General features: G+C 70.6%; 43 protein-coding genes. 23 read left to right on the top strand and 20 right to left on the bottom strand.

Annotated features, from left to right (window positions below; all coding sequences use genetic code 11):
- Positions 1-206 precede the first annotated feature (206 nt).
- From D7Y13_RS03960 to blaCOR, 4 genes are all read left to right on the top strand, one after another.
- A complete protein-coding gene (locus D7Y13_RS03960) occupies positions 207-2,687 on the top strand; it encodes a serine/threonine-protein kinase (RefSeq protein ID WP_120531356.1) in 2,481 nt (826 codons plus the stop codon).
- Positions 2,688-2,717: 30 nt separating this feature from the next.
- Positions 2,718-3,422, top strand: coding sequence for a SitA6 family polymorphic toxin lipoprotein (gene sitA6, locus D7Y13_RS03955; protein ID WP_120531357.1), 705 nt, complete (start codon positions 2,718-2,720; stop codon positions 3,420-3,422).
- Positions 3,423-4,160 carry a SitI6 family double-CXXCG motif immunity protein gene (sitI6, locus tag D7Y13_RS03950; RefSeq protein ID WP_120582332.1) on the top strand — a complete coding sequence of 246 codons (738 nt, stop codon included), beginning with the start codon at positions 3,423-3,425 and terminating at the stop codon, positions 4,158-4,160. It begins immediately after the preceding gene.
- Between the two features lie 141 nt (positions 4,161-4,301).
- On the top strand, positions 4,302-5,057 hold the full coding sequence (gene blaCOR / locus D7Y13_RS03945; RefSeq protein WP_120582333.1) for a COR family subclass B1 metallo-beta-lactamase: 756 nt from the start codon (positions 4,302-4,304) through the stop codon (positions 5,055-5,057).
- A 14-nt stretch (positions 5,058-5,071) separates the two neighbouring features.
- On the opposite strand, the gene D7Y13_RS03940 is transcribed toward blaCOR, so the two are convergent.
- From D7Y13_RS03940 to D7Y13_RS48590, 3 genes are all read right to left on the bottom strand, one after another.
- On the bottom strand, positions 5,072-5,485 hold the full coding sequence (locus tag D7Y13_RS03940; RefSeq protein ID WP_120531360.1) for a hypothetical protein: 414 nt from the start codon (positions 5,483-5,485) through the stop codon (positions 5,072-5,074).
- A 71-nt stretch (positions 5,486-5,556) separates the two neighbouring features.
- Positions 5,557-6,480, bottom strand: coding sequence for a CHAP domain-containing protein (locus D7Y13_RS03935; RefSeq protein WP_233595291.1), 924 nt, complete (start codon positions 6,478-6,480; stop codon positions 5,557-5,559).
- A 33-nt stretch (positions 6,481-6,513) separates the two neighbouring features.
- Positions 6,514-12,357, bottom strand: coding sequence for a hypothetical protein (locus D7Y13_RS48590; RefSeq protein ID WP_158620269.1), 5,844 nt, complete (start codon positions 12,355-12,357; stop codon positions 6,514-6,516).
- A gap of 163 nt (positions 12,358-12,520) precedes the next feature.
- On the opposite strand from D7Y13_RS48590, the gene D7Y13_RS03930 reads away from it, so the two are divergent.
- Positions 12,521-13,021, top strand: coding sequence for a GNAT family N-acetyltransferase (locus tag D7Y13_RS03930; RefSeq protein WP_120582335.1), 501 nt, complete (start codon positions 12,521-12,523; stop codon positions 13,019-13,021).
- Between the two features lie 3 nt (positions 13,022-13,024).
- On the opposite strand, the gene D7Y13_RS03925 is transcribed toward D7Y13_RS03930, so the two are convergent.
- A complete protein-coding gene (locus D7Y13_RS03925; protein WP_244222312.1) occupies positions 13,025-13,405 on the bottom strand; it encodes a hypothetical protein in 381 nt (126 codons plus the stop codon).
- Positions 13,406-14,447: 1,042 nt separating this feature from the next.
- On the opposite strand from D7Y13_RS03925, the gene D7Y13_RS03915 reads away from it, so the two are divergent.
- The gene (locus D7Y13_RS03915) at positions 14,448-15,188 is read left to right on the top strand and encodes an endonuclease III domain-containing protein (RefSeq protein WP_233595293.1); all 741 of its coding nucleotides are present in this window, start codon (positions 14,448-14,450) and stop codon (positions 15,186-15,188) included.
- Positions 15,189-15,194: 6 nt separating this feature from the next.
- Here the strand turns inward: D7Y13_RS03915 and D7Y13_RS03910 are convergent, their stop codons facing one another.
- Entirely contained in the window at positions 15,195-16,466 is a 1,272-nt protein-coding gene (locus tag D7Y13_RS03910; RefSeq protein WP_120531365.1) for a phospholipase D-like domain-containing protein, read from the bottom strand.
- 145 nt (positions 16,467-16,611) lie between these two features.
- Here D7Y13_RS03910 and D7Y13_RS03905 point away from each other — a divergent pair, with 145 nt between their 5' ends.
- From D7Y13_RS03905 to D7Y13_RS03875, 6 genes are all read left to right on the top strand, one after another.
- A complete protein-coding gene (locus D7Y13_RS03905; RefSeq protein ID WP_120531366.1) occupies positions 16,612-19,026 on the top strand; it encodes an acyl-CoA dehydrogenase family protein in 2,415 nt (804 codons plus the stop codon).
- Positions 19,023-19,538: an ester cyclase gene (locus tag D7Y13_RS03900; protein ID WP_120531367.1), complete on the top strand. Its 516-nt coding sequence runs from the start codon at positions 19,023-19,025 to the stop codon at positions 19,536-19,538. The genes D7Y13_RS03905 and D7Y13_RS03900 overlap by 4 nt, the downstream gene beginning before the upstream one ends.
- Positions 19,539-19,594: 56 nt before the next feature.
- Complete coding sequence (locus D7Y13_RS03895; protein ID WP_233595294.1) at positions 19,595-20,710, top strand: serine hydrolase domain-containing protein; 1,116 nt, start codon at positions 19,595-19,597, stop codon at positions 20,708-20,710.
- A 53-nt stretch (positions 20,711-20,763) separates the two neighbouring features.
- Entirely contained in the window at positions 20,764-22,182 is a 1,419-nt protein-coding gene (locus D7Y13_RS03890; protein ID WP_233595295.1) for an MBL fold metallo-hydrolase, read from the top strand.
- 93 nt (positions 22,183-22,275) lie between these two features.
- A complete protein-coding gene (locus D7Y13_RS03880; RefSeq protein ID WP_120531368.1) occupies positions 22,276-22,725 on the top strand; it encodes a DUF3293 domain-containing protein in 450 nt (149 codons plus the stop codon).
- Positions 22,726-22,888: 163 nt separating this feature from the next.
- Positions 22,889-24,802, top strand: a complete 1,914-nt coding sequence (locus tag D7Y13_RS03875; protein WP_120582337.1) for a bifunctional metallophosphatase/5'-nucleotidase — start codon at positions 22,889-22,891, stop codon at positions 24,800-24,802.
- A gap of 12 nt (positions 24,803-24,814) precedes the next feature.
- Here the strand turns inward: D7Y13_RS03875 and D7Y13_RS03870 are convergent, their stop codons facing one another.
- Positions 24,815-25,138: a hypothetical protein gene (locus tag D7Y13_RS03870; protein ID WP_233595296.1), complete on the bottom strand. Its 324-nt coding sequence runs from the start codon at positions 25,136-25,138 to the stop codon at positions 24,815-24,817.
- A gap of 212 nt (positions 25,139-25,350) precedes the next feature.
- Complete coding sequence (clpP, locus tag D7Y13_RS03865; RefSeq protein WP_120531371.1) at positions 25,351-25,947, bottom strand: ATP-dependent Clp endopeptidase proteolytic subunit ClpP; 597 nt, start codon at positions 25,945-25,947, stop codon at positions 25,351-25,353.
- A gap of 182 nt (positions 25,948-26,129) precedes the next feature.
- Between clpP and D7Y13_RS03860 the strand changes: the two genes are divergently transcribed.
- Together D7Y13_RS03860 and D7Y13_RS03855 are read left to right on the top strand one after the other, a co-directional pair.
- Positions 26,130-29,960 carry an ELWxxDGT repeat protein gene (locus D7Y13_RS03860; protein ID WP_158620270.1) on the top strand — a complete coding sequence of 1,277 codons (3,831 nt, stop codon included), beginning with the start codon at positions 26,130-26,132 and terminating at the stop codon, positions 29,958-29,960.
- Between the two features lie 123 nt (positions 29,961-30,083).
- A complete protein-coding gene (locus D7Y13_RS03855; protein WP_158620271.1) occupies positions 30,084-31,502 on the top strand; it encodes a hypothetical protein in 1,419 nt (472 codons plus the stop codon).
- 57 nt (positions 31,503-31,559) lie between these two features.
- On the opposite strand, the gene fumC is transcribed toward D7Y13_RS03855, so the two are convergent.
- Entirely contained in the window at positions 31,560-32,957 is a 1,398-nt protein-coding gene (gene fumC / locus D7Y13_RS03850) for a class II fumarate hydratase (RefSeq protein ID WP_120582340.1), read from the bottom strand.
- Between the two features lie 222 nt (positions 32,958-33,179).
- Between fumC and D7Y13_RS03845 the strand changes: the two genes are divergently transcribed.
- A complete protein-coding gene (locus D7Y13_RS03845) occupies positions 33,180-33,662 on the top strand; it encodes an MOSC domain-containing protein (protein WP_233595297.1) in 483 nt (160 codons plus the stop codon).
- On the opposite strand, the gene D7Y13_RS03840 is transcribed toward D7Y13_RS03845, so the two are convergent.
- Entirely contained in the window at positions 33,663-34,229 is a 567-nt protein-coding gene (locus D7Y13_RS03840; protein WP_120531375.1) for a Uma2 family endonuclease, read from the bottom strand. It abuts the gene before it with no gap.
- A gap of 252 nt (positions 34,230-34,481) precedes the next feature.
- On the opposite strand from D7Y13_RS03840, the gene D7Y13_RS03835 reads away from it, so the two are divergent.
- Positions 34,482-35,033, top strand: a complete 552-nt coding sequence (locus tag D7Y13_RS03835; protein WP_120582341.1) for a PDC sensor domain-containing protein — start codon at positions 34,482-34,484, stop codon at positions 35,031-35,033.
- A 28-nt stretch (positions 35,034-35,061) separates the two neighbouring features.
- The gene (locus D7Y13_RS03830; protein WP_120531377.1) at positions 35,062-36,966 is read left to right on the top strand and encodes a methyl-accepting chemotaxis protein; all 1,905 of its coding nucleotides are present in this window, start codon (positions 35,062-35,064) and stop codon (positions 36,964-36,966) included.
- 31 nt (positions 36,967-36,997) lie between these two features.
- Here the strand turns inward: D7Y13_RS03830 and D7Y13_RS03825 are convergent, their stop codons facing one another.
- A complete protein-coding gene (locus D7Y13_RS03825) occupies positions 36,998-37,357 on the bottom strand; it encodes a PspC domain-containing protein (protein ID WP_120531378.1) in 360 nt (119 codons plus the stop codon).
- A 271-nt stretch (positions 37,358-37,628) separates the two neighbouring features.
- Here D7Y13_RS03825 and aceB point away from each other — a divergent pair, with 271 nt between their 5' ends.
- The 3 genes from aceB to D7Y13_RS03810 all read left to right on the top strand — a co-directional run bounded on the left by aceB (position 37,629) and on the right by D7Y13_RS03810 (position 41,238).
- Complete coding sequence (gene aceB / locus D7Y13_RS03820) at positions 37,629-39,251, top strand: malate synthase A (RefSeq protein ID WP_120582342.1); 1,623 nt, start codon at positions 37,629-37,631, stop codon at positions 39,249-39,251.
- Positions 39,252-39,314: 63 nt separating this feature from the next.
- Positions 39,315-40,601 carry an isocitrate lyase gene (aceA, locus tag D7Y13_RS03815; RefSeq protein ID WP_120582343.1) on the top strand — a complete coding sequence of 429 codons (1,287 nt, stop codon included), beginning with the start codon at positions 39,315-39,317 and terminating at the stop codon, positions 40,599-40,601.
- Positions 40,602-40,830: 229 nt separating this feature from the next.
- Entirely contained in the window at positions 40,831-41,238 is a 408-nt protein-coding gene (locus tag D7Y13_RS03810; protein ID WP_120531381.1) for a hypothetical protein, read from the top strand.
- Positions 41,239-41,272: 34 nt separating this feature from the next.
- Here D7Y13_RS03810 and D7Y13_RS03805 read toward each other — a convergent pair whose 3' ends face one another.
- The 4 genes from D7Y13_RS03805 to D7Y13_RS03790 form a co-directional block, all read right to left on the bottom strand.
- Positions 41,273-41,515: a hypothetical protein gene (locus D7Y13_RS03805; protein WP_120531382.1), complete on the bottom strand. Its 243-nt coding sequence runs from the start codon at positions 41,513-41,515 to the stop codon at positions 41,273-41,275.
- 82 nt (positions 41,516-41,597) lie between these two features.
- A complete protein-coding gene (locus tag D7Y13_RS03800) occupies positions 41,598-41,936 on the bottom strand; it encodes a hypothetical protein (protein ID WP_120531383.1) in 339 nt (112 codons plus the stop codon).
- A 24-nt stretch (positions 41,937-41,960) separates the two neighbouring features.
- Positions 41,961-43,247, bottom strand: a complete 1,287-nt coding sequence (locus tag D7Y13_RS03795) for a TIGR04013 family B12-binding domain/radical SAM domain-containing protein (RefSeq protein WP_120582344.1) — start codon at positions 43,245-43,247, stop codon at positions 41,961-41,963.
- Between the two features lie 87 nt (positions 43,248-43,334).
- Positions 43,335-44,255, bottom strand: a complete 921-nt coding sequence (locus D7Y13_RS03790) for a LysR family transcriptional regulator (RefSeq protein ID WP_120582345.1) — start codon at positions 44,253-44,255, stop codon at positions 43,335-43,337.
- Between the two features lie 90 nt (positions 44,256-44,345).
- Here D7Y13_RS03790 and D7Y13_RS03785 point away from each other — a divergent pair, with 90 nt between their 5' ends.
- Complete coding sequence (locus D7Y13_RS03785) at positions 44,346-45,404, top strand: alkene reductase (protein WP_120582346.1); 1,059 nt, start codon at positions 44,346-44,348, stop codon at positions 45,402-45,404.
- 3 nt (positions 45,405-45,407) lie between these two features.
- Here D7Y13_RS03785 and D7Y13_RS03780 read toward each other — a convergent pair whose 3' ends face one another.
- The 3 genes from D7Y13_RS03780 to D7Y13_RS03770 all read right to left on the bottom strand — a co-directional run bounded on the left by D7Y13_RS03780 (position 45,408) and on the right by D7Y13_RS03770 (position 48,246).
- The gene (locus D7Y13_RS03780) at positions 45,408-46,277 is read right to left on the bottom strand and encodes a type VI immunity family protein (RefSeq protein WP_233595298.1); all 870 of its coding nucleotides are present in this window, start codon (positions 46,275-46,277) and stop codon (positions 45,408-45,410) included.
- 53 nt (positions 46,278-46,330) lie between these two features.
- Positions 46,331-46,915 carry a hypothetical protein gene (locus D7Y13_RS03775; protein ID WP_233595299.1) on the bottom strand — a complete coding sequence of 195 codons (585 nt, stop codon included), beginning with the start codon at positions 46,913-46,915 and terminating at the stop codon, positions 46,331-46,333.
- Between the two features lie 314 nt (positions 46,916-47,229).
- Positions 47,230-48,246, bottom strand: a complete 1,017-nt coding sequence (locus D7Y13_RS03770) for a polysaccharide lyase family 20 protein (RefSeq protein ID WP_120531388.1) — start codon at positions 48,244-48,246, stop codon at positions 47,230-47,232.
- Positions 48,247-48,621: 375 nt separating this feature from the next.
- Here D7Y13_RS03770 and D7Y13_RS03765 point away from each other — a divergent pair, with 375 nt between their 5' ends.
- Positions 48,622-49,647 carry an arginine N-succinyltransferase gene (locus D7Y13_RS03765; RefSeq protein WP_120531389.1) on the top strand — a complete coding sequence of 342 codons (1,026 nt, stop codon included), beginning with the start codon at positions 48,622-48,624 and terminating at the stop codon, positions 49,645-49,647.
- Here the strand turns inward: D7Y13_RS03765 and D7Y13_RS03760 are convergent.
- The gene (locus tag D7Y13_RS03760) at positions 49,631-50,668 is read right to left on the bottom strand and encodes a lasso peptide biosynthesis protein (RefSeq protein ID WP_120531390.1); all 1,038 of its coding nucleotides are present in this window, start codon (positions 50,666-50,668) and stop codon (positions 49,631-49,633) included. The genes D7Y13_RS03765 and D7Y13_RS03760 overlap by 17 nt on opposite strands.
- 65 nt (positions 50,669-50,733) lie before the next feature.
- On the opposite strand from D7Y13_RS03760, the gene D7Y13_RS03755 reads away from it, so the two are divergent.
- Positions 50,734-53,880, top strand: a complete 3,147-nt coding sequence (locus tag D7Y13_RS03755) for an ABC transporter substrate-binding protein (protein WP_120531391.1) — start codon at positions 50,734-50,736, stop codon at positions 53,878-53,880.
- An 11-nt stretch (positions 53,881-53,891) separates the two neighbouring features.
- Here the strand turns inward: D7Y13_RS03755 and D7Y13_RS03750 are convergent, their stop codons facing one another.
- Positions 53,892-56,105, bottom strand: a complete 2,214-nt coding sequence (locus D7Y13_RS03750; RefSeq protein ID WP_120582348.1) for a hypothetical protein — start codon at positions 56,103-56,105, stop codon at positions 53,892-53,894.
- Positions 56,106-56,179: 74 nt separating this feature from the next.
- Positions 56,180-56,833, bottom strand: a complete 654-nt coding sequence (locus tag D7Y13_RS03745; protein WP_120531400.1) for a DedA family protein — start codon at positions 56,831-56,833, stop codon at positions 56,180-56,182.
- Positions 56,834-56,891: the final 58 nt, after the last annotated feature.

Here is a 56,891-nt window from a genome sequence, read left to right as displayed (position 1 = left end):
GGGCGGCGGACTTGGGGGACTCGCTATCGGTGGCCATCTTCGGAGGGGGGAGAGGCTACCATGACCCCTAAGCCCTCGAAATTTTGGACAAACCCCCGCTCGTTCGGCAGGCGGAGGGGCAACGGATACCCAGGTGATTCCCCTGGAGATTCTGCTGGCGAGGAACGTCATGCGCGCCAGGGGGAAGCCGTGCAAGATGCCGCGCCGTGCTGGTCCCCGACGCCCTGGTCCTCGATGGTCGTTTCCGGGTCCTCGGACCCCTGGGTTCCGGGGGCATGGGTGAGGTGTACCTGGGCGAGCAGGTGTCCCTGGGCCGCAAGGTCGCCATCAAGGTCCTGCACCACGATCTGCACGCCCAGCCCGGCATGGCCGAGCGCTTCAAGCGCGAAGCCCGCCTGCTCTCCGCCGTGGAGCACCCGTCGGTGGTGCGCATCGTGGACTTCGGGCAGTCCGGCGACGCCGCCTGCCTGGTGATGGAGTTCGTGGAGGGCCAGAGCCTGCACGACGCGCTCCAGCAGGGCCCGCTGCTGGCGCCCCGGGCGCTGGCCCTGCTCCAGCAGCTGGCGGAAGGGCTCGCGGCGATCCACGACAAGGGGATCATCCACCGCGACCTGAAGCCGGAGAACGTCTTCATCTCGCCCAGCGTGCGCGGTGAGCAGGCGCGCCTGTTGGACTTCGGCATCGCGCGGCTGGTGGAGCCGGATGCCAACAGCGCGCTCAGCCAGGTGGGCGTGGTGCTGGGCACGCCGGAATACCTGTCCCCGGAGCAGGCCGTGGGCGCGAAGGTGGACACGCGCAGCGACCTGTACTCCTTCGGCGTGCTGGCCTACCGCGTGCTCTCCGGACGCCTGCCGTTCGACGGGCCGTCGCCGCGCCACTTCCTGGCGCAGCACGCCTCGGGCGCGCCACTGCCCCTGGACCGTGCGGCGCCGCAGTTGTCGCGCTACGTGGGGTTGCTGGCGCTGGTGATGCGGCTGCTGGACAAGGACCCGGCGAAGAGGCTCCAGTCGGCGCACGAGCTGGCGGATGCGCTGGGGGTGGCCCATGCCGCGCTGGTGGCGTTCACGCCGAGCCAGGGCACGCCCATCGTCCACGCGGGCATGACGCCCTCCAACGGCACGGCGGCCTTCGCAGGCTCCGAGGTGCGCAACGAGCCCTCCGGCACGTCGGCCTTCGGCGTGAGCGCGGAGCCGGCCGGGCCCGGGTCAGGCACGTCGGCCTTCGGGGCGACGGAGCCGGTGGTGGCTTCTCCGGCGGTGACGGCGCCCCCGGCGGTGCCTCGCACGGGCACGGCGGCGTTCGGGACGGCTCCCCGGCTCACGGGTGGGCTGGGAGCGACGACGGGCGGCGCGGCGGTGGTGAAGCCGCAGAACGTGACGGTGCTGCTCACCGACATCCAGGGCTTCACCGAGCGCATGAGCCGGCAGACGCACGAGGAGAACGCGCGGATGCTGGACACGCATGACCGGCTGCTGTTGCCCATCGTGCGCGAGCACGACGGGAAGCTGGTGCAGAAGCGCGGCGATGCATTGCTCGCGGTGTTCCGGGCGCCCTCGTCGTCCATCCGTTGCGGCATGGCGATGCAGCAGGCGCTCTGGCGTCACAACCAGACGGTGCCGCCCGATGAGCAGCTCCACGTGCGCGTGTGCCTGCATGCGGGCGAAGTGCTGGTGACGAACGACGCGGTGCTCGGCGAGCCGATGGAGGTCGTGAAGGCGGTGGAGCACGTGGCCGCCGCCGGAGAAGTGACCTTCACCGAAGCCGTGAACATGGTGCGCAACCGCGCCGAAGCGGCCGCCGAACCGTGCGGCACCATTCCCCTTCCCGGCCGACAGGAGAAGATCCAGCTCTACCGCCTCACCCGCGCGGCGGAGGGTTCACCGTTCGGCGCGGCGCTGGGCATCAAGGACGCCGGTCCGAAGCGCTCACCGATGGAAGCGCTGAGCGGCCTGGGCACGAAGGTGCGCGAGGGTGTGGCGATGCTGCGCCAGCGCCCGCGCGTGCTGGGCGCAGGGGTGGCGGCGTTGGTGCTGATGGGAGTGGGCGTCGCGTGGTCGGTGCACGCGAGTGATCCGCTGGTGCGGGCGCATGGGTTGCTGAAGGACGGCCAGCCGGCGGAGGCGCTCCAGGTCCTGGAGGGCCCGGATGTGCCGAAGGGCGCGGCGACGACGCGGCTGCGCGCTGCCGCGAATCATGCACAGGGGACGCACGACAAGGAGCACGTCCTGTTGCTGAGCCTGGACAAGCAAGGCCGGGCGGGCCTGGAGATGGGGCTCCTGGACGGGCTGGCGGAGGACTTCGGAAACGGCGAGCAGGACCGCTCCGTGCGCAGGGTGTTGGAGACCCTGCCGAAGGCCACGGTGCGTTCGCACTTCGAGGCCCTGGCGCGCGGCAAGCCGTCGATGAAGCAATGGGGCGGGTTGCGCTACCTGGAGTCGGTGCAGGACACGGAGGGCCTGGACCTGGTGGGGCTCTACACGTCGTCGCTCGACTCCACGGATTGCGGCGTGCGCACGAAGGCGGCGTCCAAACTCGCGACCCTGGGCGACCCCTCCGCGCTGCCCACGCTGGCGCGCGTGGCGGAAGCGGCCCGTGAGAAGCCCGCCGCCGGGACGCGTGCGTGCAATCCGCAGGCGTTCAGCAGGGCGCTCGAAGAGCTGAAGAAGAAGACGCAGGCGGCGCCGTAGTCCGCGGCGCCAGCCACCTCCGAGAACAACATGCGCTGGGTATTTCTCCTCCTGTGTGGATGCTGGCTGGGTTGTGCGGCGTCGGTGGCATCCCAGCCTGGCGTCTCTCCCGTGAGCACGTGGGAGAGCGCCTCGGAGGACTCCCACGAATGCGATGATAGCGGAGAGGACCAGTGCCTTTCTCACGTCTGCTCCGACACGGGATGTGCGCTCTATCGCTGCGAAGACCTGGCACCAGGTCGGATCGCCCGAACGTTCGCGGGCCCCACGCCTCCGGTATTCATCGCGCCCGGGGGTGGTGCCCAGAGAACGTGGGGGAGCGCCCAGGGGCTTCCAGGCGATGCGTTGCCCGTCATGGTGTTCCGCTGGCACCCACGCGAAAAGCTGCCCAGCGAACTCCAACGACAACGGGCCTACGAGGAGTGGGAGCGCCGGCCAAAGGAGCGGCATCACATCTTCCCCCAGGCCCTGCAGGGCTACTTCGCGCGAAAGGGAATCAACGTGCATGACTACGTGATTGCCATCGACGCGGAGATCCACGGCCGCATCCACCGGGGGAAGAATGGAGGTCCCTGGAACGCCGAATGGCGTGCCTTCATCGAGCACACCTTGGGTGAAGCGCAGAAGCACGAGCACTTCGAGCACGCGGGCGCACTCATCCAGAAGTTCGCCCTCGCCGGATACACCCTGACGTATTGGCAGCGGTTCGACCTCACACCGGTTCCCAGGGACTGAATGCGCTACTTCGAGCTTCGAGAACCCACGGACGCCACCCGCTGGACCGGCGAGTTTCGCGCGAAGCGGCGGTGGGGCCTGCCCGGAGTGGCGTGCCCGACCTGTCATGCGGAATGGAGTGGCGTGCTGTCCTATCCCGCCGTGGATCTCTCCCGCCTCCCGGAACAGAAGTCCTTCGCGGAGCCACGACTGGAGCCCTACGCGCAATACGCTCGGCTCGCGGAGCAGGTCCGCCCCCTGCTCCCTCCGGGTGCTCTGCTTCAGCCCGGCTGCACCTTTGGAGCGTTGCGTGGCAAAGCACAGGGACGGTTCGGCCCCGTCACCGTCTTTCCCTCCTGGGAGATCTTCCTGCGCGAGGATGCCCTGGCGTCCTTCCGGGCCGGCGCGCTGAGAGGACTCATCCCCGTGCTGGCGGAACTCTCGTTCCCGACGCAGGACGCGGAACAGCTCCACGAACTCCAGTTGCTCCCCAGAGGCCGCCTGCACGAAGCCTGTCTTCCCGTGGGAAGACCACCGCCCTGTCCAACATGCGGGCGGCAGGGATTCCGGATGCCCTCCAAGCGGTGGCTGGACGCGGACTCCCTTCCCGCCGACCTGGACATCTTCCGGTTGGAAGATGCCGTGACGCTGATCATCGCCACCGAACGGTTCGTGGAAACGCTCCACGCGCTGGGACCGAGCGATGTGGAGAGCCTTGAAGTGCAGGCCGTTCCGGGAAGCGCTCGCAGCCCTGAGTGACTGCCCGGCGTGGCCCAGGGGCCGCACTTGCGTGTCCCTGCACCCTCGCCATCCCCCAGGTTTTCAGGTCACGTCGTGACGGATCCGCGCGCACACGCTTTGCATCCGCGCGCCCAGCCACCCGCTTCCTCCTGGAGCCCCATGACCTCACTGCGAACCTGCGCCCTCCTGCTCCTCCTCACCGCCTGCGCCACCACACCCTCCACGCCCTCTTCACCCCAGGACGAAGTCGTGCTCGCGGAGGACGTGCGCATCCGCCGCATCGCGCCCGGCGTGTGGATGCACGAGACGAACGCCAGCAAGGAATGGGGCGGCACGCCCGCCAATGGCCTCATCGTGGAGGACGGCGACGCGTCCATCCTCGTCGATACAGGCTGGAATCCGCGTCAGGCCGAAGCCCTCATCACCTGGGCCCGGGACTCACTGCACCACCCGGTGCGCGCCGCGGTGGTGACGCACTTCCACATGGACCGGACCGGTGGCATCCCCACCCTGGAAGCGCAGCACATCGCCGTCCACGCACGTGAGGACACCGCCCGCCGCGCCGCCGCGCAGGGCAACCCTGTCCCCACCTCGCGCGTGTCGGATGCGCAGGACTTGGGGCCGCTGTCGGTGTTCTTCCCGGGTGCCGGCCACACGCCCGACAACCTCATCGTCTTCCACCCGGCCTCGGGCATCCTCTACGGAGGCTGCTTCATCAAGGACGCGGCGGCGAAGGACCTGGGCAACCTGGAGGACGCGGACACCACCGCCTGGCCCGCGAGCCTCCAGCGCGCACGCGCGCACTACCCCGACGCGCGCGTCATCGTGCCCGGCCACCACGCCCCCGGTGGGCCGGAGCTGCTCGAGCACACCGAGGCCCTGCTGCGCGAAGCCCCACCCGCGGCCTCGCGCTGAAGCGCTGACACGCTTCAGTCGTCCCGGTGCGCGTGGCCCTTCTTCTTGCCCCGCCCATGCCCGTGGTCGTCGTCGTCATCCCAGTCGTCGTCGCGACCGCCGCCCTTGCCCTTCACCTTCTCGTTCACCTTGAGCAGGTTGCGCGTGTACGCGTCGTAGTCCAGGTGCAGGTGCCCCTTCGCCCCCTGCGCGTACGCGCGCAGCTTCACCTTCCACACGTTGTTGCCGGTGAGGTGCGCCTCCTGCAACTCGCACCGATACCCGCGCGAGCGGCACTGCTCGAACCCCCGCCGCACCGCCTCGTCGTAGTTCATCGCCACCGGACGCGGCGGCGGCGCGGGGCGCGGCGGAGGACGCGACGGACGGGAGCTCGCGACGATACATCCCGAAGAGAGCAGCAGGGTTCCCAGCAGCAGGGGCAATCTCATGCGCGGGATGACGCCACACCCGCGCCCGGATTCAAACGGGCCCGCCGTATGTCCTTGCGACTGCGGTGAGACTACAAACCTCCAGGCGAGGCGAACGCGACGAACAACTCCCCCGCGAGGTAGGCGCGAAGCCCCTTGCTCGCCGGTCGGATGAAGTCGTTGAGCAACGCACCCTTCGCCTGCCGGTGCACCGTCGGGAACGCCAGGTTCATGTGGCTGCGCGCCACGCCCTTGCCGCCCCGGTGGATGAACGTCACGGTGCCGTCCGCGTCCACGCGCTCGACCACCGCGATGTGCGTCATCCCGTCGTTGCGCTTGCCGTCGCGGTTGCGGTCGTACGTCTCCTTGAAGAACGCCAGGTCGCCCGGCCTCGGATTCAACCGGTGCACCGCGCCCGCCGCCTGCGCCCGCCGGAAGATGCCCGTGACGGCGTTCTCCCCCGCGAGGAAGCCGTGCGCGACCAGGTCGATGCCCGCCTGCAGGTACGCCAGCCGCACCAGCCCCGAACAGTCGTTGGGCACGGACCGGTCCAACCGCCGCGCGCCCACCAACTGCGCCGCGCGCGCCACGATGCCCCGGGCCTGCGTCGACGGCGGAGGCAACAGCTCGTCCCAGAATCCGCCCGGGCCCCGCGTGGGCCCCGTGAAGAGCGCCGCGGCCTCCAGCGCCGCCGCGATGACGCCCGCCTCCTCCGGCAACTCCCCGGGGTCCGCCGCCATCAGCGACGCCAGCGCGTCACGGCCCTCCGGCGTCACGAACTCCAGCGGAGGGGGCGCTTCCGCCTTCACGCCCAGTGCGCCCTCGGCGCCCACCGCGGCGACCCTCGGTGGCGCGACGTGAGCCTTGGGGAACTCGGCGGGGTGCAGCTCCAACACGCTGTGGGAGGCCACGTCCGGGACGTGCGCGCAACCCACCAGGCAGCCCAGCGACATCAGGATGACGAGCGACGAACGGCGCAGCAGCAACAAGTCCTCCGGGGGTGAACGCGGCCGCATTCAACCCCGGAATCGTTGTACGTCAAACAGCGATCATCCCTCCCAGGTCGCGAGCAGGTCTCGCACCCGGGCGTACCTCTGGAGCAGGGCAGCGCGGTGGGCGCTGAGCACCACCATGAAACCCACCACCAGCAGGCCCAGCAGCGACAGGAACGCGGCGCCCACGCGGTGGTCGCGCATGCCGAAGCGCACCAGGTTGGCGGCCACCGCCGTCACCAGGAACCCCGAGCCCAGGTACACGTAGGAGCGGATCCGCAGCGCGATGCCCGCGCCCACGCCCACGAGGCAGAGGAAGACGCACAGGATCATCGCCTCGCCGTCGTTGAACAACAGCGGCTTCCACGCCCCCGCCACGTAGATGCACGTCACCGCCACGGCGCGCAGCTGCGCGTAGGCATCCTGCGACAGCCCGCCCCGGAACACGCGCAACAGCGCCAGCACGGACAGGCCCGCGGGGATGGCGTAGTGCTGCGGCTCGCCGGCGCCGGTGCCCAGCCACACGAAGAACAGCGCCAGGTTGAAGGCCGCGACGGACATCAGCGACGCGGGCCCCTTCTCCTTCGAGGCCGAGGCGAGCGCCGCGAAGTGCGCCGCGTAGCCCACGAGCAGCGCCACCGCCACGAAGGGCTGGCCCCACGGCAGCGACAGCAGGCCCGCCAGCGGGAACCACCACGCGCCCGCGATGGCAGGACGGCGGAAGGCCTTGAGGCCCGCGCCTTCGCGCCGCACGAACAGGTACAGGCCGATGAAGACCGCGCCCCCGATGAGCGACGCCAGACTGTCCGCCGAGCCGAGGCTCGCGTTCACGCCCAGCACCCGCACGCAGAGGTAGCCCGTCGCCACCAGCGCCTGCGCCATCCACGCGGCGGCTTCGTCCTCGTCCTTCGCCGCGCGGCGCACCAGGGCGAAGAGCAGGATGACCAGCCCGCCGCACGCCACCCACGCCTCGCGCGACGCACCGTCCGGGCCGCGCACCGTCAGCACGCCCAGCAGCACCTCCGCCAGCGCGAGGCCCGCGAAGGCACGGCCCATGCGACCGCGCACCTTCGGGCCCGCCACCGACAGCACCAGCGTGGCGAGCAGCGCGGTCGCCGCGCCGAAGTACGGGAAGATGAACTCCGCGCCCCGGCCGGTGGAGTACACCGCGCCGAAGTGCACGATGAAGGCGTGCACGGCGAAGAGGGACGCGGACCAGCCCACCCACTCGCGCTCACGGCGGCGCGCCACCACCGTCCACGCGGTGGCCAGGCCGAAGAGCACGCACAGCGGCATGCCCGGGTGCTTCAGGCTCCGCAGGCTGCCCAGCGACAGGAGCGCCAGCACCGCGCCACCGTGATGCAGCGCCGAGCCCACCGCCACGCCGCGGACATCCAGCCCGAAGCCCACCAGCGCCAGCACCAGCCCCACGCCGGCCAGCACCGCGGGCGTCCACAGCGGCGGCACCGCGGCGACCAGCACCGCGCCCAGCAGCGCCGTGGCCCCGTTCATCATCAGGCGCTCGCGCGTCACCATCAGCACCAGCGACGTCAGCCCCGCCACCAGCGCCACCGACAGGGGCAACGCCCCCGGCCCCGCGTCCATCAGCCGCAAGCCCACCAGCAGGGCCGCCACGCCAGCGCCGCCCACCCACAGGGGCTCGCTCCACGTGCCCTCGATGCCCGGCGACAGGCGCGCCGCGGCGTTCGTCAGCGCGCGCTGCACGGCGCCGGACTGGCACAGGGCGGACAGCACGGCGGCGACCAGCGCCACGCCCGCCACGAGCAGGCCCGCCTCCGGACGCCACTCGCCCACCGCGAACGAGGCCGTCTGACCCAGCGGCGCGAGCGCGAACGCGCCCACCGCAGCGGTGAGCAGCCAGCGCTGGGACAACAGGAAGGCCGCCGCCAGCAGCACCGCGCCGGACGCGGTCAGCGCACCGGGTGTCGGCGCGGTGAGGACGGAGATCAGCGTCACGCACAGGGCCCCGCCCACGGCGGTGGGGCGCAGCGCTTCATCGCGCGGGCCCCGGAAGAAGGCCGCCAGCGCGTCCGGGACGTGGTGCGACGCCAGGGCGAGAGCCAGGAGAAGGACGGTGGCGAAGGGCCGCGCCTCCGGAATGAACATCAGGAGCACGGAGGCGACGCCCACGCGGAGCGACGGCCGGGGACCCGGCAGCAGCACCAGCGCGAGCGCGGAGACCAGGGCCGTGCGCTGGCCCACGTCCGGCACCAGCAGCGACAGCGCGCCCAGGCCCGCGACCGCCAGTTGCATCCACTTCGACATCGACTGGCGCGGGGCTTCGTCATGCGAGCGCAGGAGCCACGAGGCCGCGGACGGCACGTGCTCCACGACGCGCACGAGCAGCAGCGGATAGAGCGGCAGCAGCGCGACCCACGCGGGGGGATGCATCACGGCCGCGATGGACAGCATGCCGTAGGGCACCATGAGCGCCGCGGCGAAGGGCTGGCGCAGCGTGCGCGTCCACAGCAGGGGAAGCAGCGCCGGCCCCATGAGCGCGAAGAGCGTGGCGTGAGGAAGCCGGGCCAGCGCATGGCCGTTCCAGCACACCGTGGAGGCGCCCAGCACCACCATCGCGGCCAGCGTGGAGACCAGGGAGAAGGACTCGCCGCCCGTGGCGATGCGCCGCACGGCGGGCACGTCGTCCAGCAGGGCCAGGACGCTGAGGAACGTGGCCAGCCCCAAGAGCGCCAGCGGACCGGCCGTGTACAGCGCGACGCCCGCCTCGATGGTGGCCATCAGCAGGCCCAGCGTGGGAGGCAGCGCGCGCGTGGTGAGCAGCGCCGCCAGCGCCGCGCCCAGCAGGAACAGGGTCTGCTGGCCCGGGCCCGCCATCTCCGCCGGCACCAGCGGCAGGAGGAGCGCGAGGATGCCCGCGGTGACGGTGCTCGCGCTGCGGCCCTTGCGCGCGGCCACCACGGAGGCCAGGAGCGACGCCGCGATGAGCAGGACCAGCGACACGGCCGGCGGCAGGCCCCACGCCGAATAGAAGGACAGGTCCGGCAGCAGCGAGATGCCCACGAGCACGACCGCGAACGGCCGCGCGTCCGGGAAGCTGCGCGAAGCCACCGCCATCGTCGCGGCGGCGGTGAGGAGCACGGGCCCCAGGAAGGGCTGCTGGCTCATCAACCCCCACAGCACGGCGCTCCCCGCGTACAGCAGGGCCGGCACGCCCAGGCGTTTGAGCAGACCGCCGCGCTCGCCCAGGAGCGCGAGCACCAGCGAACCGCCCACCATCGCCGCGAGCGCCGCCTGCGTGGAGTGGACGGAGCCGAGCTTCGGCAGGAGGGCCACCGCGAGGAAGGCACCGAAGGCCAGGTAGCCTTCGTGGCGCAGCCGGTACGCGGCCAGCAGCACGCCCGCGCTGCCCAGCGCCATGCCCACGACAGGGGCGGTGACGGGAGACGACCCCACCCCGATGGCGAATCCGCACGTCGCGAGGACACCGACCACCGTGCCCAGGAAGCGCTGCGTGCGCGCATCCTCCAGGCGCCACACGAGGAGCGCGAGCCCCAGCGCCAGCGCGCCGGCCACCACCGTCGCGGGCCCTGGCCCGAAGGCGATGACACCGGAGAACGGCAGCAGGGCGAGGAGCACCGAGCCGACCGCGGTCAGCGGGAAGCGCTTGAAGAGCAGGCCCGCGCCCAGCGACAGCATGCCCAGGGCGAGCGTGGCGAAGAAGGCCGGGCGCGCGTCGGTGCCCAGGTGTCCGTAGAGCGCGAACGCCGGCGCGGCCCAGGTGGTGGCGCGCAGCAGCACATCCGCGAGGCCCAGGTCGCGCTCGTCACCGGTGCGCTCGCCGCGACGCTGGACGCGGTAGGCGAGCACCAGCCCCGCGAGCACGAAGGGAATCGCGGTCAGCGCGCCGTACTGGAAGGGCAGCACCTCCGAGGGCGGATAGCCCAGGCGCGCCTTGAGGGCGTTGAGCAGGAGCGTGGCCGCGTGCGGAATGAGCTGCACGCTGGACGCATAGGAGAGGTAGGCGCCGAAGTACGCCGGGTAGAGCCACTTCAGGCGAGCCACGGTGCCGCGCGACAGGGACACCAGCGTGCCGGTGAAGATGGCGGCGGTGAGGAAGAGGGCCGGCTGGGTGCCGCTGATGGCGGCCGCGAGGCAGGCCACCTGGAGCGCCACGGTGCCGACCGCCAGCGAGTCGGCGGAGCGCTCGGTTTCGAGCGTGCGGAAGCCCAGACAGGTGGCGAGCAGGAAGGCGACGAAAGGTGCGTAGGTGCCGGCGGGAACGGGCGCACCCGCGGAGGCAAGGGCCAGGTGCAACCGGATGGCGAACAGCGCCGTGAGGTACAGGGGCGCGGTGAGCGCGAACGCGAGCGCATCTCCCTTGCGCTGCGGGGTGACGGTCTTGCGAGACAGCAGGAAGAAGAGGAGGCACGGCAGGGCGTTGAGCCACACCGCCGGAGCGCCGATCCGCGCGGCCAGGGGCGCGAGGCCCATGATGAGCGTGGCGCCGACGAGGCCCACCTGGATGAACGGACGCGAAGGGGCGTCGAAGGACTCGGCGGGTTTGCGCGCGAGGAACGCGGCGACGCCGGCCCAGACGAAGAGCAGCGGCACGAGCAGCGCGGGGTGCACGCCGTCAAGCTGGAGGGACTCACCGAACCCCATGGGCCCCAGCGCGACGCCGCCCAGCGGGGCCACGGCGGAACCGATGAGGCCGAGGATGTGGCCCGGCTTGCGCAGGGATTCGCGGCGCGAGAGGAAGCCGCCCCACACGGAGAAGCCGACGGAGTAGCCCACGGTCATCACGAAGACGGTGAGCGAGCGGGTGACGGACGTCATCCCGGCCCAGGACTCGAAGACGAAGTAGAGCGTGCCGGAGAGGATGAGGAACGCGCCGATGAACCACGCGATGCTCTCGTAGAGGAACGGCCGCCAGACGCGGCTCCATGCCGAAGTCTCCTCGACGAGGCGCGCGGTGCGGCTGCGCGGCGCGGGCGGATCCATGAACGGCTCGCCCGGGTTCGGAGGCAGCGGGCGGGACGCAGGAGCGCGGGCCGCGTTCATCGGCCGGGCGTTGGCGCCCACGGGCGGGCGGGCGGCGTTCGGACCGGGTGCGCCCGTGGGGCCGGGCTTCGCGACGTGAGGAAGGCCGGAGACCGGGGTGGCGACTCCCAGGGATGCGGCGACATCGAGCCGGGAGAAGTGAACGGAGGAGGAACCCGCGGCGGGTGTTGCCCCCGTGTTCGGGAGGGCGTGCGCCGCGGAGTTGGCCGCGTCGGTGTGGGCGAAGGAGGCGGATGCGTCGGAAGAGGCAGAGGCGGCTGCGTCGGTGAGGGCGTGAGCAGCGGCAACGTCGGCGGGCGTGTGAGCAGCGGCTGCGTCGATGAAAGCGTGAGCGGCGACACCCGAGGCATCGACGGAGGCGTGAGCGGCATCGGCGACAACGTTGGCCTCCACTGCCATGCCGTGCGCGACGTGCGCCTCGGAAGCGACGGCGGAAACATTCTCTTCGGCTACGTGCGCATCCGAAGCAGTGACCGCCACGGAGGCATCAGCCTCCGGGCCGTTGGACGCAACGAACGCCACGGGACCGACGGCGAAGGCACCCTCCCCCATCCTCGGGGTGACGGCCTCGCTCCGGACCGCCTCCGCGTCCGGCGCGGACGTCAGCGACTCGGCGGGCGTCTCGGTGAGGACGGAGAGGAGGACGCGGGCCTGTCGCTCGTAGCGCTCGGTGAGCAGGCGGCGCACGTGGGATGGCACATCGGAGGCATCCCAGCGCGGCACCTCGTCCAGGAGGAAGTGGACGTGCGCGAGTTCGGCCTCGATGGCGGACCGGGCTCGGGCGGACAGATGGGTGCCGCAGAGAACGCACTGGCGGGCACTTCCCAGGCGTTCCTGACGACAGGCAGGGCAGTACATGGAACTTCCCCCTCTACAACGGACGTGCCACGCAGAATGCCCTGGAAGGGCGCGGGATTGAAATCCACCGGGGTGCGGTGGGCGGGTGGCACCTGTGCAGATCGCTGCACACGTGCACACCCGACGCTGGCCGCCGGGAACGACTCATGGGACCGTGGAGGTCATGAGCACGGACCTGACGTTGCGGCCCATCGAGGCCCGGGATGACGCGGCGGTGGCGGCGGTCATCCGAGCGGTGATGCCGGAGTTCGGAGCGGACGGTCCGGGCTTCGCCATCCACGACCCCGAAGTGGACGCGATGAGCGCGGCCTACACCCGGCCCCGACACGCCTATTTCGTCGTCGAACATGAGGGTCGGGTGGTGGGAGGCGGAGGCATCGCGCCGCTGGACGGGGGCGCGCCGGACGTCTGCGAACTGCGCAAGATGTACTTCCTGCCACAGGCCCGGGGCCACGGTGTGGGCGAGCGCTTGTTGAGACACTGTCTGGAGTTCGCGCGCGGCGCCGGTTATCGCCAGTGCTACCTGGAGACGCTGGCCGGCATGGCGCAGGCCCAGAAGCTCTACCAGCGCCTCGGCTTCGAAACCCTCTGCGCCCCCATGGGCCGCACCGGGCACTTCGGCTGTGACCGCTGGTACGCGCTGGACCTCACCAAGGGTGCCTGACCGCTACGGCATGAAGGCACGTCGCGCGAGGATCTTCCCCTCGGGAGACACCGCGTACAGCTCGAACCAGTCGAACTCCAGGCTGCTGCCCACGGGCCATCCACATCGGTCGATGCGTCGATCGATGCGGACAAAATAGACCCCGCCCTCCTGCCCCACCACCACATCCAGCGAGCGAGCAGACGACTCGCAAGCGCCCGCATCCTGTTTGGGGAAGCTGGCCAGCACACGTTGAAGCACGGCATGGGCGGCCAGGACCGCCGGACCGTCCAAGGTCGCAAGTGGCTGCAAGTCGGTGGGCCACTGGATGCCTGCGTCCGCGCCCGTCAGTGTCACAACGCCCCCCCCATCCTGCTTCACCGCGACCCCGGCATCGGGACGCATGGGGGGGCTTCCGCCGTCCGCCACGAGCGACACCAGGACAAGGACGTGATGGGGCTTCAGCAAACAGCACCTCTCCAGCAGGAACGATGAATCGGCATCATCGGGGGTAGCACTTCGGAGGAGGAAGGGTCGAGCCCAGGTTCCTGGGAGGTGCGGGTTCACACCGGGTTTCGAACTGCCATTGCCGCGCTGAGTCGCTCCACCGGAAAACCTCTCCCGCGAAGTTCCATTTCAGGAACCGAGGCGCCTCCGCGTGTCCTGTCGCCAGCCAGGCCCAGGCGGGAATGGGCCTCCCACGGGCATCTCGGGCAGGTTTTCCACCAGGCGATACCGCGTACTCGATCATCGTCCAGCGGGCCTCTCCCACCTTGACCGCTGGAAACACCAAAAGGTCGGCACTGCTCATATCCGTGCCGCAAGGATGGTTGTGAGCGAAGCCGAAGATCGCCATGTCGCCGCCAAAGTCCTTGTCGGTGACACCTCCCATCGGAGGCTGACACGCGCCTCGCTCACCCATCTGCTTGCGAACGGGCCAGGAGACCCGCCAGTCCTGTGGCGTCCGATAGACGGCGAGGCAATATTCGGTCGCATCAGGTCGAGGCTGTCCCGTGTTCGCGTCACAGGCATCCACGGCTCCCGGGAGAGCCAACATCGCCTGGAGCGCGGGCAGCATCAGATCATCTGGAATGACACCCATGTCCGCGTAGACCACGGGCACGTCCGGATGCTCCCAGGGACCAGGAGCGACAATCAGCCTCGGGTTCTGCTCCAGTCGAGGCAGCTCACTGCTCAAGAAGTAGCGCCTGGAGCTTGCGCACGCGAACGCCAGGAAGAGAAGCAACGGCCCTCCCATCAGAGCCATGCCTCCCCAGGGCCCAAGCTTCATTCTCGAAGTGACGATCAAGGCATCCACCGGGTGGTACGAAGCCCGCATGTCATCACGGAGGGTGGCTCCCTGTCCGCTCACCAAACAAGGGAGCTAGCAGGAACACGCGGCGAGTAGCCTCCACCAGACCCAACTTGTCAGGTCAGGAGGCCCCGCATGGCGGACAAACCCACGACAGCCCCACGCCGCGCGCCCCGCGCCCAGAGCGCACGCACCGCGCACGCGGCCCAGACAGACAAGCTCCCGCTCGACATCGAGGAGGTCCTGCGCCGCATCCGCCACGAGGTGCGCTCCTTCGCCGACGCCGCGATGTTCGAACTCGCCGCCAAGGGCCACGGCTCCCTCTTCGAGCAGCTCATCGCGTGCATCCTCTCCATCCGCACGCTCGATGAAGTCAGCCTGCCCGCGTCCCTGCGCCTCTTGAGCCGCGCGCCCACCCCGGACGCCCTGGCCCGCCTCACGCCCCAGGACATCGACGCGCTCATCCAGCCCGTCACCTTCCACGAAGCCAAGGCGTATCAAGTCCACGCCATCGCCGTGCGCACGCGCGACGAATTCCACGGCCAGCTCCCCGCAGACGCGGCCATCCTCCAGTCCTTCAAGGGCGTGGGCCCCAAGTGCGCGCACCTGGCCCTGGGCATCGCGTGCGGCCACGAGGTCATCAGCGTGGACATCCACGTCCACCGCATCACCAACCGCTGGGGCTACGTGAAGGCCAGCACGCCGGAGCGCACGCTCGCCGCGCTTGAAGCCGTGCTCCCCCGCCCCTACTGGGTGGAACTCAACCGGCTCCTCGTCCCCTTCGGCAAGCACGTGTGCACCGGCTCCCGCCCGAAGTGCTCCACCTGTCCCGTGCTCCCCTACTGCCGGCAGGAGGGCGTCACCTCCCACCGGTAGCTGCGCCTACCGGTCATGCCCCGCGAACTGCGTGGCCCGCCGCGCGAACCTCCGCCATGGATTCGTCCGCCCGCCGTTCTGCAGCGTGATCTCCTTCGAGTGCCGGACGTCCTTCTCCCAGCACCCCTCCAGCTTCGCGGCGATCTCCTTGTCCTCGAACACCAACGACCCTTCGCTCAACTTGTTGAGCGACAGCGCATCCAGGTTCGTGGAGCCCACCACGCACAGCCAGTCATCCACGAGCATCGTCTTCGAGTGCAGCATCGCAGGCTGGTACTCCCAGATGCGCACCCCCGCCGCCAAGAGCCGCTCGTAGGTGGACCGCTGTGACGCGCGCACCACCGGCACGTCGTGGTGCGGCCCCGGCCCCAGCACGCGCACGTCCACGCCCTGCCGGACCTTCACCTCCAACTGCTCCAGGATGTCGTTGGGCGGCGTGAAGTACGCATTGGCGATCCACAACCGCTTCGTCGCCGCGGCCACCACCAGCCGCACCATCCGCTCCGCCTCCGTGATGCCCAGCCGCCCGGAGCTTTCGATGAACGCCGCGCACCCGCCGCCGTCCGCCTTCAACTCCGGGAACGCCTCGCGCGGCAGCAGCCCGCCGCCGGACTCCTGCCAGTGCTTGGCGAAGGTGACCTGGAAGCGCCGGACCTCCGGGCCCTCCACGCGGATGTGCGTGTCGCGCCAGTTGTCCTCCTTCAGCCCGTCGCCCTCCCACACCTTCCAGATGCCGAAGCCGCCCGTGTACGCGACGCGCCCGTCCACCACGACGATCTTCTGGTGTGAACGCCCCAGCAGCCGGCCCAGCACCTTGCCCGCGAGCAGCCGGTAGTAGTGCACCTCCACGCCCGCGTCGGTGAGCCGCTTCTCCACCTTCTGGTCGAAGTCCTTGTCCCCGGTGGTCTCCTCGCTGCCCACCGGATCCACCACCACGCGGCACTGCACCCCCGCGCGCGAGCGCTCGGTGAGCGCTTCCACGAAACGGTCCGACAGCTCACACGGCCGCCAGATGTAGATGAGCATGTGGACGCTGTGCTTCGCCGCGCGGATGTCCTCCAACATCCGGTCGAAGACCTCGCTGTTCTCCAGCAGGTGCACCCGGTGCCCCGGCGACAGGCCCACGCCCGTGGACTGGTAGAGCGCGAAGGAGAAGCCCTCCGGACCGGGCGGCAGCTCGAACGGTCCCTGCATCTCGTGCTTGCGGTTCGTACCGTCCCCATCGAACCCATGGGCCCCCGGCTGGGGCAGCAGTTCCACATCCTGGAGCTCGCTCATGGGCTGCAACGTAGGAACGGACAAGCCCCCAGGGCAGTCCACCGCCCGTTTCCTCGGCCGCAAGGTGAACAGGACCCCATTCCGTCGTTGCCGCCACCTTCCACCATGGCGAGACTGCGCCCGTTCCCTCGCCTGGAGAGATTTCATGCTCGATGCCACCTCGCGTCCCTCCGCCCGGGAGCTGCTCTCGCAGTCGGGCCTCGCCCCCCTCATCCCCATGCTCTACGTCGCCTGGACGGACGGCGAGCTGACGGCCGAGGAGCTTCGCGCCCTGGGCACCGCCGCCCGCGCCCAGCCCTGGCTGAACCTCAAGGCCAGCAGCGTCCTGGCCCTCTGGGTGGATCCGCTGCGTCCGCCCTCGCCCCGCGAGCTGTCCCTGGTGCGCGACCACATCCGCGCCACCGCCGAACGGCTGGCCACCAGCAACCAGCAGAACCTCGCGGAGCTGGGCGTGCAGTTGGCCCAGGTGCTCGCCGGCGAGGCGCCGCTCGACGTGCCCGTGGCGGAGCTCGCCCAGGCCCTGCACGCGCTGGAGGCCACGCTGGGCGTGGACGGCAAGGAGGCGGTGCGCTCCCTGATGCCCCACGCGTCGCGCGCCCCCTACGCCGAGGCGCGCTCGCACACGGCGTCCTTCGACCCCGCGGCGATGACCGACGTGCTGGAGCGCACCTACCGCGACGTGCGCAAGCAGGTGCGCGGTTGGTTGGAGGACGCGGACTTCCGCTACAAGGAAGGGCTGGACACCGACGCGTACCGCGACCAGGTGTTCGACTGGCTCAAGCACCTGGCCAACGACGGGCTGGGCCAGCTCGCCTTCCCCAAGGGGCGCGAGGGCGGCGCGGACCTGGGCGCGTTCATCGCCGCCTTCGAGACGATGGCCTTCTTCGACCTGAGCCTCGTCATCAAGGCGGGCGTCCACTTCGGCCTGTTCGGCTCCAGCATCCTGTTCCTGGGCACGAAGCGGCACCACCAGCAGTACCTGCCGCAGGTCGCGACCCTGGAGCTGCCCGGCTGCTTCGCGATGAGCGAGCTGGGCCACGGCTCCAACGTGCGCGACTGCGAGACGGTGGCCCGCTACGACGCGGACACGCGCGAGTTCGTCATCGACACGCCGTCGGAGACCGCTCGCAAGGAGTGGATTGGCAACGCCGCCCGGCACGCGCGCATGGCCACCGTGTTCGCGCAGCTGGAGGTGGACGGCGAGCGGCTGGGCGTGCACGCACTGCTCGTTCCGCTGCGCGACACGCACGGCAAGGTGCTCAAGGGCATCCGCATCGAGGACTGCGGCGAGAAGATGGGCCTCAACGGCGTGGACAACGGCCGGCTGTGGTTCACGAACGTGCGCGTGCCACGCGAGAACCTGTTGGACCGCTATGGCCAGGTGACGGAGGCCGGCGAATACACCAGCTCCATCACCGGCGACTCCAAGCGCTTCTTCACCATGCTGGGCGCGCTCGTGGCGGGTCGGGTGAGCGTGGCGTGCGCTTCCTTGAGCGCGGCCAAGAGCGCGCTGACCATCGCCGTGCGCTACGGCGACCTGCGCCGCCAGTTCGGCCCCACCGGTTCGCGCGAGGTGCGCCTGCTGGACCACCAGTCGCACCAACTGCGCCTGCTGCCGCTGGTCGCCAAGGCGTACGCGCTGGACTTCGCGCTGGAGCACCTGGTGGACCGCTACGTCCACCGCACGGAGGACGACGCGCGCGAAGTGGAGGCGCTGGCCGCGGGCCTCAAGGCCTACGCGTCGTGGAACGCCACCGCCACGGTGCAGGAGTCGCGCGAGGCGTGCGGCGGCCAGGGCTACCTCACCGCGAACCGGCTGCCGTCCCTCAAGGCGGACACCGACGTGTTCACCACCTTCGAAGGGGACAACACCGTCCTCATGCAGCTGGTGGCCAAGGGCCTGCTCACGGGCTACCGCCAGCGCTTCGAGGACGACCGCGTCTTCGCGGTGCTCAAGCTCATCGTGGACCGCGCGGCCCTGGTGGTGACGGACAGGAACCCCATCGCGGGCCGGCGCACCGACAGCGACCACCTGCGCGACAGCGACTTCCACCTGCGCGCGCTGAGGTTCCGCGAGGAGGAGATCCTCTCCTCGGTGTCCAAGCGCATCCGCAAGCGGCTCACCGCGGGCGTGGAGGCGTTCGAGGCCTTCAACCAGGTGCAGACCCACCTGCTGGCCCTGGCGCACGCGAGCGTGGAGCGCATCGTGTTGGAGCAGTTCCTGCTGGGCGTGGCGGCGGTGAAGGACGAAGCGCTCAAGCCGGTGCTGGGGCGGCTGGCGGACCTGTTCGGCCTCTCCTGCCTGGAGTCCGCCAGCGGCTGGTTCCTGGAGCACGGCTGGCTGGAGGCGCCCAAGGCGAAGGCCATCCGCAAGGAGCGCGTGAAGCTGTGCGCGGAGCTGCGGCCGGACGCGGTGGGGCTGGTGGACGCGTTCGGCATTCCCGACGCGTGCCTCGCGGCCCCCATCGGGCTGGGACGGCTGGCGCCCGGCGGTGAACGCTTCGACGACGTGGCGGCTGACGGCGCCCCCACGGGCTCGGCAGACTCGCGCGCGACATGAGGACACGTGCGTGGTGGGTGGTGCTGGGGCTCCTGGGGATGACCGGCTGCGCGGCGGTGTCCCCGGCGGAGCGGGCCCAACGGGTGAGCGCGGACAACAAGGAGCGCGCGCGCCTGTTCACCGAGGAGGTCTACAACCAGAAGCGCCTGGACCGAATCCCGGAGTACGTCGCGGCCGACTACGTGGACCGCTCGGAGGACGCGCCCGCGCAGCTCCGGGGCCCGGAGGTGGTGCGCACCCAGGCCCAGGCCGGCTTCGCGCTCTTCCCGGACCTGCGCTTTGAACTGCTCCACGTCCTCGCGGAGGACGACTGGGTGCTGGTGCGCTGGCGCGCGGTGGGCACCGACGCCCAGGGCCCCGTGGACGACGACGGCAGGCCGCCCTCGGTGACGCTCCACGGGGACTCCCTCTACCGGCTGCGCGACGGACGCTTCGTGGAGTCGTGGGACCTCACCGACCGGCTCTCACCGCTGCTCCAGCGGGGCTACAAGGTCGTGCCGCCGACGCCCTGACGAAACCTTTTCGCGGAGCACGGGTTGAAGGGGACTCCATCTCCTGGAGGCCCCTGGTGCTGAACATCCGAGCGTTGCTGCTGCTGGCCCTCACCCTGACCGCGTGTGGAGAAGCGTCCTCTTCCCCGGACGACCACCCGACGCCGCCGGACGCGGGCGTGCTGGATGCCGGGACCGTGGATCCCTTCGCGAAGGTGAATGCCATGGTCGCGGAGAGCGTGGCGGACGCGGGCGTACCGGGGGTGACGCTCGCGGTGTACGACGCGCAGGACCGGCGCGTCTTCGTGAAGAGCTACGGCGACTTCGCGCCGGACCGCCGGGTGGCCATCGCCTCCGCGTCCAAGATGGCATCGGGCCTGGCCCTGTTCCGGCTGGTGGACGCGGGCGTGCTGTCCCTGGACTCCACGACGGGCGAGGTGCTTGGGTGGACGGGGCCCCAGGCGGGCATCACCCTGCGCCACCTGCTGTCCTTCACGTCCGGCCTGGAGCCGAACCACCCCTGCACCGTGCAGATGGGGGGCACGCTCGCGCAGTGCGTGGAGGCCATCGCGGCTGGTACGCCCGTGGCGCCTCCCGGCACGCGCTTCGACTACGGCTCCGCCCACCTGCACGTCGCCGCGCGCATGGCGGAAGTGCGCACCGGCAAGCCCTGGCAGGACATCTTCGACGAGCAGGTGAAGACGCCGCTGGGGCTGACGAGCGCGGAGCTCGCCTACTACACCTTCCCGCGCAACACGCTGGGCACCAGCAACCCGCTCATCGCGGGCGGCCTGCGCTCCACGATGGACGAGTACGCGAAGCTGCTGGGCGTCGTGTACCACCGGGGCACCGTGGGGGGCGTGCCGTTCGCGTCCGCCTCGCTCTTCGACGCGCAGTCGCGCGAGCCGTATGACGTCGTCATCGGCAGCTCGCCCATGGTGGACGGGGGGCTGACGTACCACTACGGCCTCACCGCGTGGCTGGAGTGCGACACGCCCTCCACGGGCTGCGCGGTCGTGTCGTCGCCCGGGGCGTTCGGATTCACCCCCTGGGTGGACCGCGACAGCGGCTACTACGCCATCCTGGGCATGCAGTTGGAGGCGACGAACGAGGAGCGGGTGGGCGCCTTCTCCGTGGGATTGGAGCAGCGGTTGCGCCCGGAGATCCGCGCCGCGGTCGCGGCGACCCCGTAGGAACTCGCCGCTTCCCATTGACACCTGCGCACCAGACCCATCAGGGTCCGGGCATGAAGATGAACGCCGGGCCCATCCGGGCCGCAGACAAGGCCCGCCAGAGCGCCTTCCGCACGGCCTTTCCGCCCCACGGCCCCCAGGGTTCATCCTGGGGTAGCAAGCTGCTGCGAGTGTTCGGGTGGGCGCTCGTGCTGCTGGTCGCCTTCCTGCTCGTCGTCGTCTTCGATGGCTGGGAGTCCTTCGGCCGGGGCGCGGACGGCGCGCGGCGCGAGCGGATGGAGAAGTCTCCGCAGTGGAAGGACGGAGGCTTCGTCAACCCGCAGCCCATCCTCAACCACTGGGAAGAGTCCCTGTCGGCCATGTTCAATTCGAGCCCCGACAGCGCGCCCCAGACGCCGCTGACGGTGCCGCCCATCGATCCGAAGCGCTTCGCCACGCCTCCGCCGGGCGGGCTGCGCGTCACCTGGCTGGGGCACTCGTCCACGCTGGTGGAGGTGGACGGGCACCGCGTGCTCACGGATCCGCTGTGGGGCGAGCGCACCTCGCCGCTCGGGTGGATTGGCCCCAAGCGCTGGTTCCCCGCGCCCATCGCGCTCAGCGACCTGCCGCCCATCGACGCGGTGGTCATCTCCCACGACCACTACGACCACCTGGACTTCGCGACCATCCGCGCGATGAAGGACTGGAACACCACCTTCGTCGTGCCGTTGGGCATTGGCGCGCACCTGGAGTACTGGGGCGTGCCCGCGGAGCGCATCGTGGAGCTGGACTGGTGGGAGCGCACGCGCGTGAAGGGGCTGGACATCGTGTGCACGCCCGCGCGGCATGCGTCGGGCCGCTTCCTCCAGCAGAACAAGACGCTGTGGGCGGGCTGGGCGCTCGTGGGCTCCCAACACCGCGTCTATTACTCGGGCGACACCGGCCTGTTCCCCGCGATGGAGGAGATTGGCGCGAAGCTGGGGCCCTTCGACATGACGATGATTGAGACGGGCCAGTACGGCGCGGGCTGGCCGGACTGGCACCTGGGGCCGGAGCAGGCCGTGCTCGCGCACCGGCTGGTGCGCGGCCGGTTGATGCTGCCGGTGCACTGGGGGCTCGTCACGCTGGCGACCCACTCGTGGACGGAGCCCATGGAGCGCTCGCTGGCGGCGGCGAAGCAGGACGGGGTGAGCGTCACCTCGCCCCGGCTGGGACAGGACTTCCTCGCGCAGGCACCTCCCACGGAGCGCTGGTGGCCGGAAGTGCCGTGGCGGACCGCGCAGCAGGACCCCATCGTGGCCAGCCAGATTCCGCCCGAGCTCCTCGTGGGGCATCCGGCCCTGCCGCTCCTCGCGGCGCCCTCGGCCCCGACCCCGACGACCCCGCAGGCCGCGACGCCGCCCGCCGCGACGCCGCCGACGTCGGCTCCGCAGGGCACCAACCCCGCGCCCACGAGTCCGCAGTCCGCGACCGCACAGGGCACCCAGCCGTAGGCCGCGCGCACAGGCAGCGGATCCGCATGAACAGCCCCGTGGACCGGGGGCCTTCGGGTCGCCGGTGCTCAAGGCATGCCCCCAGGGGCCGCGATGCATGACGAACCGGCGGATCCGCTGCGCAAGGCCTTCGAGTCCACGGGCTACGTCGTGCGCGCGCACCCCCTCGTCGGAGGCGTGAAGCACGTGCTGCGCGTGGGTGCCACGCACCCGCTGCTCGACGCCGCGCTCACCGCGCACGGCCACACGTCCTGGGCCTTCCTCACCGCGTGGAACCCCCACGCGCGGGCGCACGGCTCGCGGACCAACGCGCGGCTCCAGCGCACCTTGCGCGGCCTGCTCGAAGCCCGCGGCCATCACCCCGTGTCCGCCGTGGGCGTGGCGGACGACCGGAGCTGGTTCGAGGAGAGCCTCTTCGTCCCCGGCATGTCGCGCGACGAGGCCCGCCACCTGGGCGGGCTGTTGCGCCAGAAGGCCGTGCTCCAGGGACGCGTGGGCGGCGTCGCGGAGCTGCTGTGGTGCCAGGCGTCCGCCCTCCCTTGAACCCGCCCCTGCGTGTCGTTCACGTCACATCCAGAGGGCCGGCACCCATTCGGGACCCAGCCCTCACGCGAACGTCATGCGACGGTGCCAGGGTCCCCGCCGTCCGGAGGGGGAGCTCACATCGCGGTCACCCCTCCGCAGTCTGAATCCAGGAGCCGTCCCGATGCAACCTTCTGTTCCCGCCGCGCGTGATGTCGCGCGTCCCAGCGTCTTCCTCCTCGCCGGTGCCTTCGTCACGGGCCTGCTGCTCGTCCTGCACGGAGGCTGCGGCAATCAAGAATGCGTGAACGCCTTCGACTGCGCGGAGCAGGTCACCCCAGACAGCCAGGGCAATGGCTGGACCTGCGTCGAACACGTCTGCCAGCGCGTCACCTTCCCGCCGCCCGCGGAGACCGATGCGGGCACCAGCACCGACGCCGGCACCCGCGACGACGGAGGCAGCGCGGCGACGGTGTCCGTGAAGATCATCGCGTTCAACGACTTCCACGGGCAGTTGGAGCCCGCGGGCGGTACCGGCGGACAGATCATCACGGCCCTGCTGCCGGATGGCGGCGCCGCGGACCGCGTGAACGCGGGCGGCGCCGTGTACTTCGCCCGCCACGTCGCGGACCTGCGCGCGAAGAACCCGAACACGGTGGTGGTCTCCGCCGGTGACCTCATCGGCGCCACGCCGCTGCTCTCCGCCCTCTTCCACGACGAGCCCACCATCGAGGTCATGAACCAGGTGGGCCTGGACCTGGCCGCGGTGGGCAACCACGAGTTCGACGAAGGCGGCTCGGAGCTCCTGCGCATGCAGGCCGGCGGCTGCCACCCGGTGGACGGCTGCCAGGACGGCACCGGCTTCGAGGGCGCGCGGTTCAAGTACCTCGCGGCCAACGTGGCCACCGGCCCGGACCGCACCCTCTTCCCGCGCTACGACGTGCGCACCTTCGAGGGCGTGAAGGTGGCCTTCATCGGCATGACGCTGGAAGGCACGCCGCAGATCGTCACCCCGTCGGGCGTGGCCGGCCTCACCTTCAAGGACGAGGTGGAGACCGTCAACGCGCTGGTGCCGGAGCTGAAGTCCCAGGGCGTGGGCGCCATCGTCATCGTGGTGCACGAGGGCGGAATGCCCGCGCTCGACTCGCTCTACAACGAGTGCAAGGGCATCTCCGGCCCCATCCTGGACATCGCCCAGAAGCTGGACCCCGCCGTGAACGTCATCGTCAGCGGCCACACCCATCAGGCCTACAACTGCTCGCTGAGCGGCAAGCTCGTCACCAGCGCCGCCTCCGTGGGCCGGCTGCTCACGGACATCGACCTGACCCTGGACGCGAAGACGGGCGCCCTGACGCAGGCCCAGGCCCAGAACGTCATCGTCACCCGCACCGTGACGCCGGACCCCACCGTCACCGAACAGGTGGCCCGCTACAAGGGCCTGACGACGCCGCTGGAGAACCGCGTCATCGGCTGGATTGACCAGACGCTCACGCGCGGCGACATCCTGAAGGACCCCACCGGACAGTCCACCATGGGCTTCGTCATCGCGGACGCCCAGTTGGAAGCCACGAAGCCCGCGGGCCAGGGCGGCGCCGTGGTGGCCTTCATGAACCCGGGCGGCGTGCGGACCGACCTCGTGCGCGATGCGGCCAACCCCAGCGACACCGGCGCCATCACCTACGGCGAGGCCTTCACCGTACAGCCCTTCGGCAACAGCCTGGTCACCCTGACGCTCACGGGCGCGCAGATTGAGCGCCTGCTGGAGCAGCAGTTCCGCCCTGGCACCGCCACCCGCATCCTCCACCCGTCCGCGGGCTTCTCGTATGCGTTCAGCGCGGCGGCGCCCCTGGGCTCCAAGGTGGACCCGGCCAGCATCCAGCTCAACGGCGTCACGGTGGATCCCGCCGCCAGCTACCGCGTCACGGTGAACAGCTTCCTCGCGCCGGGCGGCGACGGCTTCACCGTCCTCACGGAGGGCACGAACCTGCTGGGCGGCGCGGTGGATGCCGATGCGCTGGAGGCGTACCTGACGGCGAAGAGCACGGAGGCGAACCCGCTGCCGGCCCCGGCGCTCGACCGCGTCACCCGGCTGCCGTAACCGAGCGGCGCTTCAGCGACCCGAGCCGCCCGTCGCGGGGCTCGCGTCGCTGGGCTGGAAGGTGCTGGAGGTGGGCGGGAACGTGGGCGTGATGTCCAGGCGGCGTGAACCCGTCACGCGCCGCGCCAGCTCATCGAAGTCCAGCTCCAGCAGCTTGCCGGAGCCCTCCTCCGGGAGCGCGAAGCGGATCCGCCAGTAGTTGGGGCTGACGCGCACCGCCTCGCCCTCGCCGCCCTCCGCCAGCAGGACGCCGTTCTGGTGGGCGTACTCCGCGCCAGCGTCGACGACGTTGCGCTCGCCCAGCTCCGCCTGCACGGACGCGGACGAGGGCGGCACGGGCGGACGCCCCGTAGGGCCGGTGGCACAACCAACACCCGCCAGGAGGGCAGGCAGCAGAGCGGCAATCACGAAGCGGGGCGTCATCACCAGACGGTGGTCACGCCAGCGTCAAGCGGCACTGTGGGACAGTTGCGGCTCGTCCGCTCCGCGCGTGCCCGCCTGGAGCGACGGCGCGGGGAGGGCCTCCCCGGCCGCCGGGCCAGCGGCGACTACTTGGGCGTCGGGATGCCCGCGCGCTCCACGACCTCGTCGATGAGGCCGTACTGCCGGGCCTCCTCGGCGCTCATGAAGTAGTCGCGCTCGGTGTCCTTCTCGATGCGCTCGATGGTGTGGCCGGTGTGCTTCACGAACAGGCCATTGAGGTACGTGCGCAGGCGGAGGATCTCCTTGGCCTGGATGTCGATGTCCGTGGCCTGACCCTGCGCGCCACCCAGCGGCTGGTGGATCATGATGCGGCTGTTGGGCAGGGCGTAGCGCTTGCCCTTGGAGCCCGCCAGCAGGAGCAGCGCGCCCGCGGAGGCCGCCTGACCCACGCAGATGGTGGACACGGGGCATTTGACGTACTGCATCGTGTCGTACATCGCGAGCGCCGCGGTGACGGAGCCACCGGGGGAGTTGATGTAGAGGTTGATGCCCTTGTCCGGGTCCTCGGACTCCAGGAACAGGAGCTGGGCGACGATGAGGTTGGCCACATCGTCGTTGATGGGCGTGCCCAGGAGGATGATGCGGTCCTTGAGCAGGCGGCTGTAGAGGTCGTACGCCCGCTCGCCGCGGTGCGTGGTCTCAATGACGAAGGGGACGTTCATGGCCCCCGTACCCTAATCGTCCCCGAGTCCGCGCGCTCCCTCCTTCTTGCCGGAGCGTGCGCTGTCCCACGCTTGGGTGGAGGGGACGGGCTAGAACCCAGGATTCTGGCCCCACTGCGTATGGGAGGGGTACGTCAGGTTGACCCGGGAACATCATGGCTTCGCGGTGGAATGTAGGTGTGGTGTCGGTGTGCATCCTGGCCGCGTGGCTGGGCGTGGGGTGCGAGTCCACCAGCGGGGCCGTGCCCGGGCCCGCCGCGGTGACCTCCGGGCTGGAGGCCGCGCCCTTCCTGGTGGGCGACCTGGCTCCGGGCAACAAGGTACAGCTCCCCTTCGCCCAACCCCTGCACTTCGTGGAGGTGGGGTCGACCGTCTTCTTCACCGCGGAGGACGGACTCCACGGCCGGGAGCTGTGGAAGACGGACGGCACCCGGGAGGGCACGGTCCTGGTGACGGACCTGCTGCCGGGGCTCTGGGGCTCGGAGCCCACGCAGCTCACCCGGATGGGCAACCACCTCTACTTCTCCGCCCGGATGCTCGTCGCCTCCCGCGATGTCCACGGCCTGTGGCGCACGGACGGCACCGCGCAGGGCACCGAGTTGGTGCTGGCCCTGGCCTCGCCCCCGTCGTTCATCACCGAGCATGACGGCGCCCTCTACTTCGAGGCCATGAGCATCAGCAGCCCGTATGGGTTCACGCTGTGGCGGAGCGACGGAACCCCCGCGGGGACCCGGATCCTCAAGGAGGTCGCGTCCGGGGCGCGCTTCGACGCGCCCGCCACCTGGATCGGGGACACGCTCATCTTCCCCTGCTACACGTGGGAGACAGGCCAGGAGCTGTGGAAGACGGATGGCACCCCCGAAGGCACCGTCCTCATCAAGGACGCGGTTCCCGGGCGGGAGCACCTGGCGCCCTACGCGTTCTTCCGGATGGGCGACCGCCTGCTGTTCTGGGGTCTGGTGGCCGGTGGCACCCGGCGCCTGTGGACGAGCGACGGCACCGAGGCGGGCACCGTGCAGTTGGGCACGGTCCTGCCTGACCGCTACGGCACCGGCTACCCACCCATCGCGGTCGTCGGGGACCTCGCCTACTTCAGCGGGTGGGACGCGCAGGGTGGACAGGAGCTGTGGCGGACGGACGGCACGCCCGAGGGCACCGTGCGCGTCATCGACCTCGTTGCCGGCAGCCTGGACAGCGCGCCCCAGTTTCCCACCGCCCACGAAGGGAAGCTCTACTTCCGCGCGAAGGATGCGACGGGCCTGAGCCGGATGTGGCGGTTGGACGCTCCAGGCGTGGCTCCGGTCCAGTTCGCCGGGGTACCCGGTCTGGACCTGGGGCGGGCCCCGATGATGAGCACGCCCGGGGGCCTCTTCTTCCAGGCCTGGGACGGCGACCAACAACAGCTCTGGCGCACGGACGGCACGGAGTCCGGCACCTTCCCCTTCTTCACGATGGCCCCCGGCCTCGATTACAGGGTGCAGCTGTGGGCCTGGGACCGGCTGTTCTTCTCCGCGACGGACGGGGAGCTGCTGATGACGGACGGCACGGCGGAGGGGACGCGGTCCATCCCCAGGCGGTCCGCCATCGAGGCCGGCGCCTTCGACTTCGATAACCCGAACGATGCCGTGGACCTGGACGGCACGCTGTTCTTCACCGCGCCCCAGATCGTCAAGACCGGCACCACGCAGACGCTCGTCCGGACCTTGTGGAGCAGTGACGGCACGGGTGACGGAACGCGGCAGGTGACCGAGACGGCGACGGGCGGGTTCTCGCTGTCTCCCATGCAGCTCATGCCCCTGAATGGACAGCTCCTCTTCCTGACGGGAGGCTCCTCCTCCAGCGACCTGTGGCGACTGGAGGGCTCCACGCGGAAGCTGCAGCGGCTGGGCGGGGCGGCCTTCCCCTCCGGCTCCCGCGGCCTCGTCGCCACCGGGACGCGGGGCTACTTCAGCCAGCGCGGCTACTTCGGGGGATGGGAGCTGTGGACGACGGACGCCACGCTGGAAGGCACGGTGCGGCTGTCCACCGGTCCGGGCACGTCCCCCACCGAAGCACCCCGTTGGCTCACGCCCGGGAACGAGACGCTCTACTTCGCGTGGCGTCAGGCCTATGCGCAGGACTCGCTGTGGAAGAGCGACGGCACCCAGGAGGGCACGGTGATGCTCAAGTCCTTCCGGACCGAGTCGGACTCTTCGGAGGTGCTGGGCTTGCTCCCCGTGGGCCGCCGCGTGTTCCTCCAGATCCGCCTGGGGGGCATCAACCAGCTGTGGGTCACGGAGGGTACGGCGGGGAGCACCCGCTTCCTGGTCACGCTGCCGGGCTCCACGAGCGACTGGGCCGCGGTGGGGGACACCCTGTACCTCTCCCTCGTCGCCAACAACGCCTCGCCCCGCCTGTGGAAGTACGACGGCCAGACGCTGCAGGCCCTCCACGACTTCGGCACCGCCAGCAACACCGCGCGGCCCGGGTCGCTCACCGCGGTGGGCCCGCTGCTGGTGTTCTGGGCGTCGGACGGCGCGAGCGGCTACGAACTCTGGAGGAGTGACGGCACGCCCGGGGGCACCGTGCGGGTGAAGGACCTGAACCCGGGTCCGGTGGGCGCCGTGGCGGTTCCGGAGCGGATGTTCGCGCTGGGTCCCCAGGGGCCCGTCGTCTTCGCCGCGGCGGACGGCGCCTCCGGCATGGAGCTGTGGAAGACGGACGGCACGACCGAAGGCACGGTGCGCGTGGTGGACGTGCTCCCAGGTCCCCACTCCTCGTCGCCCAAGGGGCTGGCGACCGCGGGCCGGCACTTCTTCTTCTCCGCCTGGACCCCGGAAGCCGGGCGCGAGCTGTGGGCCCTTCCCCGCGAGGTCGCGGACACCACGCCGCCCACGCTCACCTGCCCCGGCGCGCAGGAAGCCGAAGCCGTGAGCAGCCAGGGCGCGCCGGTGCGCTATCCGGCGGCGACCGCCGTGGACGCGGAGGATCCGCGCCCCACGGTGCGCATGAGCTACGCGTCCGGCGACACCCTTCCTTTGGGCACCACGGCCGTGCAGGCCCTGGCGCTCGACGACACGGGCAACACCGCCACGTGCACCTTCGACATCACCGTGCGGGACACCACACCGCCCGCGCTCACCTGCCCTCCCGACCTCCGGCGCGAGGCCACCTCCCGGCAGGGCGCCTTCGTGTCCGCCTACGAGGACGCCGTCGCGATGGACACCGTGTCCCGCGTCGCCCTGGACTTCCAACCGCCCGCGTGGGGTGACTTCCCCCTGGGAACCACCCCGGTGCGGATCCGCGCCACCGACGCGAGCGGCAACGCGCGCGAGTGCACCTTCGACGTCATCGTCAGCGACACGCAGGCCCCGACGCTCGCGGCCTGCCCACCGGACCTGAGCCTGGAGGCCACGGGCCCGCAGGGCGCCGTCGCGACCTACACGCTGCCGCTGGCGACGGACGCAGCGTCCCCGACGCGGGTGGAAGCCCTCCCGCCGTCGGGCCACACCTTCGCCTTCGGCAGGACGCCGGTGGCGGTGAAGGCCTACGACAGCTCAGGCAACGAGGACCGGTGCGCCTTCTTCGTCACCGTAAAGGACACCCGCCCGCCCGACCTCGGCTGTCCGCCCAGGCAGGAGCGCGTCACCAACTCCAACCAGGGCGCCGTCGTGGAATGGCCGGAGGCCCAGGCGGAGGACGTCGCGTCCCCGGTGACGCTGAGCTACATCCCCGCGCGCGGCAGCCTGTTCGCGCCGGGCACCACGGCCGTGCGGGCCATCGCCACCGACACGCACGGCAACGCGCGCGAGTGCACCTTCGACGTCACCGTGAAGGTGCGCCCGCCGCCCCCGGTCCGCGTCCCGCCTTCCGACCCGGGCCCGGCTCCGGACACGGACACGGGCGGCTGTCAGCAGGCAGGCGGCGCGGACGCGGGCGTGTGGGGACTGTTCCTGCTCGCGCTGTGGGCCTTCCCGCGCCGCGCACGCGCCAAGGCCGCCGGGATGCACTGTCCCAATGCCAGACGGATTTGATAGGGAAGCCCCAGGTCGCTGGCGGGATGCCGCCAGCCGGTTCCCGAGGGGGCGAACACCATGCGGTGGGAGATGCTGAAAGCAGGGCTGCTGGGGGCTGGATTGTCGTGGGGGATGGGCTGCGTGGAAATCCCTCCCTTCGATCCCGAACCGGCCTGGCCGGCCCAGCAGGTGGGCACCGCGTTCCTGGTGCGGGACATCATCCCCGGCGGTGGCTCGCTATTTCCGACGGAGCCCTTCCATGGCTACCGCCTGGGCGAGGCGCTCGACGTGGCGGGCACCCTCTACTTCACGCGCTTCGACCTCGTCGGCGATGAGGGCTGGCGGCTCTGGAGGAGTGACGGAACGCACGCCGGCACCCGGGTCGCGGAAGGTCCCTGGTCCGCGGGGGCCCTGCTGTCTGCCCAGCGGCTCACCCTCGTGAATGGAAACCTGGTCTTCGCCTCCCCGCTCAGCGCCTCCACCCAGCCTCCCTTCCGGCTCTGGCGTTACGACATCGCGTCCGGAAACGCCGAGGCCCTGACGCCCTACCAGGACCTGGCGACGGACAGGGACGGCGACGTGGCCCTGGAGCTGGCGCCCCTGGGAGCAAGGGCGTTGTTCGGGGTGAAGGAGGGCGAGCAGGGCGCGCTCTGGATGACCGACGGAACACCCCAGGGGACGGCGCGGGTGAAGACGGGACTCGGCTCCGAGGCCCCCGTCCGGTTGATGCCGGTCGGCTCGCGGATCTTCTTCGCGGTCCGCGAGTCCGAGGAGCACCACGCGTTGTGGGTGAGCGACGGCACCGCCGCTGGCACGGTGAAGGTGAAGTCCCTGTCGGCCCCGGCGAACTACCATTTCGTCCAGGCGGGCACCGCCCTGGGCAACCAGCTCCTCTTCTGGGTGTCCCACTTCCCGGCGGACAACAGCGACATGCAGTTGTGGCGCAGTGACGGCACGGCCGAAGGCACCACGCCCGTCAGCGACACCACCGCCTCCAATGCCGACCTCTCGCGGCACGGGCCGGGTGTGGTCATGGGAGGGCATCTGTTCTTCGGCCGGTGGGCCCACACGACGGACCGGGCCCAGGAGCTCTGGAAGAGTGACGGTCGGTCGATGGAGCGGGTGGCCAGCCTGGGCAAGGCGGCGTCGAACCATGGCGTCACCCGACTCACCGTCCTGAACGACCTCGTGCTGTTCTGGGCGGAGGAAACCACGCCGGCCTCCGTCCTCTGGCGGACGGACGGCACCGAAACCGGCACCCTGCCCCTGATGAAGTCCCCCGTGGAGGTGGACGCATACGGAGGGATGTGGCCGCCCTCGGTCCTCGCGGCGAGCCGTCCGGGAGGTCCCCTTCTCTTCGCCGCGGCGGACGCCGAGTCGGGGACGGAGCTGTGGCGCACGGACGGCACGGTGCAGAGCACGGTGCGCATCGCGGACCTCGCGCCGGGCCCGGACTCGTCGTCGCCGGGCGGGTGGTTCATGCCCTCGGGAGACCACCTCTACTTCCCGGCCTGGACCCGGGAGAGCGGCCGTGAGCTGTGGGCCCTTCCGATGCCGTGACGCGTGCCTCCCGCTGAAGCGGGAGGCATGTGCCCCAAGGCCCGGAAGGCGCCGCGCCTACAGGTTCCCGGTCATCTTCTCCGGGCGGACCCACTGGTCGAACTGCTCGGGGGTGACGAGCCCCAGTTCCACCGCCACTTCCTTCAGCGTCTTGCCCTGCTTGTGCGCCGTCTTGGCGATCTTCGCCGCGTTGTCGTAGCCGATGTGCGGGTTGAGGGCCGTCACCAGCATCAGGCTGCGCTGGAGGTTCTCCTGGAGGCGGGGGAGGTTCGGCTCGATGCCCACCGCGCAGTTCAGCCGGAAGCTGCGCATGCCGTCCGCCAGCAGCCGGCTGCTCTGCAGGAAGTTCTGGATGATGAGCGGCTTGAAGACGTTGAGCTCGAAGTTGCCGGACGCGCCGCCCAGGGAGATGGCCACGTCGTTGCCCATCACCTGGGCCGACAACATGGTGAGCGCCTCGCTCTGCGTGGGGTTCACCTTGCCCGGCATGATGGAGCTGCCCGGCTCGTTCTCCGGGATGTTGATTTCACCGATGCCCGAGCGCGGCCCGGACGACAGCCAGCGGATGTCATTGGCCACCTTGAACAGCACCGCCGCCAGGCCCTTGAGCGCGCCGTGCGCCTGCACCAGCGCGTCGTTGGCGGCCAGCGCCTCGAACTTGTTGGGCGCGGTGACGAAGCCGTGGCCCGTGAGCCTTGAAATCTCCGCCGCCACGCGCTCGGCGTAGCCCGGGGGCGCGTTGAGGCCGGTGCCCACGGCGGTGCCGCCCAGCGCCAGTTCCAGCAGGTGCGGCAGCGAGGCCTCGATGTGGCCCTTCGCGCGCTCCAGTTGCGCCACGTAGCCGCTGAACTCCTGGCCCAGCGTGAGCGGCGTCGCGTCCTGCAGGTGCGTGCGGCCAATCTTCACGATGGACTGGAACGCCTGGGACTTCCGCGCCAGCACGTCGCGCAGGGCCTCAAGCTCCGGCAGCACGTGCTTCACCACGGCCTCCACGGCGGCCACGCTCATCGCGGTGGGGAACACGTCGTTGGAGCTCTGCCCCTTGTTGACGTCGTCGTTGGCGTGGACCTTGCGCGCCTCCCCGCGCTCGCCGCCCAGCAGCTCCGAGGCGCGGTTGGCCAGCACCTCGTTGCAGTTCATGTTCGTCTGGGTGCCGCTGCCGGTCTGCCACACCAGCAGGGGGAACTCCTCCTCGTGCTTGCCGGCGAGCACCTCGTCCGCGGCCTTCACGATGGCCTGGGCCTTCTCCTGGGACAGCGACCCGTTCTCCTGGTTCACGAGCGCGGCGGCCTTCTTCACCAGCACCAGCGCGTGGACCAGCTCCGGGGGCATGCGCTCATTGGAGATGGCGAAGTTCTGGCGGCTGCGCTGCGTCTGCGCGCCCCAGAGCCGGTCGGCGGGGACTTCGATGGGACCAAAGGTGTCCTTCTCGATGCGAACATTCTTCGTGCTCACGGTGAGGCCTCCCCAGCAGGGAACAGCGATGTCCAGGCGCCGGGCCCCCTCGCGAGGCGGGAGTCGCACGGCGTCGCTGCCGCGATAACACCCCCGCCCCGGCGCGGCAGGCCCGAGTGGAGGACGGATGCCGCATCTCCAACGGTCGGGGCCTGGGAAGGCAGGCCCGTGCAGCCCTGCCTGCCCCTCACACGCGAAGCGCGCGGGCGTTAGTGTCGCGCCGTGAGCACGCCCGCCGGCACCATCCGCGCCCTCTTCCTGGCCCAGGAGCGCAACACCCCCATGCGCCAGGTCCCCGAAGCCCGGGCCGTGGAGCAGCACGGCTTCGAGGGCGACCGTCACCAGCGGCGCGCCGTGGGGCACAAGCGCCAGTTGCTGCTCGTGGACGAAGCCCAGCGGGCCGCGCTGGATGTGCCCGCGGGCGCGCTCAAGGAGAACGTGCTGGTGGAAGGACTGGCGCTGGATGCGCTGCCACCGGGCCAGCGGCTGGCGCTGGGAGGCGAGGTGGTGGTGGAGCTGACCGAGCCGTGCGTGCCGTGCTGGAAGCTGGATGCGCTGCGCCCCGGACTGCTCCAGGAGAGCTGGGGCCGCAGGGGTCAGCTCGCCCGCGTGCTGAAGGCGGGCACCGTGCGCGAAGGCGACCCCGTGCGCCTGTTGGACGTGAACCCGGACGCGCCCCGCATCATCCGGCCGAAGCTGCCCTGATCACCGGCTCCAGAGCCTGCCCAGGTTCAGCGGCACCGCGTCGAAGGGCTCGGCGTCCACGGTGCCAGAGCCCAGGTGCACGCCGAACAGGCGCCACTGGCCATCCCGCAGTCGGTGGATCTCCAGACCCTCCGCAAGCGGATCGATGAACCACAACCACTCCACACCCTCACGCGCGTAGACGCGCATCTTCGGGCCCCGGTCCCAGGTCCGTGTGACGTCGGACACCACCTCGCAGACCCAGTCCGGCGCCAACAAGAAGAACGGGACGTCGGGCAGTTCGGGCATCCGTTCGCGCCGCCACGCCGCGACGTCTGGCACCAAGGCATCACCTGGGTGTGGGAAGCGAAGCTCCGGTGCATCCAGGACGAGCCATCCTCCAGGTCCGTTCCGCCCCAGGTCGAAGGCCCCATCCAGCCAGGCGCCCAGCTTCGTCGCCGCCCGCGTGTGCCGGGACGCTGGCCGGGGACTGATGACCAGGGCTCCCTCGATGAGTTCACCCACCTTCGTCGGCGGCACACCCTCCAGGTCGGCATACGTCGCCGGCTTCCTGTCTCCATTGCCCATGCGCAGGAGGATGCTCCCTACCCATGACGTCCTCAAGCACATGGTAACCCGGGGCCATGGATGGGAGCAGGAAGGCATGCCCGCGCAGCCCCGTCCGCCTTCGTACGCAGCCCGCAAATCCAGAGGGTGGACCCATGCAGGCAAAACACGTCTACCGCGAATAAAACAAATCAATGCTCGCCTGCGTGACGGTGGAAGCGCATCCGTGACACACTTTTTTCGACTGTTTTTCACGGTCTTGGGGGAGTGTGGATGTCCATGGTCTGGATGGGATTGGCGGCGGCGGCCTGGGGGACGCTGCCTCCGGACGGTGTCGCGCAGCTCCGGAAGGTGGACGCGGTGATGCCGGAACTGCGGCGTCTGGCGGGTGACCCGGAGGTGGTGCGCGCCATCCGCGCCCAGAACGCGCGCCGCGTTCCCTTCGCCGCCATCCAGCGCCACGACGCGGAGTGGATGGCCACCCCGGCGCTCACGCCCTTCAAGCAGACGGTGCTGGAGGCTCCCTGCGCGGGCGCGCTCCAGCGGGCGCAGAAGCGGCTGGGACAGGCGATGGCGGAGGCCTTCACCATGGACGGCCAGGGCGCGCTGGTCTGCGCCAGCCGGCGTACGTCCGACTACTGGCAGGGGGACGAGGCCAAGTGGCGCCTCACCTATGCCGGAGGCCGGGGCGGGCCGGAGCTGCGGGAGTCCCCCTTCTTCGACGAGTCCTCGCAGGCCTACGTCATCCAGGTCTCCCTGCCCGTCCGCGACGGCGCCCAGGTCATCGGCGCGCTCACCGTGGGCCTGTCCCTGCTCGACCTCTGATCCGCTCACCGCTCCCCTGGATGCTCCCATGCGCCTGCTGTCCGGCTTGAAACTGAGGGGTCGCCTCACGCTGTGGGTCTGCCTGCTGCTCATCGCCGCGCTCACACCCGTCGTCGCGGCGGGCGTCCACGTCATCCGTCGGACCGTGGGGCTGCAGATCCACGGCGTCCTCCAGGTGGAGGCCGAAGGGCTGCGCGACCTCGTGGAGTCCTCGCTGCACGAGCGGGAGGCGAACGCCCGCGCGTGGACGGAGGACGCCATCGTGCGCGGCGCGCTCCTGTTCGGCACCTACGCGAAGAGCGACGCGGTGCTCGCCACCCTGAACGGCCGGCACGCGAGCTTCGCGGGGCTGGTGCTGTTCACCGAGGACGGCCGCGCGGTCTCCGTCAGCCGGCCCGAGCTGCGCGAGGCCTTCGAGGGCCACGAGCGCGACGTGCTCGCCTCTCCATGGTTCCAGGCCGCGCTGGAAGACCGGTTGGATCCCACCGCCCTCACCCGCGCCATCACCCGGACGGACCCCTTCTTCGGTCGCCCGGTGATGCCGCTGGCGCTGCCCGTGCTCAGCCCCATCTCCGGCGCGCGCGTGGGCGTGCTCCTGGCGGCGTATGACTGGAACCAGTTGGAGCAGGTGGTCGCGGGCGCGCTCCAGCGCTCCCGGGAACGGGGCCAGCGCAGCTTCACCCTGGAGGTCCTGGGCCCGGACGACGGACAGCTCTACAGCTCCAGGGCCCGGAACGTCCCCGCGCCGCTCCGGACGGTGCGGGCCCAGGCCGTTGACGACACCCGCGGCACCGGGGCCGGCCGCCACTGGCGCTTCGTCGCGACGGTGGACGAGGAAGAGGCCTTCCAGCCCCTGAGGAACTTCCTGAAGCTCAGCGTCCTCGCGGTGGCCGCGCTCCTGCTGCTGGCCGCCCTGGCCGCCTGGGCGCTGGCGCGCGGGGTGACGCGTCCCATCACCACGCTGAGTGGCCTCGTGTCCCGCGTCGTGCGCGAGGGGGACCTCACCCAGAAGGTGGCGCTGCACGGACGCCAGGACGAAGTGGGCGAACTTGCCTCCGCCTTCGCGCGGATGATGGACCACCTGCGTGAATCCACCGCCAGCCTCCAGCAGGGCACCCGGGTGCTGGGACAGACCGTGGCGGAGCTGACGCGCGCCACCGAACAGCAGGAGCGCAACCTCACCCAGCAGACCGCCGCGCTCCAGGAGACGCAGGTCACCGCGCAGGAGATCCAACAGACCTCCCAGGTGGCGGCCGAACGCTCCCAGGCGGTGCTCGGACTGGTGGCGCGGGCGCGTCAGGCGGGCAGCGCCGGAGAGACGACGCTCGGGGCCAGCCTGGACGGCTTCGAGGAGCTGCGCGACCACGGGGTGCGCCTCGCGGAGGGCATCTCCTCGCTCAACGAGCGCACGCAGCAGATTGGCGGCATCACCCAGACGGTGAAGGACCTGGCGGACCAGTCCAACATGCTCGCGCTCAACGCGGCCATCGAGGCGGTGCGCTCCGGCGAGCACGGCAAGGGCTTCAGCGTGGTGGCCCGGGAGATCCGCAGCCTCGCGGACCAGTCCATCCAGGCCACCGGCCGGGTGCGCGACATCCTGGATGACATCCGCGGCGGCATCCACGCCACCGTGGCGCTCTCCGAGGAGGGCCAGCGCCGCTCCGAGGCGGGGCTGGCCCAGGTGCGCGCCAGCGGTCAGAGCCTGCGCGCGCTCACGGACATCATCCAGGACAACGCGTCCGCGGCCCAGCAGATCGCCGCCGCCGTCATCCAGCAGAACGCCGGCATCGCGCAGATCTTCACCGCCGTCACCGACCTGTCGCGGATGATGGACGACACCCTTGAGGCCATGCAGGGCACCCAGCGGATGACGCACACCCTGCGCGGCGTGGCCGAGCGGATGGAGACCGTGGCCGGCGTCTGGCGCGTCTAGCGGACCGCGCGCCACCAGACGAAGCCGGGCCTCAGACGCGGCGCTCCCAGCGGGGGGCGTCGTCCTCCACGGGCGTGTTCGCCACCCGGGAGACCCAGTCCAAGAGCCCCTGCAGCGGCGCCTTCGCTCCGGCCCGCGCCGGCGTGAAGGCCCAGACCAGCAGGTAGAGCAGGAAGCCCAACCCGGACGACGCGAACAGCATCACCACGAACGCCAGCCGCACCCAGGTGACGGACACCCCCATCCCCCGGGCCAGCAGCGAGCACACCCCCAGCACCGAGCGCCCCTCTCCCCGGTGCAGCGGCGACGCGCCCGGGCGGCAGTGCGGGCAACCCGCCGCATCCCGGGACAGCTCCGTCGAACAGGCTCCACAGCGTGTCGTGACGTCCATGACCTGACCTCTCCGTCGCGCCCCCGCTTGGCGACATGGGGGCCTCATCCCTACCTACGGAGGCCACACCCGGTGATTGCCGCCCCCAGGACCTGGGATTCCGGGGGCTTGCGTCCCGGTGCGTCAGTGGATTTACAAGTTTAATCCGCTGGGTGTTGACAGCCTTACAGGCAAGCAGCTTCTAATTCACCAAGACTTCCCTTCCACAGACGGCAGGGGCATCTTTCAGCCCATCAGACCGCCTTTACAACGCATCTCGTCAGGAGCCGTCATGGACGCCAACACCTCCCAGACCCCGCCGACTTTTGGTCCCGGCGTGAGCATCGAGGGGGGCTGGCACCCGGATTACGCGGCAGTGCTGACGCAGGAGGCCATGGCCTTCGTGGCGAAGCTGGTGCGCACCTTCGGTGAGCGGCGCGAGGCGCTGCTGGAGCGGCGCAAGAAGGTGGCGGAGGGCTGGCGCAAGGGCGAGCGCCCGCACTTCCTTCCGGAGACGGCGGACATCCGCAAGGGCGACTGGACGGTGTCCCCGGTGCCGGCGGACCTCCAGGACCGGCGCGTGGAGATCACCGGTCCGGTGGACCGCAAGATGATCATCAACGCGCTCAACTCCGGCGCCAGCGTCTTCATGGCGGACTTCGAGGACGCCAACAGCCCCACCTGGGACAACGTGGTGCGCGGCCAGGTGAACCTGCGCGATGCCGTGCGCAAGTCCATCTCCTTCACGGCGGAGAACGGCAAGCAGTACGCGCTGAACGACAAGCACGCCGTCCTCTTCGTGCGCCCGCGCGGCTGGCACCTGCCGGAGCGCCACGTGCGCATCGACGGCAAGCCCATCTCCGGGTCGCTCTTCGACTTCGGCCTGTTCTTCTTCCACAACGCCCGGGAGCAGTTGAAGCGCGGCACCGGCCCGTACTTCTACCTGCCCAAGATGCAGAGCCACCTGGAGGCCCGGCTGTGGAACGACGTGTTCCACCTGGCCCAGAGCGAGCTGGACATCCCGCGCGGCACCATCAAGGCCACTGTCCTCATCGAGACGCTGCCGGCCGCGTTCGAGATGGACGAAATCCTCTACGAGCTGCGCGAGCACTCGGCCGGCCTCAACTGCGGCCGCTGGGACTACATCTTCAGCTTCATCAAGACGCTCCAGTCGGACGCGTCCGTGGTGCTGCCCGACCGGGGGCAGGTGACCATGGACAAGGGCTTCCTCAACGCCTACTCGCAGCTGCTCATCCAGACCTGCCACCGCCGGGGCGCGCACGCGATGGGGGGCATGGCCGCCTTCATCCCCATCAAGGGTGACGCCGCCGCCAACGACGCGGTGATGGCCAAGGTGCGCACCGACAAGCAGCGCGAGGCGAAGAACGGCCACGACGGCACCTGGGTCGCGCACCCCGGCCTCGTCCCGGTGGCGAAGGAGATCTTCGACGCGCAGATGAAGGGCCCGAACCAGGTGGGCAACAAGCGCGAGGACGTGCGCGTCACCGAGGCGGACCTGCTCCAGGTGCCCTCCGGCACCCGCACGGAGGAGGGCCTGCGCCACAACATCCGCGTGGGCATCCAGTACACCGCCGCGTGGCTGGGCGGCCTGGGCTGCGTGCCCCTCTACAACCTGATGGAGGACGCGGCCACGGCCGAAATCTCCCGGGCCCAGGTGTGGCAGTGGATCCACCACGGCGCCACGCTGGACGACGGCCAGAAGGTCACCCTGGAGTTGTTCCGCAAGCTCCTCACGGAGGAGATGGCCCAGCTGAACCGCGAGGGCGTGGCGGAGCGCTACGGCCAGGCCCACGTGGAGAAGTCCCGCACCCTCTTCGAGCAGCTGTCCACCGCGCCCGCCTTCGAGGACTTCCTCACCCTGCCGGCCTACGCGGCCCTGGATGCGAAGTCCTGATGTCTCACTTTTCCTGAAGCCTTTTCACACCCCTTCACCGCAGCACCCTTGAGGAGTCCTGGCATGTACGACGCGACGCCGACCACTTCCGATGCCTCCCCTCACGCGAAGCTCCACGCCAAGCGCTTCGAGGGAATCACGCGCACCTATTCCGAGAAGGACGTGGAGAAGCTGCGCGGCTCCATCCGCGTCAGCCACACCCTGGCGGAGATGGGCGCCCGTCGCCTGTGGGAGCTGCTGCACACGGACGAGTACATCAACGCGCTGGGCGCCCTCACCGGCAACCAGGCCGTGCAGATGGTGCGCGCGGGTCTGAAGGCCATCTACCTGTCCGGCTGGCAGGTCGCCGCGGACGCGAACTCCGCCGGGCAGATGTACCCGGACCAGAGCCTCTACCCGGTGGACAGCGTCCCCACCGTGGTGAAGAAGATCAACAACGCCCTGCGCCGCGCGGACCAGATCGACCACGCGGAGGGCCGCAATGACCGCTACTGGTTCGCGCCCATCATCGCGGACGCGGAGGCCGGCTTCGGCGGTCCGCTCAACGCCTACGAGCTGATGAAGGGGATGATCGAAGCGGGCGCCGCGGGCGTGCACTTCGAGGACCAGCTGGCCAGCGAGAAGAAGTGCGGCCACATGGGCGGCAAGGTGCTGGTGCCCACCAGCCACTTCGTGCGCACGCTGACGGCGGCGCGCCTCGCGTCGGACGTGATGGGCGTGTCCACGCTGCTGGTGGCCCGCACGGACGCGGACAGCGCCAAGCTGCTCATGAGCGACGCGGACGAGTACGACCACGCCTTCATCGACAAGGCGGCTGGCCGCACGGCGGAAGGTTTCTACCGCATCAAGGGCGGCCTGGAGTGCGCCATCGCGCGCGGCCTGGCGTACGCGCCGTACGCGGACCTGGTGTGGTGCGAGACCAGCACCCCGGACCTCGCGCAGGCGAAGGCCTTCTCCGAGGGCATCCGCAAGAAGTTCCCCAACAAGATGCTCGCGTACAACTGCTCGCCTTCCTTCAACTGGAAGAAGAACCTGGACGACGCGACCATCGCGAAGTTCCAGCGCGAACTGGGCGCCATGGGCTACAAGTTCCAGTTCGTCACGCTGGCCGGCTTCCACGCGCTGAACTTCTCGATGTACGAGCTGGCGCGGAAGTACAAGGACCGCGGCATGGCGGCCTACAGCGAGATGCAGCAGCAGGAGTTCGGCGCGGAGAAGGACGGCTACACCGCCACGCGCCACCAGCGCGAGGTGGGCACCGGCTACTTCGACCAGGTCGCCGAGGTGATTTCCGGCGGCAGCGCCAGCACCCTGGCCCTGCACGAGTCCACCGAGGCCCACCAGTTCTAGGCCGGGCGGACGGAATCCCGTTCCTGAAGTGAGGAGGCCGCGTGTCCCCGGGAGAAAATTCCCCCGTGGATCCGCGGCCTTCGCCGTTCCCTGGGCTGCTTCCGGGGCGGGTTTGAACCTGGAAGAAGCAACTTCCCGGGGGCTGGGGCGATAATCGGGAGAACTTGAAGCCCCACAGGCGCGCCCCTCAAAGGAGCGCCACCGACCGGGGCCTTTGACGGGAGCCGCCATGAACCGCATCACGTCCCTCTCCGGTCCTCGGGTGCAGCCGGCCACGACGAACACCTCCACGCCGGTGTCGGGCAGCCGCTTCGGCTCGCTGATGCAGGGCGTGTCCTCACAGGCCCCGAAGGCGGGCGCCCAGTTCTCGGGCGGCTCCGTGGTGTCGTCGGCGCTGGCCCAGATGGGCGCCACGTCGCACGGCTCGCTGGTGGGCACCTACACCGCGTCGGGCGCCACGCCCTCCCAGAACATGCCCGGCATCCAGCAGCCGGCGTCGAACACGTCCGGCGGGGCGGGCCAGCCCAAGAGCGAGGAGCAGCAGGCGCTGGAGGACCTGGCCACCATGTCGGCGGTGACCATGTCCCAGTCCATCCTCCACATGGGCGGCATGAAGATCGACCTGGAGAAGGAGTAGTCCCAGGCGGCCCCGGGACCGCTCCCGGGGCTACTCAGGGCTTCTGCTTGTCGCTGTCGTCGCTGTACTGGTCGCGGATGCCGTCATGCCGGTTCCGCGTGTCCTTCCACGGCTGGTCCACGTCGCTGCGCTGACCGCCGTTCTGCCCGGTGACGTCGTTGAGTTCCTCCGCGCGTCCCTCCGCGGGCACCTTGTCGCCGTCCTCGTCGGGGTCCTTCTGCTTGCTTGGATCCAGCGGGATGCCGGCGCTCTTGTTCAGATAGTCCTTGGGGTCCATGCCGTCGCTCCTCCCTTGAATTCCAAAGGTGGTGACGGTCCCCTCGCGCTGGGAGCGGCCGGGCAGCCGGGCTCCCCTCCCCTCAGTTGAGGTACTTGGGGCGCGCGGGCGTGGCGGGCGTCTGGTCCTTCATCATCTCCAGGCCCTGGCGCGTGAGCATGAAGCGCACGGTGCCGGAGCCGCGCTCGGTCTCGATCTCCGCCTCGAAGGCCGGCCCGGCGATGCCGCCCAGGGCCATCTCCTTGCGCAGGTTGGTGACCCGGCCGGAGAGCAGATCGCCCGCGACCTCGCGGGAGCCCTCGCCGCGCGAGTACAGCTCATAGGCGGCTTCGTGCAGCGTCATCGCCAGCGCGGGCGTGAGGGGCTGGGAGCTGAAGAGCACGGAGATGAGGAGCCAGTAGGGCGGCGTCTGTTCAGCCATCGTGCGCCATCCTAACGGTTGCGGCTACCGGGCGCGCGGCTGTCTGCGGGCGACGATGGCTTCCGCGAGCGCGCCCTGCTGTTTCCAGTGGCCGTACAGCCGCCCCTGGGACGCGAGCTGGTCCAGGCGCTGCTGGGTGCGCGCGTCCATGCGACCGGGCGGCGCGTCGCGATAGGGCGTGCCGGGCAGCGGCATGAAGGTGTGACCGTGCACGCGCGCGCCCATTTCGGACAGCTTCCGCATCAGGTCCAGCGTGGCGTCCACGTCGGAGGGTTCCTCGCCCGGCAGGCCCAGGATGAAGTCCACGTTGGGCACGAAGCCACCCTCCACCGCGAGGCGCGTCGCGCGCACCACGGTCTCCACGTCGTGGCCGCGCCGGGTGGCCTGGAGGATGCGCTCGGAGCCGGACTGCCCGCCGATGATGAGGTTGTCGTTGGCCACGTAGCGCTTGAGCAGCGCCAGGGCTTCGGGCGTGACGTGTTCGGGGCGCACCTCCGAGGGGAAGGTGCCGTAGTAGATGCGCCCGTCCGGGGCCATGGCCTCGGTGACGGCGGCGAGCAGCGCCTCCACGGCGGCCAGGTTCATCGTCTCGTCGGGCGTGCCATAGGACATGGACGTGGGGGTGATGAAGCGCAGGTCGCGCCGTCCGGAGCGCCGCAGCTCGCGCGCCCAGTGGGCGATGTTGGGCACGGTGCGGTGCCGGAAGCGCGCCTTGCTCATGAAGGGCGTCTGGCAGAAGCGGCAGGCGTAGATGCAGCCGCGCGTGATTTCGATGGCGCCGAACTTCACGTGCCGCGCGGCGAACGGAGGGAAGTCGTCCAGGCGCACGCCCTCGCCGTGGCCGTGCTGCACGAGCTTGCCGTCCACGAGGTGCGCGACGCCGTGCGTGTCGCGCGGGTCCTCGCCCTTGAGCACGCGGGCGAGCAGCGCGCGCAGGGTGTATTCCCCTTCGCCCACGGCGACGAGGTCGAAGCCCGCCTGGAGCGTCTGGAGGGTCTCCGCGGTGGCGTGCACGCCGCCCGCGATGCAGAGCACGTCGCGGCCCTCCAGCCGCTCACGCACCCACTTCAGCTCCTCCACGGAGGGGCCGAAGCTGGCGGAGTAGAAGGACCACGCGGCGACCACGGTGTCGCCCGCGTCCGCGCGCTCCCGCACGGTGTCCAGCAGCGTTTCGCGGCTGCGCGGGAAGTGCAGGGACACGTCCGCGAGCGCGGGGTCCGACTCCACGGCGCCCGCGAGCACGGTGAAGGCGTACTTGCCGGGGTACTGGTAGCTCAGGACGAGCGAGACCTTGCGAGGTGTCGGCGACATGGCGGTGGCGATGTTGCCACAAGGCCCGGGTGTCCCGGGGCCAGGAGAAGTGGCGGAAGGTCCGCGCCGGAGGCCAGGGCCGCGTGCTCACCCGGAGACGTGCCAGGGGGCCAGCTCGAACCGTTCCACCAGCACGTCGATCATCGCGCGCATCGCGGGAGAGGCATTGCGCGCGCTCGGATACAGCACGAAGGCCTGACGGGCCGCGACGAACGGACGCAGCAGTTCCTTCAGCTCCCTGCGCGCGGCCGACCGCGACGCGTGCATCGTCGGGAGCCTCGCGATGCCGACGCCGGCCACGGCGAGTTCGCTCAGCACCTCGAAGCTGTTGACCGCCATGTACGGCTCCAGGGTCACCAGCTCCGTCTTCCGCCCGGAGCTGAAGCTCCACGTCGTGGGCGTCCGCGAGCCCGTCATCACCAGACAGCGATGGTCCGCGAGGTCGCGCGGCCGCGTCGGCGTCCCCGCCCGTCGCAGGTAGGCCGCGCTCGCGTAGACGCCCAGGTACTGGGGCGAACCCAGCCGGCGGGCCATCAACCGCGAATCCGTGAGCGGCCCCACGCGCACGGCCAGGTCGTAGCCCTCGTCCACCAGGTTCACCTGGCGATCCGTCAGGTCCACCTCCACCTTCACCTCGGGGAAGCGCGTGGCGTAGACGGAGAGGACGTCCCCGAGCGCGGCCTGCCCCAGCTCCAGGGGGGTGGTCATGCGCAGGCGGCCGGTGGGATGCGCTTGCAGCTCACCGACCAGGGCCTCCGCGGCGTTCAGCGCGGCCATCGCGGGTGCGACCTCGCGGTGGTAGCTCGCGCCGATGTCCGTCAGCGTCACCGACCGCGTGGTGCGCGACAGCAGGCGGGCGCCCAGGTGCTCTTCCAGGAGCGCCACGCGCTGACTCAAGGTCGACTTGGGAATGCCAAGCGCCCGCGAGGCCCCACGGAAGCTCTTGTGGTCCACCACCGCGACGAAGGCGAGGACGGCGCCGGGGTCCGCCTGGGGCATTGTCCGCATGGACGGACAGTCTGTCTGTGTCTTCCCGCATTGTCCAAACCCTCGCGGGCCCGCAGATTGGGGACACCCACCGGCCACAGGAGCCCGTCCATGGACCTCTTCTCCCCCTATCGTCTGGGCACGCTCGCCCTCCCCAACCGCGTCGTCATGGCGCCCATGACCCGCAGCCGCGCGATTGGCGGCCTGCCCAACGATTTGATGCGCGCGTACTACACGCAGCGCGCCTCCGCGGGTCTCATCATCACCGAAGGCGTCGCGCCATCTCCGAACGGGCTCGGCTACGCGCGCATCCCCGGCATCTTCTCCGCCGAACAGACGCAGGCCTGGCGTCCCCTCACCGACAGCGTCCACGCGGCGGGAGGACGCATCTTCATGCAGTTCATGCACGTGGGCCGCATCGCGCACGCCCACAACCTGCCGGCCGGGGCCCGCGTGGTGGGACCGAGCGCCGTGGCCGCGGACTCCAAGATGTGGACCGACCAGGAGGGCCTCCAGCCCATGCCCGTGCCGGAAGCGATGAGCGCCGCCGACCTCACCCAGGCCCGCGAGGAGTTCGTCCAGGCGGCTCGCAACGCCGTCGCGGCGGGATTCGATGGCATCGAGTTGCACGGCGCCAACGGCTACCTGCTCGAGCAGTTCCTGCACCCGCACTCCAACCGGCGCCAGGATGCGTACGGAGGCAGTGTCGAGAACCGCGCCCGCTTCGTCGTGGAGGTCGCACAGGCGACGGCGGAGGCCATCGGCGCCGAGCGCGTGGGCATCCGGCTGTCTCCGTACAACACCTTCAACGACCTGCCGGCGTACGACGAGGTGGAGGCGCAGTACACGACGCTCGCGCGAGGACTGCGCGGGCTGCTCTACGTGCACGTCGTCGCGAATCCGCACGCGGGCTTCGGGACGACGCTGAAGGCCCTGCGCGCCACCTACGAGGGGCCGGTCATCCTCAACGGCGGCATGGACCGCGAGCGTGCCCAGGCCGCGCTCGATGCGGGGCAGGCCGACCTCATCGCCTTCGCCCGGCCCTTCATCTCCAACCCGGACCTCGTGCAGCGTCTCCAGCAGGGCGCCACGCTCGCGACGCCGAACCCCGCGACCTTCTACACGCCGGGGCCCGAGGGCTACGTGGACTACCCGGCGCTGGCGGGGTGAGCGTCAGAGGAAGCGGCGCTCCCAGCGGCGGACTTCCTCCGGGGAGAACCCGCCCCACTCGCCCCATTCACCCGGGTGCGCGTACAGCCAGGGCTCCAGCACGCGGGCCAGCTCTCGGTAGTGCGGAAGCGTGTCTCCGGTTTCCAGGTCGCCGGCTTCGGGCACGGGCCCCAGGGACACCACCGCGCGCTCGGGTGAGAGCGACTGGACTTCCGTCGCGGGGGAGTGCAACCGCGCGCGAAGTCCTTCCGCTCCGCCCAGTGCCTCCAGCACGGGCGGGCCCAGGAAGGTGAGCCATGAGGGGGGCCGCACCCGTGTGCCCAGACACATGGCCAGCTTCCGGAGCCACGGCAGGTCGAAGCCCGGGTGGCGCAGGCACGCCTCGAGCAGGCCCGGGCTGAGGGCTGGAACCCAGCCATGAACTTCGAGCGACAGGCCGGCATGTCCTGAGGCCCAGGGCAACTCACGCCCCAGTTCGAGGGCCAGTGAACGCACCCACTCCGGACCTCGATCCTCCAGGAACTCGATGGGCAGCCAGAACTCAATTGCGCAGGTGCTCTGCGGATGGTCCTTGAGGAAATTGGGCGTGTCACTCCCCCGGCCGTTGTACCGGAAGGACACTCCGGTGGCGGAGTCGGGCCGTTCGGCCAGTTCCACGAGGGCGGAAGAGCCCAATAACTCGGTCCGGAGAACGGCCTCTCCTTTCGCATCCAGCTCTGGCCAGTCCCCCGAGGCATTCACGTACCAACCCAGCCGTCGCGATCCGAGCGATCGCCGGTAGTGCTCCAGCGCTCTCCACACGGCGGGGGCAATCACCTCATGGGAAAGCGGTACGTAGAACGCGATGCACACACCCTCGCGCACGAGGACCACGGTCTCGCCCTCGATATCAAACGTTTTACGGACCCTTGGCACTGGCGCGGTCATCACGGGGTTCCAAGGTTGGGATAGATCAGGCTGGGGCGTCGAGCACTGCCCAGTAACTGCTGGTAGATGTCGTTCTGCCACTTATTGGCAAAAGGACCTTCGGTATAGCGGTCCCAGCGAGGCGGATTGGTCACCGGACACGGGAACTTGAAGTCGTAGACGGCCTGGACACTGAGCGGGTTTCCGAGCGCGTGCAGCACCACATCCGGGACGATGCTCCCCACCAGCAGGTGGAACTGCCCGTCCGCCAGCCACTGGGCCACTTCTCGCGGATCCAGCCACCGCGTCTGCCCTGTCCTCGAATCCTTCAGGTAGCGCGGCTCCAGGCTGAAGCGCCCCGCGTCCGTGGCCCCCAGCACCCGCTGCACGCACTCCAGCGCCGCCGCGTGCTTCTCCTCCCCCAGCTTCATCCCCCACGTCACCCCCGGCACTTTCGGGTCCACAGGCGTCTTGCACAGCTCCGGCGAGGTCCGTCCTCCCTTGCCCAGGAGCCGCTCGTTCACCTGGGAGTTGGCCTCCTTCGCGCACTCCAGCAGCACCCGCTCCACATGGGCCACCTCCGCGGCCTCCCACAGGCGCAGCATCGCAGCCGCCTGGCCCGCCCTTGCCGCCGTCCGCGACAGTCATGGCAGGACAGCGTCGCGGCCTACCTGGGATGCACACGAAGGATGGCGCAGACAGCCGCTCGTCGCGGAGTCCACGGTCTGCTCATAGCTTGAGGGCGCTCGGACCTCCGCACCCGCGCACGCGGTCAGCAGGAGGCAGCACAGCAGCGACATCGGTCGGGGAGGAGTCCTCACACCGCGCCTCCTCGCATGGAAGCGCGGACCCCTTCAACCCATCCCGTGAATCACCTCCCGCCCCGGCGTGCCGGAGCGGGAGGCACTTCCCATGCGTCTCAGCTCCGACGGCGACGACGCGAACCCATCAGCCCCAGCAGGCCCAGCAACGAGAACGCCGCCAGCGACCCACCGCTCGCCGAACATCCGCCCCGGTAGAGTTCGTCACCCTCTTCATCCAGCGGCGACGGCTTCACCGCGGTGTCCGGCTGCGCGCCACCCGTGCTCGGGCCCGCGTCCACCGTGCCTCCCGCCGACGTGCCCGCGTCCACCACCGGGTCCGGCTCCACCGGCGTGCCCGCGTCCACCACCGGGTCCGGCTCCACCGGAGAGCCCGCATCCACGACCGGATCCACCGGCGTGCCCGCATCCACGACCGGATCCGGCTCGGGCTCCGGCTGCACCACCGGGAACACGTCCGCGCGGCTCGTCGCCTGGATGAAACCGTCGTGGTAGACGACGCCCACCGGCTTGATGCTGTCGTCCCGGTACAGGCCCAGCTTCAGGTAGCTGCTCTGGCCGGCGTACATCGTCACGGCCTTCTTCTTGGTCAGCACCTGCACGCCGTTGTGCCACAGCTCCACGAAGCCCACCGCCGGGTCCGGGGACCACTTCGCGTGGAAGATGAACTCGTGCCACACCCCGCGCTTGAGCGGCGTGCTCCACACCGTCCCGCTGTCGTTCACCGTCAGCCGGATGAGCTCGCCCTTGACGAAGAACTCCACCGGCGGCGACCCGCAGCAGCCGTCGTGGTGCCACTGCGTGAAGAGCTGCCACGCGTCCACGCTGGGGAAGTCGTTCGCGAACATCACCTTCCAGCGATACCAGTACTCCGAACCCACCTTCTCCCGGCTCAGGTACACCAGCTCGTTGCGGTTGCCGCTGGAGTTGATGGGATCATCGCCCTGCTTCACCGTCGCCTTCAGCGCGTACTTGCCCTCCGCCACCGGGCTCGTCACCAGCTGGAGCCGGTCCGCATTCACCATCTGGGTCGTACTGAATTGCGAACGGTCGCCCGTCTCGAAATCCCCCCGCCAGACGATATCCGCCGCAGCGAGGCTCGGGAGCAAACACATCGCAAGCCAGAGGTGCAGTGCTTTCAATGATGAATCCTTGAGGGAGGTTGGGGGGACCAGCCAGGGGAGCCAAAAACTTTGACAGCAAAGTTTCGACAAACACTACCTCAAGTCATTCCCCCACTTCATTCCCTCTCAAGTTCATTCCAACATGCCTGACAATAGGGCATGCGGGCAGCCGAGCCCTGGGCCGTTTGAGACATGTTTCACGTCTGGAGCGGCCCGCCCGTACCCACCGAGCGGACGGGAGAGCGGTGTCCTGAACGCAACGCGTCATTGACAGGGGAGCATGCAGGAGGCTGACGGCCCGGGGGCGTGGTGTATGGTCGCGGACCCTTCCGGCGCTCCCTTCCCGGGGTGCCCCCTGCGTGCCCCATGCTCGTGCTGCGAGACGTCCAGAAAACCGACTTGCCCGGCCTGAAGCGGCTTGCCGCGGTGCTGAACACGGTCAACCTGCCGAACAACGAAGAGACGCTCGAGGCCATCATCGACAAGTCGGTGAAGAGCTTCGCCGGCCGGGTGAAGGACCCGTTCGAGCGCGAGTACCTCTTCGTGCTGGAGGACGTGCGCAACAACCTCATCATCGGCACGTCGATGATCATCGCCCAGCACGGCACCTACGACGCGCCGCACATCTATTACGAGGTGAGCGAGCGGGAGCACTACTCCGCCTCGCTGGAGCGCCACCTGCGGCACAAGGTGCTGTCCATCGCATACAACTACGAGGGCCCCACGGAGATTGGCGGCCTGGTGGTGGACCCGCCCTACCGCGCGACGCCGGACAAGCCCGGCAAGCAGTTGTCCTTCGTGCGCTTCCTCTTCATCTCCATGCACCGGCGGCTGTTCCGCCCGCGCGTGCTGGCGGAGCTGCTGCCGCCGCTGCTCCCGGACGGGCGCAGCCTCCTGTGGGAGGCGTGCGGGAAGAAGTTCACCGGCCTCACCTATCTGGAGGCCGACCGGCTGAGCCGCCAGAACAAGGAGTTCATCAAGGAGCTGTTCCCCTCGTCGGACATCTACGCGTCGCTGTTCCCGGACCGCGTGCAGAAGGTGCTCGGCGAAGTGGGCCCGGCCACGCGCGGCGTGCAGCGGATGCTGGAGCGGGTGGGCTTCCGGTACGTGGAGCGCATCGACCCGTTCGACGGCGGCCCGCACTTCGAGGCGGACACGGCCGACATCTCCCTGGTGCGCCGCTACCGCACGCTGAAGCTGACGGACGAGGACTTCGACCTGGAGGGGGATGACGTGCTCGTCGCCGCCGAGCGCGAGTCCGGCCGCAACCGCTTCCGCTCCGTGCGCTGCCACGCCCGGCTGGACAACACCACCATCTCCCTGCCAGCCCGCGCCAAGGAGATCCTCGAAGTGAAGGCCGGCGCGAAGCTGTCCATCATTCCCTTCGAGTAGCGCGCACCACGCGCCAGTCGCCGCGAAGGAGCGCCAGCCAGCGCTCCCCGGCTTCGAGGCCAGGGCCCTCCGGAGCAACCAGCGCCAGCGGCAGGTGCGTGTCCGCGCGCACCGGATCCAACGACGTCGGATCCAGGTCCAGCGTGCCGCCTCCTCGCACCGCCACGCGCACCCAGGCATGCGGCCGCGCGGGGCCGCCGTCCACCACGAGCAGGCCGTGCACCAGCCCCACCCGCTGGCCGCTCGCGCGCGCCAGGGAGGCGAAGCGCAGCGCGTGCGCCAGACACCCTCCGGCCTCGCCCTCCCCTCCTGACCGCCAGTCCGCCGCCGTGGGCCCCTTGTCCGGGAAGGCCGCGTGCACCTTCCGGGAGAGCGCCCGCGCCGCGTCTGGCGTCCAGTCCGTCATCTCCGGCAGACGGTCCGGGACGGGCGCCGTGGGCCGTGCCTGCTTGCTCGGCACGAGCTTCAACGCCCCGTCCACGCCGCCCTCCACCGGCACGCCATCCGCGAAGAGCTCTGGCGGGGTCCGGAGCCGTTCTCCCGGCGCCGCCACCGTGAAGCGGGACTCCCCCACGTCCAGCGCCTGCAGCCTTCCCCGGGCGTCGTAGCTCGCGCGAAAGCGGGCGCCCAGCATCGTGCCCTCGGCGCTCGTGGGGCTTCGCGACGTGACGCAGTGGGGCCCTTCCTGGCCGGACAATTCCTCGCGGCCCTTCACGCAGCCCTCGGGCGGCGGCCCGTGCCACAGCCACAGCGCTTGCGGCACCGCGTCCGCTCCCGCGACGCGCCCCGTGGCCTCCACGTCCAGCGTCACCTCGCGGACCCGCTCGCCCGCGCGGCCCTCGCGCACGTGCAGGTGCCGGCTGGTGTACGTGAAGCGCCCCGCCTCCAGCGACAGCGACACGGTCCCCACCGGCACGCCGCGCCACGCGAAGACAAAACGGGTGGATTCCCCGCTCGCGCGGCCCGTGCTGGCGGGGTTTACCTGGAGCACCAGCATGGCGACGGCGAGGAGGGCCTTCATGCGGGGGCGAGCATGCGTCGAATTGAGGACCGGCGCGAGAAGGCGGGTTAGCGTGCACCCCCTCCATGGGCGCCAAACGATACCTCTTCTCGTTCGGGCTGGCGGCGGCCCTGGTCTCCGCGCTGCTGCTGGGCCTGATGCTGCGCTGGGTGACGGGCTCGCCCGATGACCTGGCCGGGTGGGCGGTGCTGTTCTTCGGCGTGCCCTTCCTGTGGCTGTCGGGCAGCTACCTCGCGTGGTTCCGCTGGGCTTCGGTGCGAAGGCGCGAGCGCCGGGGGCTGATGGCCCGGCTCGCCGAGGGCGACCTCACCACGCCCATCCACCAGGGCTTCGAGGGCCAGGAGGACCTGCGCCGCCTCATCCTCTCCCTGCGCCGCGCCATGTCCCAGGTGCAGCGCGTGACGAGCAACCTGCACCGCACCGGCAACGGCGTGAGCGACCAGGCCCGCGTGCTGCTGGAGGCCGCGCGGCGGCAGGGCGGCGCGGTGGAGCGCACGCTCACCGCCGTGGCCGGCAACGGCACCAGCCTCCAGACGGCCGTCAAGCGCGTGCAGCACATCGAGACCTTCGCCCACGAGACGACGGGCGCGCTCCTGGAGATGACCGAGCGGCTGCACCAGGTGGTGGACGGCCTCACCACCGTCAACGACTTCAGCCAGCGCACCAGCGGCCTCATCCAGGACATGACGGAGCGGCTGGGCCACATCGCCGCGGCGGGTGACGAGCTGGGCCGCTTCGCCAGCGAGGCGACGGAGTTCGTCGGGCTGGTGGAGGGCGGCATCGACGCCGTGCGACGGCGCGCCACCGACACCAACAGCATGGCGCTCGCGGTGACGGCCACCGCCCAGCGCGGCGAAGCACTGGTGGGCGACAGCGTGCAGGGCATGTACCGGGTGGAGGAGACGGTGCGCAAGGCGGCCGAGCTGATGGAGATGCTCGGCACGCGGTCGATGGAGATTGGCCGCATCGTGGACGTCATCCAGGAGATCGCCGACCAGACGAACCTGCTGGCCCTCAACGCGGCCATCATCGCCGCGCAGGCAGGCGAACACGGCCGGCCCTTCGGCGTCGTCGCCAATGAGATCCGCAGCCTCGCCGAGCGCACCACGCGCTCCACGCGCGAGATTGGCACCATGGTCACCGGCATCCGCGACGCGGTGGAGACCGCCGTGGCGCTGGTGCAGGAGGGCCGCGAGCAGGCCACCGCGGGCGTGGCCCTGGGCGACCGCGCGGCCAAGGCCCTGGGCGAAATCCGCACCATCACCCAGCGCACCTTCGCCGCCGTGGAGGCCACCGTCGCGGAGACGCAGCGCCTGGAGGCGCAGGGCGCCACCGTCGTGGAGGCGAGCCAGCGCGTGGCCCGCCGCGTGGAAGACATCACGCGCATGGCCATCGAGCAGTCCGGCAACGCGCGCGACCTCGTGCGCCAGATGCAGGAGATGGGGCGCGTGGGCCAGGGCGCCGCGCAGAAGGCGGAGGCCCAGGCGCGCACCGGGCGCGACCTGTCCGAGGCCGTGATGCGCCTGAGCGCGGCCATCGAGGAGCTGCGGCAGGCCCACCTGGTGCTCACCCGGGGCGATGCGTCCATCCGCGAGGAGGTGGCGCAAGTGCGCGAGGACGCGCGCCGGGTCATCCGCATTGGCGACGGGTTGGATCGCACGGTGGATCAGCTGAGCCACGAGACGGCGAGCCTGGAGGCGGAGGTGTTCCGCTTCCAGCTTCCGCAGGCGCGGCCGGGCGGCACGCTGCGGGTGGGGTTGCATCAGGCGGCGTCCCTGCGCAACCGGCAGGCGGTGGACCCGCTGTTCAGCGTGGAGAACCAGATGGCGGAGCTGTCCGCGTGCGTGTTCTCCGGCCTGGTGCGGCTGGAGGACGGCGTGCTGGTGCCCGACTTGGCCGAGCGCTGGGACGCGGACCCGTCCGCGCGCCGCTACCGCTTCTACCTGCGCCGGGGCATCACCTTCCACGACGGGGCGATGCTCACCGCACTGGACGTGAAGCACCACCTGGAGCGGTTGATGGACCCGGCGGTGCGCTCGCCGGACCGCAGCCTGCTGGAGGACGTGGAGGGCGCGCCGGAGTACTCCAGCGGCCTTGCGCGCGAGGTGACGGGCATCGAGGTACTGGACGAGGGCACGCTCGAAATCCGGCTGCGCGAGCCCAAGGCGTTCTTCCTCCAGTTGATGGCCCTCACGGCCACCGCGGTCGCGAAGGTGGACGCCTCCGGGAAGCTGGTGGGCACGGGCCCGTTCCGCGTCGTGGGCCTGGAGCCGGACCGCGTGGTGCTGGAGCGCAATCCGACCTACTGGCGCGGCGGGATTCCGCTGCTCGACCGGCTGGAGTTCCTCCTGATGGAGTCGCGTCAGGAGGCGGTGCGCCAGATGCTGGACGGACGGTTGGACCTCGTGTCCTTCCTGCCCACCAAGCACACGGAGGCCAAGGGTCTGGAGCTGCACCAGTTGGTGGCCAGCACCACGCCCTCCACCGCGTTCGTGGGCCTCAACCTGCAGGAGGCGCCCTACAACGACGTGCGCGTGCGCCGGGCCCTGCGCGCGGGCATGGACATCCCGGGGTTGGTGGAGCAGTTCCATCCGGGAGCCCGGGTGGCCCGCACGTTCACGCCACCGGAGCTGCTGGATGGCGCGGAGCTGGGCCCCGCGCCCACGACGGACCTGGCGCTGGCGGAACGACTGCTGCGCGAGGCGGGGGTGCGCCGGTTGCAGCTCACGCTGCACCACCCCGCGGGCCGCGACACATCCGCCGAGGACGCGGTGCTCTTCCGTCCGTTGATCCAGGCGGGGCTGCTGGAGCTGCGGCACGTGCAGATGAGCCCGGAGGAGTACCTGCCGCGCCTGCGTGAAGGAAAGGTCCCGGCGTTCCGCACGCTGTGGCTGGCGGACTTCCCGGACCCCGACGTGTTCCTGCACTTCCTGCTCAACTCCAACGCGCAGACGGTGTACCCGCTGGGCTACCGCAACCCGGAGCTGGACCGGCTCACCGCCGAGGCACGCGTGTCCATTGATCCGGAGCTGCGCTCACAGCTCTACCGGCGCGCGGAGATGCTGGCGCGCGAGGACTGCCCGCTCATCCCGCTGTACCACGACCGCACGCACGCGGCCGCGGTGGCGTCGGTGCAGAACCTGCGGCTGCACCAGACGCCGCCGCAGGTGCGCTTCGAGGACCTCTGGGTGGATCCGAGCGCGGGCGGCTGACCGCCGCGCGCTCACGGCACCGTCCGCCGTGTCCCGGACGGGCCGGCGTGGCGCTGGGGCCAGCCCCGGGTCTCCGCGCGCTGGCCCACGGCGTAGGACTCCAGGCGCCAGACGCCGTCGCGCTCAAGCGCCACGTGCACCACCTCGCCCGCGAACACCGCGCCCGCCACCTGCCCGCGGCCCGGCAGTGCGCACATGCCGACCTTGCGGCCGGAGCTGATCCACTCCAGCCAGGCCTGCCGCTGACCACCGGGCAGCTCCGCGTCCGCCAACACGCTCACGGTGCCAAACTCCATCAGCGCCGCTTCGTACAGGGTGCCCGGGAGCACGGGCGAGGGCAGCACGTCCACTTCGTAGAGCGCGTGGCCGTCATCGAAGCTGAAGGAGCGCATCACGGTGCGAAGCTCCTCGCCGGGACACGGGGTGCCATCCGTGCGCTCACACGCGCGCGCGAAGGCATGGCCCACGGAGCCTCCAGGCGTCACCAGCACGGGCTCGGCGAGGGGCGACAGCGTGCGGAGGCCACCATCCCAGTCCAGCGCGACGGGCACGCCGCCATCCTTGTCCACGAAGGCCCTGGCGCCCACGAGCAGTTGTCCGGAAGCCAGGGCCAGGGACGGTGCGCCTCCCGACACCCCGGCATCGAGCGGTTCGAGCACCAGCGCCGAGAGGCCTCCGTCCGCGAGCGCGCTGGGGCCGAAGGACGTGAGGCCAGGGCCGCCATCCAGCCCGGAGCCCGCGTCCACGGAGGCTGTCTCCCAGGACGCGAACGCCAACCGTCCATCCCAGGGCGTGTAGAGGTACGCACCGCGCGTGTCGTCCACGGCGAGCCTCGCCGCGCCGCCGCCATCCTCCTCGGGCCCCAGCGCCAGCGGCGAGCCTCCATCCGCGCTCAGCAGCACCAGCCTGGAGCGCAGGGGCTCCCCCACCGTGCCCGCGTCCGGTGCGTCCCCGCTCCATGTCACGGAGGTGAGCACGTCGCCCTCCACCGTGAGCGCCACGCGGCCCGCGCCCGTGCCGGGCACGCCCTCCGACACGCCTCCATCCGGGCTCGCGTCGGAGAACCCCAGCGACGTGCGCCAGCGCAACGCCCCCGTGCCTCGGGGGGCATACGCCTCCAGGGCTTCCGGTGCGAGCACCACCACGCCCGCGTCCGAGGCCGCGAGCAACGTCCGCGCGCCCCCGTCCTCATACGGTGATTCGAAGCGCAGCAGTCCGTTCTCCGTGTACGCGGCCAGCCGGCAGCCCGCATCCCCTCCGCACACCGAGGCGTAGACCGTCCCGTCGTCCACCAGCAGCACCGGTCCGCCGTCCTCCGCGACAGGCTCGCCGCCCAGCTCCGCGCTGAAGAGCGCGACCAGGTCCCCCGCGTCCGGACGCATGCACTCACCCGCGCTGCACGTGCCCTCGCCCTGACATGGCGTGGCGGGCGCGCAGACGAAGCCGTCCGGCGGCGTCACGGAGCGGCACGTACCACTGAAGCAGACCTGGGCCTCCTTGCAGCTCACCGCGCCGCAGGGGGTGAAGTTGGCGGCGTCCACCTGCTTGCAGCCCTCGTTGCGGTCGCACACGCCCACCTTGCACGGGTCGCGCGGCACGGGGCACTGGACGCTCGCCGTCACGCAGCCCTGCGTCGGCGAGCAACTGTCGACGGTGCACGGGTTGTCGTCGTTGCACGTGCGCGGCTGCCCCACGCAGACGCCCGCCTGACAGCGGCCGTTCTCCTGGCAGCGGCTGCCGGGGATGCACGAGGCGCCGTCGGCCAGCGGGGACTCGATGCACTGGCCGGAGTCCAGGTCGAAGCGCGACTCGCGGCACTCCCCCTGGGGCAGACACGCCAGGGGACGCACGCCCACGCCGGTGAGCTTCACCGTGGCCGTGGTGCGGCCCGCGGTGAGCACCAGCGCGCCCGCCACCGGCGTGCTGCCCGCGGAGAACAGGATGTCCACCGTGCCCGTGCCGCTGCCCGGCACGACAATCTGGGACACGACCACGAAGAAGGGGCTCTCGGTCACCGCCGCCACCTCCACGCCCGAGCGGCCCGTGGCCACCAGCGTCAGCGAGCGGCGCACCTGCGTGCCCTCCAGCACCCGGCCGAAGTCCACCACCGTCTCCTGCGGCCGGAAGCTGGCGTTCGCCCCGCCCAGGTCAGAGTCGTCGCCACAGCGACACCCACCGAGGAGCAGCAACACCAGGAGCCACCAGGGAGCACGGGCACGGAACATGCCCCCGACTCAACCGCGCCACCCCGGGCCCGCGCAACGTGCGCACCGCCCTGCCCGGCCAGCCCCGTCCACTTTCACGGAAGGAAGGGGTCCCGCGAGGACGGCGACTGCTCCACGGGCGACGCACGCCGGCGCGCCAGCGCCCGCACGCCGAACCCCAGCCCCGCCACCACGAGCAGCCCGATGACCGCGTACTGGTAGCGCGACACGAGCACCGTCAGCCGCTCCAGGTTGCCGCCCACCGCCATGCCCAACGCGATGATGAGCCCGCTGTGCGCGAGCGCGGACACCGTGCCCAGCACCAGCGCGTTGAAGCGGGGCATCCGCGCCGCCCCCGCCGCGATGAAGATGACGCCCCGGATGCCGGGCAGGAACCGGTTCACCAAGAGCAGCCACGGACCCGCGCGCCGCATCCGCGCCTGCACCGATTCCAGCCGCGCATGCGTGAGCCCGAAGAACGAGCGCCCTGGCTGGGCCTCGAAGCGCTTCGCCAGCCACTGGCCCACCGCGTAGTTGATGAAGGCGCCCAGCACGCTGCCCGCCGTCACCACCACCAGCACCAGCCACCAGGGCTTCTCACCGCGCACGGCGTAGATGCCGCCCATGAGCACGATGGTGTCCCCGGGAAACGGCGGCACCACGTACTCCAGCATCGCCGCCACGCCGAGCACCAGGAACCCGAAGGGCCCCAGCGCTCCAATCAGCTTGTCGACGTGCTCGATCCACATCATCCGCGCGGCCACCCCTCTGCCCAGGAAACGTCCCGCGCGAGACTTAAGTCTCCTC

The sequence above is a fragment of the Corallococcus praedator genome (assembly GCF_003612125.1).
GTDB classification, from domain to species: domain Bacteria; phylum Myxococcota; class Myxococcia; order Myxococcales; family Myxococcaceae; genus Corallococcus; species Corallococcus praedator.
This window is presented reverse-complemented; position numbering and strand designations above follow the sequence as displayed.

Bases quoted from the DNA above. Each gene is read 5' to 3' on its own strand.
- sitA6 (WP_120531357.1), top strand. From the start codon at position 2,718: ATGCGCTGGGTATTTCTCCTCCTGTGTGGATGCTGGCTGGGTTGTGCG.
- sitI6 (WP_120582332.1), top strand. From the start codon at position 3,423: ATGCGCTACTTCGAGCTTCGAGAACCCACGGACGCCACCCGCTGGACC.
- blaCOR (WP_120582333.1), top strand. From the start codon at position 4,302: ATGACCTCACTGCGAACCTGCGCCCTCCTGCTCCTCCTCACCGCCTGC.
- D7Y13_RS03940 (WP_120531360.1), bottom strand. From the start codon at position 5,485: ATGAGATTGCCCCTGCTGCTGGGAACCCTGCTGCTCTCTTCGGGATGT.
- D7Y13_RS03935 (WP_233595291.1), bottom strand. From the start codon at position 6,480: ATGCGGCCGCGTTCACCCCCGGAGGACTTGTTGCTGCTGCGCCGTTCG.
- D7Y13_RS48590 (WP_158620269.1), bottom strand. From the start codon at position 12,357: ATGTACTGCCCTGCCTGTCGTCAGGAACGCCTGGGAAGTGCCCGCCAG.
- D7Y13_RS03930 (WP_120582335.1), top strand. From the start codon at position 12,521: ATGAGCACGGACCTGACGTTGCGGCCCATCGAGGCCCGGGATGACGCG.
- D7Y13_RS03925 (WP_244222312.1), bottom strand. From the start codon at position 13,405: ATGCGTCCCGATGCCGGGGTCGCGGTGAAGCAGGATGGGGGGGGCGTT.
- D7Y13_RS03915 (WP_233595293.1), top strand. From the start codon at position 14,448: ATGGCGGACAAACCCACGACAGCCCCACGCCGCGCGCCCCGCGCCCAG.
- D7Y13_RS03910 (WP_120531365.1), bottom strand. From the start codon at position 16,466: ATGAGCGAGCTCCAGGATGTGGAACTGCTGCCCCAGCCGGGGGCCCAT.
- D7Y13_RS03905 (WP_120531366.1), top strand. From the start codon at position 16,612: ATGCTCGATGCCACCTCGCGTCCCTCCGCCCGGGAGCTGCTCTCGCAG.
- D7Y13_RS03900 (WP_120531367.1), top strand. From the start codon at position 19,023: ATGAGGACACGTGCGTGGTGGGTGGTGCTGGGGCTCCTGGGGATGACC.
- D7Y13_RS03890 (WP_233595295.1), top strand. From the start codon at position 20,764: ATGAAGATGAACGCCGGGCCCATCCGGGCCGCAGACAAGGCCCGCCAG.
- D7Y13_RS03880 (WP_120531368.1), top strand. From the start codon at position 22,276: ATGCATGACGAACCGGCGGATCCGCTGCGCAAGGCCTTCGAGTCCACG.
- D7Y13_RS03875 (WP_120582337.1), top strand. From the start codon at position 22,889: ATGCAACCTTCTGTTCCCGCCGCGCGTGATGTCGCGCGTCCCAGCGTC.
- clpP (WP_120531371.1), bottom strand. From the start codon at position 25,947: ATGAACGTCCCCTTCGTCATTGAGACCACGCACCGCGGCGAGCGGGCG.
- D7Y13_RS03840 (WP_120531375.1), bottom strand. From the start codon at position 34,229: ATGGGCAATGGAGACAGGAAGCCGGCGACGTATGCCGACCTGGAGGGT.
- D7Y13_RS03835 (WP_120582341.1), top strand. From the start codon at position 34,482: ATGTCCATGGTCTGGATGGGATTGGCGGCGGCGGCCTGGGGGACGCTG.
- D7Y13_RS03830 (WP_120531377.1), top strand. From the start codon at position 35,062: ATGCGCCTGCTGTCCGGCTTGAAACTGAGGGGTCGCCTCACGCTGTGG.
- D7Y13_RS03825 (WP_120531378.1), bottom strand. From the start codon at position 37,357: ATGGACGTCACGACACGCTGTGGAGCCTGTTCGACGGAGCTGTCCCGG.
- aceB (WP_120582342.1), top strand. From the start codon at position 37,629: ATGGACGCCAACACCTCCCAGACCCCGCCGACTTTTGGTCCCGGCGTG.
- aceA (WP_120582343.1), top strand. From the start codon at position 39,315: ATGTACGACGCGACGCCGACCACTTCCGATGCCTCCCCTCACGCGAAG.
- D7Y13_RS03810 (WP_120531381.1), top strand. From the start codon at position 40,831: ATGAACCGCATCACGTCCCTCTCCGGTCCTCGGGTGCAGCCGGCCACG.
- D7Y13_RS03805 (WP_120531382.1), bottom strand. From the start codon at position 41,515: ATGGACCCCAAGGACTATCTGAACAAGAGCGCCGGCATCCCGCTGGAT.
- D7Y13_RS03800 (WP_120531383.1), bottom strand. From the start codon at position 41,936: ATGGCTGAACAGACGCCGCCCTACTGGCTCCTCATCTCCGTGCTCTTC.
- D7Y13_RS03795 (WP_120582344.1), bottom strand. From the start codon at position 43,247: ATGTCGCCGACACCTCGCAAGGTCTCGCTCGTCCTGAGCTACCAGTAC.
- D7Y13_RS03790 (WP_120582345.1), bottom strand. From the start codon at position 44,255: ATGCGGACAATGCCCCAGGCGGACCCCGGCGCCGTCCTCGCCTTCGTC.
- D7Y13_RS03785 (WP_120582346.1), top strand. From the start codon at position 44,346: ATGGACCTCTTCTCCCCCTATCGTCTGGGCACGCTCGCCCTCCCCAAC.
- D7Y13_RS03775 (WP_233595299.1), bottom strand. From the start codon at position 46,915: ATGCTGCGCCTGTGGGAGGCCGCGGAGGTGGCCCATGTGGAGCGGGTG.
- D7Y13_RS03770 (WP_120531388.1), bottom strand. From the start codon at position 48,246: ATGTGTTTGCTCCCGAGCCTCGCTGCGGCGGATATCGTCTGGCGGGGG.
- D7Y13_RS03765 (WP_120531389.1), top strand. From the start codon at position 48,622: ATGCTCGTGCTGCGAGACGTCCAGAAAACCGACTTGCCCGGCCTGAAG.
- D7Y13_RS03760 (WP_120531390.1), bottom strand. From the start codon at position 50,668: ATGAAGGCCCTCCTCGCCGTCGCCATGCTGGTGCTCCAGGTAAACCCC.
- D7Y13_RS03755 (WP_120531391.1), top strand. From the start codon at position 50,734: ATGGGCGCCAAACGATACCTCTTCTCGTTCGGGCTGGCGGCGGCCCTG.
- D7Y13_RS03750 (WP_120582348.1), bottom strand. From the start codon at position 56,105: ATGTTCCGTGCCCGTGCTCCCTGGTGGCTCCTGGTGTTGCTGCTCCTC.
- D7Y13_RS03745 (WP_120531400.1), bottom strand. From the start codon at position 56,833: ATGTGGATCGAGCACGTCGACAAGCTGATTGGAGCGCTGGGGCCCTTC.